The organism is Friedmanniella luteola (assembly GCF_900105065.1).
GTDB classification, from domain to species: domain Bacteria; phylum Actinomycetota; class Actinomycetes; order Propionibacteriales; family Propionibacteriaceae; genus Microlunatus; species Microlunatus luteolus.
In genome coordinates this window covers 3,570,366-3,627,375 of sequence record NZ_LT629749.1, presented here as the reverse complement: position 1 = coordinate 3,627,375, position 57,010 = coordinate 3,570,366, and the positions used below count along the sequence as shown (strand labels likewise).

Sequence of the window (57,010 nt, the reverse complement as noted above, 5' to 3'; positions counted from 1 at the left end):
CCGGCGGCTGCGCGTCGTCGTGGCCAAGCCCGGCCTGGACGGCCACGACCGCGGCGCGAAGGTCGTGGCGCGGGCGCTCCGGGACGCCGGTATGGAGGTCATCTACACCGGCCTGCACCAGACGCCGGAGCAGATCGTGCGGACCGCCCTGGCCGAGGACGCCGACGCGGTCGGGCTGTCGGTGCTGTCGGGGGCGCACCTCACCCTCTTCGCGCGGGTGCTGGAGCTGCTGGCCGCCGAGGACGCCGGCGACGTCGTGGTCTTCGGCGGCGGCATCATCCCGCCGGCCGATCGGGCGGCCCTGCTGGAGCTCGGGGTCGGCGAGGTGTTCACCCCCGGGGCGACGATGGCGGACATCGTGGCCTGGGTCCGGGGCCACGTCGGCCTCGACCGCGGCCTCTGAACCCCGTCAGGCGCCGCGGGGCGCCCAACCACTAGGCTCGTCCTCGGTCCGCCGGCGGTGGACCGACACCAGGGCCGGGCCGGGCCCGGGTGTCCGAGGCGGTCGACCTGCGGGCAACGGCAGGTCGCGACCAGGAGGCACTGTGGATCTGTACGAGTACCAAGCCCGGGACATGTTCGAGGCGCACGGGGTCCCCGTGCTGCGCGGCATCACCGCGACGACGCCGGAGGAGGCCGGCCGTGCTGCGGCCGAGCTGGGCACCCCCGTCGTCGTGGTCAAGGCGCAGGTGAAGACCGGCGGCCGGGGCAAGGCCGGTGGCGTCAAGATCGCCCGGAGCCCCGAGGAGGCTGCGGCGCGCGCCGAGGAGATCCTCGGCCTGGACATCAAGGGCCACACGGTCAAGACGGTCATGGTGGCCGAGGGCGCCGACATCGCCGAGGAGTACTACTTCTCCCTGCTGCTCGACCGGGCGAACCGCCGCTACCTCGCCATGTGCTCGAAGGAGGGCGGCATGGAGATCGAGCAGCTGGCCGTCGAGCGCCCGGAGGCCCTCGCCCGCGTCGAGGTCGACCCGATCGTCGGGATCGACCAGGCCAAGGCCGACGAGATCGTGGCCGCGGCCGGCTTCGACGCCGCCGACGCCGCGGAGCTCGCCCGGGTCTTCCAGCTCCTCGGCCAGGTCTACACCGGGTCCGACGCGACGCTGGTCGAGGTGAACCCGCTCGTGAAGACCGGCGACGGCTCGATCGTCGCCCTCGACGGCAAGGTGTCCCTCGACGAGAACGCCGACTTCCGGCACCCCGACCACGCGGCCCTGGTCGACAACTCCGCCACCGACCCGCTCGAGAACGCGGCGAAGGAGAAGGGCCTCAACTACGTCAAGCTCGACGGCTCCGTCGGCATCATCGGCAACGGCGCCGGCCTGGTGATGAGCACCCTCGACGTCGTCGCCTACGCCGGCGAGGAGGTCGCCGGGCACCCGAAACCGGCCAACTTCTTGGACATCGGGGGCGGCGCGAGCGCCGAGGTGATGGCCAACGGCCTGGAGATCATCCTCGGCGACGCCCAGGTGAAGAGTGTCTTCGTCAACGTCTTCGGCGGGATCACCGCCTGCGACGCGGTGGCCAACGGCATCGTGCAGGCCTTCCAGCTGCTGGAGGGCCGCGGCGAGGCGGTCACCAAGCCGCTCGTCGTCCGGCTGGACGGCAACAACGCGGAGGAGGGCAGGCGCATCCTCACCGAGGCGGCGCTGCCCGGGCTGGAGCAGGTGGACACGATGGACGGCGCCGCCAAGCGCGCCGCCGAGCTGGCTGGGAACTGAGGACCGACTGACATGGCAATCTTCCTGAACAACGCATCCAAGGTCATCGTGCAGGGCATGACCGGCTCCGAGGGGCGCAAGCACACCTCCCGGATGCTGGCCTCCGGCACCTCCGTCGTCGGAGGCGTGACCCCCGGCAAGGGCGGTCAGAGCGTCGACTTCGACGGCACGGCCGTCCCCGTGTTCAACTCCGTCGGCGAGGCGATGGCCGAGACCGGCGCGGACGTCACCGTCATCTTCGTGCCGGCCAAGTTCACCAAGGCCGCCGTCGTCGAGGCCATCGAGGCCGAGATCCCGCTGGCCGTCGTCATCACCGAGGGCGTCCCGGTCAAGGACAGCGCCGAGTTCTTCACCCTGTCGCAGGGGTCGAAGACCCGGCTGATCGGCCCGAACTGCCCGGGGCTCATCTCGCCCGGGCAGGCGAACGCGGGCATCATCCCGGCCGACATCACGCAGGCCGGCCGGATCGGCCTGGTGTCGAAGTCCGGCACGCTGACCTACCAGATGATGTACGAGCTGCGGGACATCGGCTTCTCCTCCGCGGTGGGGATCGGGGGGGACCCGGTCATCGGGACCACCCACATCGACGCCCTGCAGGCGTTCGAGGACGACCCCGACACCGACGCGATCGTGATGATCGGCGAGATCGGCGGCGACGCCGAGGAGCGGGCGGCCGACTACATCAAGGCCCACGTGACCAAGCCCGTCGTCGGCTACGTCGCCGGTTTCACCGCTCCCGAGGGCAAGACGATGGGCCACGCCGGCGCCATCGTCTCCGGCTCCTCGGGCACCGCGGCCGCCAAGCAGGAGGCCCTCGAGGCGGCCGGGGTCAAGGTCGGCAAGACGCCGAGCGAGACCGCGCAGCTGATGCGCGAGATCATGCAGGGGCTCGCGGGCTGAGCCGGCCCAGCCGCACGACCACCGACGTGCCCCGGACCGCCTGGTCCGGGGCACGTCGTCGTCCGGGGCCCCGTCGTCGCGAGCGCAGGGCGGCAGGCAGGATCGGGGCCCATGTGGACCACGACCGCGACCCGGACCGCCTACGAGAACCCGTGGATCCGGGTCCGCGAGGACCAGGTCGTGCGCCCCGACGGGCGGCCCGGCCTGTACGGCGTCGTCGAGGTCCGCTCGCCCGCGGTGTTCGTCGTCCCGGTCACCGCGGCGGGTGAGGTGGTGCTGGTCACCGTCGACCGCTACACCACGGGCCGGGCGACGCCCGAGGTGCCGGCCGGCGGCTCCGACGGGGAGGACCTGCTGGAGGCGGCGCGGCGGGAGCTCCGGGAGGAGACCGGGCTGGCCGCGGCGAGCTGGCGGCCGATCGGGGCGGTCGACTCGCTCAACGGGGTGGCCGCCGCCCCCGGCCAGGTGTACCTGGCCACCGACCTCACCGAGGTCGGCGGCCGCGAGACCGAGGCCGAGGGCATCACCGACGTCCGCCGGGTGCCGTGGGCCGAGCTGGTGGCGATGATCGGCCGCGGCGAGGTCACCGACAACGAGACCCTCGGCGCGCTGATGCTCGCCGTCGTCGCCCTGGACCGGGTGCGGACCCAGGGCCCCTCGAGCCCGGCCGGCGCGGGGCGCTCCGCTGCCTGAGGTCGACGGCCCTTCGACAGGCTCAGGGCGCGGTGGCTCAGGGCGCGGCGGGCTCGGGGCGCGGGTGCGCCGCTCAGGGGACCTGGGTCATCCGCTGACCGGCCCGGACGGCCACCATGTCCCACTCGTCGTCGGTGAGGTCGTAGCCGTCGTCGAGCGGGTTGAGGAAGGTGTAGGCCACCTTGCTGCCGGAGGAGACGATGCCCACCCGGTAGCGCTGGGTGCCCTGCGTCGACTTCTGCGAGACCGCCGCGGTCCAGCCCGTGACCTCGGCTGCGGAGGCGCCCACGCCGGTCACCTCCGCCGGGTCGGAGACGCTGGCGGTGAGCTTGCGCTTCTCGCAGCTCTCCAGGTCGGACTTGATCTTGGCCACCAGGTCGCCGGCGGCCTTGTCGCTCTTCATGGTCAGGACGATCTCGTTGAGCCCGAAGGTCGTGCTGCTCGGGACCAGGTAGACCCGGCTGCTGGCGGTCTCGGCGTCCAGCCGTGCCCAGGTGACGGTCTCGCACTGGGAGCCGAGGAACTCCTCGCTGGGCGGCTCCGCCGGGGTGGCGACCCAGGACTCGTCGTCCTCACCGGCCGGCGGCAGGTCGCCCGTGGCCAGGAAGCCGGGCACGTCCCCGCCGAGCGGGGGCGGGCCGAACTTGACGACCGGCTTGGTGGTGCAGGGCTGGCCCGCGGCCTGGCACTGCTTCCCGGTCACGGCACCCAGGGCGGCGGCGACGTCCCGGACGCCGAGCGGCTTGCCCGCGCGGGCGGCGTCGACGAGGTTGACGACCCGGCCCGAACGGCTCAGCACGATGCTGTGCCACTGGGTCTTGCCCGCGGTGATGACGTTGGCGACGATGCCCGTCGACTGGTCGCCGAGACCGGTGACGGTCGAGCCGTCGGCGATGTAGGTCCCGGGGCTCACGCAGCCGCCGAGCGTCTTCGCCGCCACGGCGTAGGCCTGCGCCGCCTCCTCGGGGGAGTTGTAGGCGGCCGCGCGGTGCAGGGCGCTGGGGGCCTGCTTGCCCGAGCCGCTGAGCAGCCGGACGACCTCCTGCTGCCCCGTCGGCTGGCCCTCGGCGGGCTCGTCGCTGAAGCAGGCCGCGACCGGGGCGTCGTCGGCCGGCGGGCGCTGGGTCAGCGCCACCGTCCAGGTGCCCGGGGCGATCTGGGCTGCCGACGCCGGGTCCAGCAGCGCCGCGTCGGCGAGCACCGCCCCGGGGTCGGCCGCCGTCGGGGCGGCCGAGCCGGACGGCGCCGTCGAGGGGACGGGCGTCGCGGGGCCGGGGTCGGCCGTCCGGTCGCCGACGGTCGACACCGCGTACATCACGGCCAGACCGACGGCGATCACCGCCGCGAGGGCCCCGATCAGCAGCGCCAGCCGTCCCCGGCGGCCCAGCAGCGTGCGGGGGTGGTCGTCGTCGAGGCGCTCCTCGCGCTCGCCCTCGGGCCGTCGGCCGGCGGGCGTCCGGGGCAGCAGGGTGGTGGAGTCCTCGTCGTCGGGGGTGCGACGCGCGCGCGGCTTGAAGACGGGCCGGGTGATCCGGGTCTCCTCCCCGGTCAGCGGGGTGGAACCGGCGGGCGCGGAGACGGCCGGCTCGTCGCGGTAGAGCGGCTTCGGCCGGTCCTCGTCGTCGGTCGCGGGGGCTGCGGCGGCGGCCGGGCCCGGGGTCGTCGCGGGTGCGTCGGAGCCGGGGCGGCCAGCGGCCGGGTCGGAACCAGCGGCCGGTGCCGATCCCACGGGTGCCGGTCCGGCGGCCGTCGCCGGCTCCGGGCTCGTGGGTCCCGGCGTGCCGGCGGCGGAGGCCGCGGCGGGCCGGTCAGCACCCGACGTCGAGCCGTCGGCGGCGCGCCGGGGTCGGTACCCGGGGTCGGGGTCGACCATGCGAAGAGCTCCTAGCGGTCACGGGACGTGCGGTCGGGGTCCGGCCGGCACCCCCGGGCGCCGGGACACGGACCACAAGACTTTACCCCCCGGCGGGCGTGTCCGGCCCAGCCGAGCAGGCCCGCTGGGTGAGCATGGACGCGCCATGGCTTCCCTGTTGTCCCCTCGCCGCACCGATCCCACCATCGTCCTGCGGGCGACCGAGCCCTCCCGGCCGGTCCCGCAGGACGACGCCGCGGGGCCCGGTGGTCCCCGCCTCGGCTGGGGCGTCACGGCGGTCGCGGGCGGCCTGCTGTGCGCCCTCACCGGCTGGCTGCTGGTCGCCGGCCTCGCGGTCGTCGGCTGGGTCACGGCCGACCCGGGCACGCTGGTCGGCGCCCTCGTCGTCGGCACCCAGCTGTGGCTGGCGGGGCACGGCGTCGCCGTCGAGCTCGGCGGCCTGCTCGTCACCCTCGTGCCCTGGGGCGTCGCCGCGCTGATGGCCGTCCTCCTCTCACGCGCGGCGGGCTTCGCCGCCCGCTCGGCGCGCCCGGGGCAGGAGCCCCACGCCCTCGGCGTCGCCCTGGCCGTGGTGGGCGCCTACGCCGCCCCGCTGCTGGTCGCCGCCGGCCTGCTCGGGCGGGTCGGCTCGGCTCCCGGCCATCTCGTCGTCGTGGGTGCCGTGCTGCTCGCCGCGGCCCTGCACGGCGCCGGCCGCGTCCTGGGGACGCGGTGGACCGACCGGTGGCCGGGCTGGGCCCGGGCCGTGCCCCGCGCGGTGCTGGCCGCCCAGCTGGTCCTGCTGGCCGCCGGTGCCTCCGTGGTGGTCACCGGGCTGGCCCGGCACCTGGACCGGGTCACCGCCCTGCACGAGGGGCTGGCGCCCGGGCTGGCCGGCGGGGTCGCGCTGCTCGTGGCCCAGCTCGCCCTGGCACCCAACGCGGTCGTCTGGGGCGGCTCCTACGCCCTGGGCGGTGGCTTCACGCTGGGGAACGGGTCCCTGGTCTCCCCGTCCTCCACCGATCTCGGGGTGGTCCCCGGCCTGCCGCTGCTGGGCGCGCTGCCCGCCGAGGGCCCCGGTCCCGCCGCCGCGCTGTGGTGGCTCGCCGCCGGCGTACTGGCCGGTGCCGTGGCCGCCTGGCTGGTGGTGCGCGCCCGGCCGCAGGCGCGCTTCGACGAGACCAGCCTCGTCGGCGGGCTGGCCGGCGTGACCGGAGGACTGGTGTTCGTCGCCCTGGCCTGGGCCACGAGCGGCGACCTGGGGACGGTCCGGCTGACCGGGCTGGGCCCCGAGCTGCTCCCGCTGCTGGTGATGAGCGTGACCACCCTGGGGCTCGCCGGCATGGTGACCGGCCTGGCCCTGGGGCTCTGGCGGCGCGCTCGGCCCGGTGCCCGTGCCGGGGCCGACATCGGCGCTGACACCGCCGTGGACGCCGGGCCGACCCGGTCCGGCCGGGCGGCGCGCCGGCGGGGCGCGTCCGCCATCCCCGTGTGGGACGACGAGCACGGCGACCGGGCGGAGCCCACCGAGGTCCTCGAGCGCGCCCTCCCGGACCACGAGCCGACCGAGGTGCTGCCCCGGCCCTCCGGGTCCTCGGCGTCGGAGGACCCCCGCTCCTCTGGATAGGGTGGCAGCCGTGCCCGCCCCCGCCCCGACCTCGGCGACGGGACCGCTGACCGCGCGCGGCCCCGCCCGCGTCGTCGTCCTCATCTCCGGCACCGGCACCCTCCTGCAGGCCCTGCTCGACGCCGCCGCCGACCCCGGCTACGGCGCCCGGGTGGTCGCGGTCGGGTCGGACCGGCCGGGCGTCGCCGGACTGGACCGCGCCGACGCCGCCGGGGTGCCGACGTTCGTGCACCCGCTGGGACCGGGCTCGGACCGCGCCGCCTGGGACGCCGGGCTCCGCGACCGCGTGGCCGTGCACCGGCCCGACCTCGTGGTCAGCGCCGGCTTCATGAAGCTGGTCGGCCCCGCCTTCCTCGAGGCCTTCGGCGGCCGCACGATCAACACCCACCCCGCCCTGCTGCCGGCCTTCCCGGGCATGCACGGGCCGCGCGACGCCCTGGCGCACGGCGTCAAGGTCGCCGGGGCCACCGTCTTCCTGGTCGACGCGGGCGTCGACACCGGCGTCATCCTCGACCAGGCGGCCGTCCGTGTGGAGGACGACGACACCGTCGCCTCCCTGCACGAGCGGATCAAGGTCGCCGAGCGCGACCTCCTCGTCACCACCACCCATCGGCTCGCCACACGCTCGTGGCAGGTCGTCGACAGAAAGGTGCGCTGGGACCCATGACCGAGCCACTCACCACCGCTGCCACCCCCGACCCCGACGGCCGCCGCCCGCTCCGGCGCGCGCTGGTCTCGGTGTACGACAAGACCGAGCTGCTGACGGTGGCCCGGGCCCTCGTCGAGGCCGGGGCCGAGATCGTCTCCACCGGCTCCACCGCCCGCACCGTCGCCGACGCCGGCCTCCCCGTCACCCCGGTCGAGGACGTCACCGGCTTCCCCGAGTGCCTCGACGGCCGGGTCAAGACCCTGCACCCCAAGGTCCACGCCGGGCTGCTGGCCGACCTGCGGCTGGAGTCGCACCGCGACCAGCTCGGCGAGCTCGGGGTCGCGCCGTTCGACCTGCTGATCAGCAACCTCTACCCGTTCACCGCCACCGTCGACTCCGGGGCGACGCCGGACGAGTGCATCGAGCAGATCGACATCGGCGGCCCCGCCATGGTGCGGAGCTCGGCCAAGAACCACGCGTCGGTGGCCGTCGTCACCTCCCCCGACCAGTACGGCGAGCTGCTGGAGGCCCTGGCCTCCGGCGGCTTCACGCTGGCGGCCCGGCAGGCGCTGGCCGCCGCGGCCTTCGTGCACACCGCCACCTACGACGTCGCCGTGGCCAGCTGGATGGGCAACGTCGTCACCGACACCAGCGACGGGACGGGCTTCCCGGCCTGGGTCGGCGCGACCTGGGACAAGGCCGCCGGCCTGCGCTACGGCGAGAACCCGCACCAGCCCGCCGCGCTCTACCGGGCCGGCTACGGCGGAGCGGGCCTGGCCGGTGCCGAGCAGCTGCACGGCAAGGAGATGTCCTACAACAACTACGTCGACACCGACGCGGCCCGCCGCTCGGCCCACGACTTCGACGAGCCGGCCGTGGCGATCATCAAGCACGCCAACCCGTGCGGCATCGCCGTCGGCGCCGACGTCGCCGAGGCCCACCGGCTGGCCCACGCCTGCGACCCCGTCTCCGCCTTCGGCGGCGTCATCGCCACCAACCGCCCGGTCAGCGTGGCCATGGCCGAGCAGGTCGCCGAGGTGTTCACCGAGGTGATCGCGGCCCCGGGCTACGAGGACGGCGCCGTCGAGGTGCTCGCCCGCAAGAAGAACCTCCGCATCCTCGTCGTCCCGCCGCCCAGCCCGGGCGGTGTCGAGACGCGCGGCATCGACGGCGGGATGCTGATGCAGCACCGCGACCGGATCGGCGTCGAGCACGACCAGGCGGCGCACTGGACGCTCGTCGCGGGCGAGCCGGCCTCGGCCGAGACGCTGGCCGACCTCGAGTTCGCCTGGCGGGCTGTCCGCGGCGTGAAGAGCAACGCGATCCTGCTGGCCGCCGGCGGCGCCTCCGTCGGCGTCGGGATGGGTCAGGTCAACCGGGTCGACTCCTGCAAGCTCGCCGTCGAGCGGGCGGGGGAGCGGGCTGGTGGCGCCGTCGCGGCCTCCGACGCCTTCTTCCCCTTCGCCGACGGGCCCCAGATCCTGCTGGACGCCGGCGTGCGGGCCATCGTGCAGCCCGGCGGCTCGGTCCGGGACGAGGAGGTCGTCGCCGCCGTCCAGGCCGCGGGCGCGACCATGTACGTCACCGGCGCCCGGCACTTCTACCACTGATGCCCGTCCCCGCACGCCCGCACCCGCACCACCGATCGGAGAACCCATGACCGCGCAGATCCTCGACGGCAAGGCGCTCGCCGCCACCATCAAGGCCGAGCTCAAGGAGCGGGTGGCCGCCCTGGCCGAGCGGGGGATCGTGCCCGGGCTGGGCACGGTGCTCGTCGGTGACGACCCGGGCAGCCACTCCTACGTGGCGGGCAAGCACCGCGACTGCGCCCAGGTGGGCATCAAGTCGCTGGAGGTCCAGCTGCCCGCCTCGACCAGTGCGGCGGAGCTGCAGGCCGAGATCGAGCGGCTCAACGCCGACCCGGCCTGCACCGGCTTCATCGTCCAGCTGCCGCTGCCCGGCAGCCTCGACGACAACTGGGCGCTGGGCCTGGTCGACCCCGGGAAGGACGCCGACGGGCTGCACCCCGCCAACCTGGGCCGGCTGGTGCTGTCCGAGCCCGGCCCGCTGCCCTGCACTCCGCGGGGGATCGTCGAGCTGCTGCGCCGCAACGGCGTCGAGCTGGCCGGCGCGGAGGTGTGCGTGGTCGGCCGCGGCACGACCGTCGGCCGCCCGCTGGGTCTGCTGCTGACCCGCAAGAGCGAGAACGCGACCGTCACCCTCTGCCACACCGGCACCGTCGACGTCGCCGCCCACACCCGACGCGCCGACATCGTCATCGCCGCGGCCGGCCGGCCGGGGCTGGTGACGGCCGACATGGTCAAGCCCGGGGCGGTCTGCGTCGACGTCGGCATCACCCGGACCGAGAAGGGCCTGGTCGGCGATCTCGACCCGAGCGTGCACGAGGTCGCGTCCTGGGTCGCTCCCGTGCCCGGCGGCGTGGGCCCGATGACCCGCGCCATGCTGCTCAGCAACGTCGTCGACCGCGCCGAGCGGCTCGCCGGCGCGGCGGCCTGAGGTCCCGGGTGGCCCGGGGCGGCGCGGGCGCAGCACCGCAGCAGCGGCCCTGGCCCCTGCTCGTGGTGGTGGCCGGGGTCGCCCTGGGCCTGCTGGTCAGCGTGCTGGGCGAGGCCACCTGGCGCCTGGGGTCGGTCCTGGTCGGCCTCGCCCTGCTCGTCGGTGCCGTCGAGCGGCTGGTGCTGAGCGACCGGGCGGCCGGCCTGCTGCAGGTGCGCGGCAAGGGCTTCGACGTCGCGGTCCTGGCCCTCTTCGGGCTGGCCGTCGTCGCCCTGGCCCTGGTGGTGCCGCCCGGGCGCTGACCGGTCCCGTGGCTAGCCGCCCGAGCTGGCCGCCACCGCGATGGCGAGGAACAGCAGGACCGCCAGGATGCCGAGCACCATCAGCACGGTCACGATGATGCCGAGGATGCGGCCCACGACGATCAGCTGCTCGTTGCCCGGGTGGGCGCCGCTGGCGCGGATCTCCTTGAGCGCGCGGCTGCCCATGATCCACGCCACCGGCCCGAGGATGCCGACGAAGAAGCCGGCGATGCCGAAGACGAGGATGAGGACGCCCTGCGGGTGGTCAGCGCTGCCGTAGGGCTGGGTGGAGACGCCGTAGCCGGGCTGCCCGTACGCCTGCGGTGCGTAGCCCTGCTGGCCGTAGTCCTGCTGCTGGCCGTAGCCCTGCCCGTAGTCCTGGCCGTAGCCCTGCTGGCCGTAGCCCTGCTGTGCAGGGTCCTCGGTGTAGCCCTGCGGCCCGTAGCCCTGCTGGCCCCCGGTCGGCGGCTCGGCGTAGGGCGCGGGCTCCGGGTTCAGGCCGGGCTCGGGGCGTCGCTCGGGGTCGGAGGCCGAGGACGGCTGCTGCGGATCGGTCATGGTGCTCCTCCAGGTGGCGGTGAGGGCGGGCGGGCCGGCCTCAGGGGGTGGTGCGGTACAGCCCGAGCGCGAGGACGGCGACCAGGTAGAACAGGATGACGAGCGCCCAGACCACCAGGGTGATGATGCTGAGCACCCGGCCCACCACCACCGACGAGCGGTTGGAGTAGGCGTGGGGGTTCGCGTCGATCTGGTGGAGCGCCTGGTTGGCACGCAGCAGGCCGGGCACCGCGACGACCGGGCAGAGCACCAGCCCGAGGATCCCGAGCACCAGCACCAGGGTGCCCTGGGGGTGCGGCCGGCCGTAGCCGCTCACCGGCGGCGGCTGGTACGGGTTGCTCACCCCCAGCATTCTGGCGCACCGGCGCCGTCAGGCCCAGCACCCGCGCGGGGTCGGCGTCATCCGGAGACCCGCTGCACGAACGCCGCGAGGTCGGCCGACTGCTGCACCCGGCTCGGCTCGTGGACGTACATCATGTGGCCGGCCTCGTAGTACGCCCAGGTGATCCGGTCGGCCTCGCCGGGCGGCACCTTGAGGTGGGCGAACACGTGCTCGGCGGCGAAGTGCGGGGTGGCGCCGTCGAAGTAGCCGCAGGACACGTGCACCTGCAGGTGCGGGTTGGAGCGCATGGCCGAGGCGAGCGCCGAGGCCGACTCGACGGCGCGGCCCTCGAACTCCTTGTACGACCAGGGGTGCACGTCGCTGGTCAGCAGGTTGTAGGGCAGGTCGGTGCGGTAGCCGAGCTCGGTGCGCAGGTAGCCGTTGGCCGCGGCCGCGTAGGGCCCGACGAGGGCGCGGTAGCTCGGGTCCTCCTCGGTGCGGCTCACGTTGCCGTGGTCGGGCCAGGAGGTGAACCGCAGGTCCAGCCGGCCCAGCTGCAGGCCGCGGTCCCGCAGCAGCTCGGTGACGAAGGAGAACAGGTCCACCCGGAGGTCGGCACGGTCGACGTAGCCCGGGTCGAGGCCGGTCAGCTCGGCGTAGCGGGCGACGACGGCGTCGCGCTCCGCCCCGCGCAGCCGGTGGCCGCGCGCCAGCGCCCACGGCAGGTCGCGGGCGGCGAACTCCTCGGCCTCGGCCACCCGGGCGCGCAGCTCGCCGTCGACCTTGCCGTGGTGGTGCGCGGCGGCGGTGTAGGTGGGCAGGTAGAGGGCGTAGGGCAGGTCCGAGCCCTCGACGAAGTCCACCGAGCCGATGTCGAGGACCGAGGAGATGAGCAGCAGGCCGTTGAGGTAGAGGCCGCAGCCGTCGGCGAGGTGCTGCGCCAGGGCGGCGGCGCGGGTGGTGCCGTAGGACTCCCCGGCCAGCAGCTTCGGCGACGACCACCGGTCGTGGCGGCTGGTCCACAGCCGGATGAACTCCCCGACGGACTCGAGGTCGCGGGTGTAGCCGTGGTAGTCGCCGGCCTGGTGCCCGGCGGCGGGCCGGGAGTAGCCCGTCGTCACCGGGTCGACGAAGACCAGGTCGGAGACGCGGAGCAGCGACTCCAGGTTGTCGGTCAGCCCCCAGGGCGGGGGGAGCAGGGCGCCGGCGTCGCCCATCACGACGCGGCGCGGCCCCAGCAGCCCGAGGTGCAGCCAGGCCGACGACGAGCCGGGCCCGCCGTTGAAGGCGAAGGTGACCGGGCGGGTGCGCGGGTCGACGTCGTCGAGGACGTAGGCGGTCGAGAACACCTCGGCGCGGGGTTGGGGCCCGCGCGCCGTGCCGTCCTCGACCACCTCCTCGCGGAGCACGGTCCGGCCCGCGGTGACGGTGTAGCGCAACCGGCCCCGGCCCACCCCGACGGCGTGCTGGGTGGTGACGAGGTCGTCCTCGGGGGGTGCCGGGGTGGCGGGAGCGGGCTGGGGGTCGTCGGCCATGGCAGGACCCTAGGCGTCACCACCGACAGGACCGGCGACCGGCTCAGCTGCCGGAGAGCCCGCTGATGACGAAGACGAGCGCCCAGACCCCGAGGACCGCCAGTCCGACGATGCCGGTGACCAGGCCGGCGTGCGCCTTGCTGCGGCCGGTCCAGCGGGCCGGGTCGCCGTCGATCTCGCGCTTGGCCCGGGCCCCCTGGACGACGCCGGCGATGCCCACCAGGCCCCCGACGCCGCAGAACAGGCTGAGGACCAGGCCGATGATGCCGGTCACCAGGGCCGGTACCGCCTTGGGGTGGTCGGTCGGGCCGTAGCCGTACCCGTAGGGCGGGCCGTAGCCGGCTGCGGGTGGGCCGTAGGCCGCGGGCACGCCGGGCGGCGCGGGGGTGCCGTAGCCCTGGGGGTCGGCCGGGGAGCCGTAGCCCCCCGACGGCGGCTGCTCGGCCCAGGGTGCCTGGTAGGGCGGGGCAGGCTGGTAGGGCGCGGGCGGTTGGTAGGGCTGTGCGGACGGGTGGAGCGGGGCCGGCGGGTAGGGCGGGCCGGTCGGCGGCTGGCCGTAGAGCGGGTACTCGGCGCCCGCCGGGGGCGGCGGCGTCGCGTCCTGGTGCTGCTCGGGCGGGCCTGCGGGCTGGTCGCCGGCGCCGGACGCGGCGGCGCCCTCCCGGCTGAACGGGTCGGGCCCGTCCGCCCCGGGGTCGGAGGGGTGGACGGGCCCGCTCGGCTGGTCGCTCATGCGTGCAGTGTCGCCGACCGGGCGGTCAGTCGATCAGCCCGAGGGAGCGCACGGCCTCGCGCTCCTCGACCAGCTCGGCCGTGGAGGCGTCGATCTTGCCGCGCGAGAAGTCGTTGACGTCGAGGCCCTGGACGATGCTGTACGCACCGCCGCTGACCGTGCACGGGAACGAGGAGATGATCCCCTCGGGCACGCCGTAGGAGCCGTCGGACGGGACCGACATCGAGACCCAGTCGTCCTCGGCGGTGCCGAGCACCCAGTCGCGCATGTGGTCGACGGTGGCGTTGGCCGCGCTGGCGGCGGAGCTGGCGCCCCGGGCCTCGATGATGGCGGCACCCCGCTGCTGCACCCGGGGCAGGAAGTCGCTCTCCAGCCAGGCCTGGTCGACCAGCTCGGGGGCGGGGCGGCCGCCGACCGTGGCGTGGAAGACGTCGGGGTACTGGGTGGCGGAGTGGTTGCCCCAGATGCTCAGGTGCTTGACGTCGTTGACGCTGCTGCCGGTCTTGGCGGCCAGCTGCGCGACGGCGCGGTTGTGGTCCAGCCGGGTGAGGGCGTTGAACCGCTCGCGCGGGATGTCCGGGGCGTTGCTCATGGCGATCAGCGCGTTGGTGTTGGCCGGGTTGCCGGTGATCAGCACCCGGACGTCGTCGGCGGCGTGGTCGTTCAGCGCACGACCCTGGGGCTTGAAGATGGCGCCGTTGGCCTCGAGGAGGTCACCGCGCTCCATGCCCTTGGTGCGCGGGCGCGCCCCCACGAGGCAGGCGAGGTTGACGCCGTCGAACACCTGGTTGGCGTCGTCGCCGATCTGGACGCCGGCCAGCAGCGGGAAGGCGCAGTCGTCGAGCTCCATCACGACACCCTCGAGCGCCTTCAGCGCGGGCGTGATCTCCAGCAGCCGCAGCTCGACGGGCTGGTCCGGACCCAGCATCGAGCCGCTGGCGATGCGGAACAGCAGGCTGTAGCAGATCTGGCCGGCGGCTCCGGTGACGGCGACTCTGACGGGTGACTTCACGAACGCTCCTCGGCTGGCTCCGGCCCGGGTCGGGTGCGACCCGGAGGGAGACGGGTGTGCTTTCCTGGGCCTGACGTTAGCAACGACCGCGCCGCGCAGCACCCGGAGGGCTGGTGACCACTCTCGTCGCACCGGCGGCCCTGCCCGCGCGGGTGGCCGCCCGGCTGGCCGGCAGGCCCGGCACCCGCTGGGTGGGCGTCGACGGCTTCGGGGCGGCCGGCAAGACGACCCTGGCCGCGGCGGTCGCCCGCGCGCTGCCCGCCGCGGTCGTGGTCCACGTCGACGACTTCGCCCGGCCCTCGGTCACCACCTGGGAGCGGGACCGCTTCGTCGCGCAGGTGCTGGCGCCGCTGAGCGACGGCCGGCCCGGCCGCTACCAGCGCTGGGACTGGCCGACCGACTCCGGCGCGGAGTGGTACGACGTCCCACCCGGGGTGCCGGTGGTCGTCGAGGGCGTCTCCAGCACCGACGAGCGACTCGGGGTGCCCTGGGACGTCCGGGTGTGGGTGGAGGCCGATCGCGAGGTGCGGCTCGCCCGCGCCCTGGAGCGCGACGGCGCGGCGATGCTGGAGCGCTGGCTCACCGACTGGATGCCCAGCGAGGAGCGCTACGCCGCCGCGCAGCGCCCCCGCGAGCGGGCGGACTTCTGGGTGCGGACCAGCCCCTGACCCCCGCGGGTGCCGCGTTGTCAGCCCGGGTGGCCGCCGAGGCGACCACCCGGGGCTGACAGGTCGGTCGGGGCGGGGTCAGGCGATGAGGCTCGCGAGCGTGGCGTTGAGCGTCGCCGACGGGGTCATGACGGCCGTCGCCTTGGCGTCGTCCGGGTGGAAGTAGCCCCCGATGTCGGCCGGGTGGCCCTGCACGGCCAGCAGCTCGGCGGTGATCGTGTCCTGCTCGCCGCTCAGCCGCTCGGCGACCGCGCGGAAGGCCTCCGCCAGGTCGGCGTCCGCCGTCTGCGCCGCCAGCTCCTGCGCCCAGTAGAGGGCGAGCCAGAAGTGGCTGCCGCGGTTGTCGATCCCGCCGAGGCGCCGGGTCGGGGACTTGTCCTCGTTGAGGAAGGTCCCGGTCGCCCGGTCGAGGGTGTCGGCCAGCACCTGCGCGCGGGCGTTGCCCGTCGTGGTGGCCAGGTGCTCGAGGCTGACGGCGAGGGCGAGGAACTCACCCAGGCTGTCCCAGCGGAGGTAGTTCTCCTTGACCAGCTGCTGCACGTGCTTGGGGGCCGAGCCGCCGGCGCCCGTCTCGAACAGCCCACCGCCGTTGATCAGCGGGACGACCGACAACATCTTGGCCGAGGTGCCGAGCTCCAGGATCGGGAACAGGTCGGTCAGGTAGTCGCGCAGCACGTTGCCGGTCACCGAGATGGTGTCCTCGCCGCGACGGATCCGCTCGAGGGAGAACGCGATCGCCTCCTCCGGCGGCAGGATCTGGAGGTCCAGGCCCTCGGTGTCGTGCTCGGGCAGGTACTGCCGGACCTTGGCGATCAGGTTGGCGTCGTGCGCGCGGTCCTCGTCGAGCCAGAACACCGCGGGGGAGCCGGTGGCCCGGGCCCGGGTGACGGCGAGCTTGACCCAGTCCTGGATCGGGACGTCCTTGGTCTGGCACATCCGCCAGATGTCGCCCTGCCCGACCGGCGTCTCCAGCACGGTGGTGCCGGACTCGTCGACGACGCGGACGGTGCCGGCGGCCGAGATCTCGAAGGTCTTGTCGTGGGAGCCGTACTCCTCGGCCGCCTGCGCCATCAGCCCGACGTTCGGCACCGAGCCCATGGTCGTCGGGTCGTAGGCGCCGTGCGCGCGGCAGTCGTCGAGGACGACCTGGTAGATGCCGGCGTAGGAGGAGTCGGGGATGACGGCGAGGGTGTCCTGCTCGTCGCCGGAGGGGCCCCACATGTGGCCGGAGGTGCGGATCATCGCCGGCATCGAGGCGTCGACGATGACGTCGCTCGGCACGTGCAGGTTGGTGATGCCGCGGTTGGAGTCCACCATGGCCAGCTCGGGACCGTCGGCGAGGCCCTGCTCGATCGCGGTCTTGATCGGGCCGCCCTGCTCGAGGCGGCCGAGGCCGGCGAGGATGGCGCCGAGGCCGTCGTTGGGGCTGAGGCCGGCGTCGGCCAGGGCGTCCTCGTAGCGGGTGAAGACGTCGGGCAGGAAGGCGCGGACCACGTGGCCGAAGATGATCGGGTCGGAGACCTTCATCATCGTGGCCTTGAGGTGGACCGAGAACAGCACGCCCTCGGACTGCGCGCGGGCGATCTGCTCGGTGAGGAAGATCCGCAGCGCGTCCACGTCCATCGCGGTGGCGTCGACGACCTCGCCGGCCAGCACCGGGACCGACGCGCGGAGCGCCGTGACCGTGCCGTCCTCCGCGACGTGCTCGATGCGCAGGGTGCCGTCGGTCTCGACGACCGCGGAGGTCTCGTTGGAGCGGAAGTCGCCCGACGTCATGTGCGCGACGTTGGTCTTCGAGTCCGGCGACCAGGCGCCCATCGAGTGCGGGTGGCTGCGGGCGTACTGCTTGACCGACGCGGGCGCGCGGCGGTCGGAGTTGCCCTCGCGCAGCACCGGGTTGACGGCGGAGCCCTTGACCTTGTCGTACCGGGCGCGGACGTCGCGGTCCTCGTCGCTGCTCGGGCTCTCCGGGTAGTCCGGCAGGGCGTAGCCCTGGGACTGCAGCTCGGTGATCGCGGCCTTCAGCTGCGGGACCGAGGCGGAGATGTTCGGCAGCTTGATGATGTTGGCCTCGGGCGTCTTGGCCAGCGCCCCCAGCTCGGCCAGCGCGTCGCCGACCCGCTGCTCGGGCGTCAGGCGCTCCGGGAACTGGGCCAGGATGCGGCCGGCGAGGGAGATGTCGCGCGTCTCGACGGAGACCCCGGCCGTCGAGGCGAAGGCCTCGATGATCGGCAGCAGCGAGTAGGTGGCCAGCGCGGGCGCCTCGTCGGTGCGGGTGTAGATGATGGTGCCGGAAGCGGTGGACGTCGTGGTGTCGGTCACGACGGGAGGCTATCGCGTCGGGTTCGGGGGCTGAGTTGGTGCCGACTTGTCAGCACCTGTGGTCGCCCTGACGACCGTGGATGCTGACAACTCGGAAGTCACGAGCGAGGGGGCCCGGACGCGACCGTCCACAGGGCTTCTCCCTCGTGACCTGCTGGGGGCGCGGCCGGCCAGGGTGCACGCGTGCTGACACCTGTGGCGCGGGCAGCCCGCGGAGCCGGCGTGCTGCGGCGTGACCGGCCGGAGGAGTTCGGGTGGACGCGCAGCCAGATCCGGGCCAGGTCGATGCCGGGCGACGGAGCCGCTGGGGCGACCACCTGGTGCTGACCCAGAACGCTGCGCCATCGCGGCGTCAGCTGATGTGGATGGTGCTCCTGGACGCGGGACCGCCCGCCGCGCTGGCCAGCCACACGGCCCTGGAGGTCGCAGGCTTCGCGGACTTCGCTCGCGAGGCGGCGCAGATCCACGTCGTCGTCCCGCGAGGTGCTCGCTGCGCGCCGCTCGCCGGACTCCGCGTCCACGGGTCACGGCGCCTCCATGCTGACGACCTCGTGCTCGAGAGCGGCCTCGCCCGCACCGCTACGGCGCGGTCCGCCCTCGACGCCGCTGCCTGGCAGCCGTACCCGCGCTTCGCGTGCGCACTGGTCAGCGCCGTCGTCCAGCAGCGCCTCTGCACGGTGGACGAGCTCGACGCGGCGATGGCTCGCGTCGGGCGCATCCGCCACCAGGTGCATCTCCGGCTGGTGGTGGCCGACCTGGGCGGAGGGCCGCTGACGAACGGTGAGGAGGAGGTGCTCCGGCTCTGCCGGCGCTTCGGCCTGGTACCGCCGCGGCGCCAGGTCCGACGTCGGGACCTCGACGGCCGGGTCCGCCATCTCGACTGCGAGTGGGACCTGTCCGACGGGCAGCTGGCCGTGCTCGAGGTGGACGGACGCCACCACCCTGGAGGTGCGCAACTGGCAGGAGGACGTGCGCCGGGAGCGCGGCCCGGTCATCAGCGGACGTCGAGTCCTCCGTGCCACCGACATCGAGGGCCGGCTCGAACCCGCGCTCCTGGCTCGTGACCTGATCGCGCTCGGGGTGCCACGGAGCCGCGTCGTCAGCGTCAGGGGCCGCCATGGCCACCACCCACCCTGACAAGTCGGTGCTAGGCCGGGTAGGGGACCGGGAGCAGGCCGCGGGCGCCGACGTCGGCGACGTAGACCGAGCCGGCGTGGGGGCCGCCGGAGCCGCCCTCGTCGGAGGTGGTGATGAAGAGCTGGTCGAGGTCGTCGCCGCCGAACGTGCAGGCGCTGGTCTGGGTGGGGCCGTCGACCTCGACGACGTCCAGCACCGCGCCGCTGCCGGCGTCGAGGCAGCGGACCTGGCCGCCGCCCCAGACCGCGACCCAGAGACGGCCGTCGGTGTCGATCGTCATGCCGTCGGGAGAGTCCTCGCCGAGGTCGGCGACGGTGCGCCGGTCGTGCCAGGAGCCGTCGTCGGCCACGTCGAAGACGTCGACGTGGTGGGTCGGGGTGTCGTTGTAGTAGACCTGCCGGCCGTCGGCGGAGAAGACGAGGCCGTTGGAGACCGAGACCCCCGTCAGCACCGCGGAGACGGAGCCGTCGACGTGCAGCCGGAGCAGGGAGGCCTCACCGCCCGGACCCCCGGTCTGCATCGAGCCGCACAGGAACGACCCGTCCGGCGCCGTCGCGCCGTCGTTCATCCGCAGCCCCTCGTGGTCCCACAGCTCGCCGAGGTCGTGCACGGTGCCGTCGGGGTCGACGAGGACGAACGAGCGCAGTGCCGCGGCGACGATCCCGCCGCCGGTCCGGGGCCGGAACGCCCCGACGAACGCCCCGACGTCGGTCCGGCGGGCGACGGTGCCGTCGGCGGCCAGGCTGACGACCTGCCCCTGGTAGGCGTCGGTGATCCGCAGCCCCTCACCGGGCCACCAGACGGGGCCCTCCCCGTGGCCGGCGACGACGTCGGAGAAGCGGGAGGCGCGGGTCATGCGGTCAGCGTAGGACCCACCCCGACCGCTGGTCCGGCGCCCTCCGGAGGGCGCTCAGGGCCGGGCGTAGAGCACCAGGTCGACGGTGGTGCCGTCGCCCAGCGGCTCGCAGCGGGGCATCACCCCCACCTCCCGGTAGCCGGCCCCCACCGCCACCCGGCGGGACGCGGTGTTGCCCTCGGCGGCGCGGATCAGCACCGAGTCGACCAGCCCCGACTCCTCCGCCCAGGCCGTCACCCGCTGCGTCGCCTCCGTCAGCACCCCGCGGCCGCGCGCCTCGGGGTGCGCCCAGTAGCCGATCTCCGCCCGCTTGGCGTAGCCGCCGAAGCCCTCGAGGCTGATCGCCCCCAGGCAGCGGTCGTCGCCCGCGTCGGCGACGCACCAGACCAGGCCGGCGCCGGTGGCCGCGGACTCCCGGGCGCCCTCCACGTAGTCCAGGGCGTGCTCGCGGGTGTAGGTGCGGGACAGCGACACCAGCCAGTGCTGGGTGCGCGGGTCCCGGCACGCCTCGACCACCCGGTCGGCGTCGTCGTCGGTGAACGGCCGCAGCCGCAGCCGGGGGCCGGCGAGCAGCGGGGGTTCCGACCAGGGCCGGGGCGTCCGCGGGTCGGTCACGCCCAGCGTGCCCACCCAGCCGTCGAGCAGCTCCCCGCGGTGCACCAGCGAGGCCCGGACGACGCCCTCGCACGGCCAGCCGGCCGCGGCCGCGACCCGGCGGGAGCCCCAGTTGCCGACGACGGCCCGCCAGCGCACCGCCCGCAGCCGGGCGACGTCGAAGGCGAAGTCGCGGACCAGCCGCAGGGCGCCGCTCATCAGGTGGCGTCCCCGCGCGTCGGGGTGCAGCCCGAAGCCCACCTCGGCCAGGCCGTCGCCGTGCAGCCGGAGGTCGATGCTGCCGCAGAACACGCCGGGGCGGTCCGCGCCCTCGACGGCCCAGCACAGGTTCTGCCCGCTCCGCCAGCCCTCGACGACCACGTGGTCGAGGAACGCCCGGGCGTCGGCCAGGCCGTAGCCGCCCTCGGGCGTCGGGACCGTCGTCCAGCGGATGCTCTCGGGGTCGCGGCACTGCTCGACCACCCGCGGCAGGTCGGCGGCGACCAGCGGGCGGAGGGTCACCCCCAGGGACGGGTCGCCCAGCACCGGGACCCCGTGGGGGTGGAGGCGGGCCAGCGCGGGGGCGTCGGGGGCGGCGGGCATCCGCCCATCAAGCCAGCCGGGACGGCGGCGGGCAAGCGGGATACCGGCCGCCCGGGTTCCCGGGTCGCGGCGGTCGCCGGCGCTCACTACGCTGGGGCGGTGACCAGGACCGACCCGGCCGCGGCGCCCGAGCGCGCCGTGCCCGAGGCTGCCGACCCCGCCGCCCCGGCGGTGGGCGGTCCGCTGCTGCCCGACGCCGACGAGGGCGACGCGCACAGACCCGGGGACTCCGTCGGAGTCCCCGCCCCCGTCGCCGCCCCGCGGCCCGCCCGTCCCAGGACCACCGCATGAACCCCGTCCTCGTCAACATCGGCCTGATCCTGCTGTTCATCGCGGTGGGCGGCATCTTCTCGGGCGCCGAGATGGCCCTGGTGTCGCTCCGCGACAGCCAGATCCGCCAGATCGCCCACCAGGGCAAGCGCGGCCAGACCGTCGCCCGGCTGACCGACGACCCGAACCGCTTCCTCAGCGCCGTGCAGATCGGCGTCACCCTGTCCGGGTTCCTGTCGGCGGCCTTCGGCGCCGCGACCCTGGCCGACGACTTCTCCCCGGTGCTGCAGTCGCTCGGCCTGGCGCAGGGCCCGGCGGACACCCTCGCGCTGGTGCTGATCACCGTCGCCATCTCCTACGCCTCGATCGTGCTCGGCGAGCTGGCGGCCAAGCGCCTCGCCCTGCAGCGGGCCGAGAGCGCCGCGCTGCTGCTGGCCCCGCTGGTCGACCGGATCGCCTTCTTCGCGCGGCCGGTCATCTGGTTCCTCGGGGTCTCGACCAACGTCGTCGTCCGCATCCTCGGCGGCGACCCCAAGGCCAGCCGCGAGGAGGTCAGCGACGAGGAGATCCGCTCGATGGTCAGCGGCTCGACCACCCTCGGGGACGAGGAGCGGCGGATCGTGGACGACGTCTTCGACGCCGGCGAGCGCGGCCTGCGCGAGGTCATGCTGCCGCGCACCGAGGTCGACTTCCTGCCCGGCGACCTGCCCGTCCACAAGGCGGTGCGGGAGCTCAGCAAGGCGCCCCACTCGCGCTACCCGGTGACCGGGGAGTCGGCCGACGACATCCTCGGTTTCGTGCACGTCCGCGACCTGCTGGACCCCGACGTCAGCACCCGCAGCATCCCGGTCTCCGACCTGGCGCGGCCGGTGCTCTCGATGCCGGACACCGTCCGCGTGCTGCGGGCGCTCAGCGAGATGCGTCGGACCTCCTCGCACCTGGCGATCGTGCTCGACGAGTACGGCGGCACCGCCGGCATCGTCACCATGGAGGACCTGGTCGAGGAGCTGATCGGGGACATCAGGGACGAGTACGACGTCGTCGAGGAGCCGCGGGTGGGGGTCCTGGGCGACCTCGAGGTCGAGGGGCTGATCACCCTCGACGAGTTCGGCGAGCGCACCGGCTTCGTGCTCCCGGACGGGCCCTACGACACCGTCGCCGGCTACTTCATGGCCCAGCTGGGCCAGCTGCCGTCGGTGGGCGACAGCATCCAGGCGGCGGTGCTGCCGGTCGACGCCGACGACGCCGACCCGACCCCGCTGGAGATCAAGGTGACCGAGCTCGACGGCCGCCGGGCCTCCCGGCTGGCCGTGCACCGGGTCGACGGCGGCGAGCTGCTGCCGCTCGCGCCCTAGGCCGTCGGCAGGCCCAGGCCGCGGGTCGGCTGTGCGGGAACGGACGGGCAGCCGGCGCGGCCTGCGTGATTGGATGGACATCATGTCCACCACCGACCGCAGCGGCCGGCCGCGCGTCCTCTCCCTCGCCCAGCCGACCGCGGACTCCCTCCACCTCGGCAACTTCCTCGGGGCGCTGCGGCAGTGGGTGCCCCTGCAGGACGACCACGACGCCTTCTACGGCGTCGCCGACCTGCACGCGCTGACCGTCGAGGTGGACCCCGCGGTGCTGGCGGAGCGCTCGCTGCGCAGCGCGGCCCAGATGATGGCCGCCGGCATCGACCCGGCCCGGTCGACGGTGTTCCGGCAGTCGGCCGTGCCCGAGCACACCCAGCTGATGTGGGTGCTGTCGGCGATGACCGGCTTCGGCCAGGCGCAGCGGATGACCCAGTTCAAGGACAAGGCGGCCCGGTTCGGCGCCGAGGCCACCAACGTCGGCCTGTTCACCTACCCGGTGCTGATGGCCGCCGACATCCTGCTCTACCAGGCCGACCGGGTGCCGGTGGGTGAGGACCAGCGCCAGCACCTCGAGCTGACCCGCGACCTCGCCGGCCGGTTCAACAGCCGCTACGGGACGACGTTCACGGTGCCCGAGCCGCACATCCTGCCCTCGGTCGGCAAGATCCAGGACCTCGCCGACCCGACGGCGAAGATGAGCAAGAGCTCGTCCTCGCCGAGCGGGCTCATCGAGCTGCTCGACGAGCCGCGGGTCAACGTCAAGAAGATCAAGTCCGCGGTCACCGACTCGGGCCGGGAGGTGACCTACGACGAGGCCGCCAAGCCGGGCGTCGCCAACCTGCTGACCATCCAGGCGGCGCTCACCGGCACGCCCGTCGCGGAGCTGGTCGCGGGCTACGCCGGCCGCGGCTACGGCGACCTCAAGAAGGGGGTCGCCGAGGCCGTGACGGCCTTCGCCACCCCGTACCGCGAGCGCACCCTGGAGCTGATGGGTGAGCGGACCGAGCTGGAGGCGGTCCTCCGCGACGGCGCCGAGCAGGCCCGCGAGGTGGCCAGCCGCACCCTCGCCGACGTCTACGCCAAGGTCGGCCTGCGGGGCTGAGGCCGGCCGACGCCGTCGGCGCCGGGACGGGACGTCAGCCCGCCGCCAGCGCCACCTGGGCCGGCTCGGGGAGCTGCGCCGGTGGGGGGACCGCCCGCCAGGACGTCCCGAAGCAGACGAAGGGGACGGGCGTCCCGTGCTCGGTGGCGCCCGCGAGGGCGGTGGCGGCGTCGTCGCCCGCCGCGAGCCGGCGGTGGTAGGCGACCATCACCTCCCGGGCCCGGTCGTCGGCCACCTGGCTGACCCCGGCGACGACGCACCGGGTGCCGAGCTGCAGCAGCACCCGCGTCCAGCCGAGGGCCTCGTCCCCCGGCCGGGTGGTCGCCTGGCCGAGCTCGCAGGCGGACAGCACGACGTGCGGGGCGACCGCCTCCACCTCGTAGGCGAACAGCGCCCCGTCGGCCAGCTGCAGCGAGGAGAACAGCGGGCTCTGCCGCTGGTGCGAACCGTGCGCCGCGACGTGCAGCACCGTCGCCGACCCCAGGCCCGCGGTCAGCCGGGCGCGGGTGGCGTCCGCCCCGGTGGCGGTGCTGGTCTCCGCCCACGCGCCCCACGCCGCGGCGACCTCGTGCACCTCCGCGCTCGCCTCGACCAGGCCCGGCCCGGCCAGCGCGGCCAGCCGGACCGGGCCCTCGGCCGTGCCCCCGCGGCCGCCGACCAGCCACGACGTCGCCGTTGGCGAGACCTCGACCGGCCGCCCGCGCAGGCTGGGCAGGCAGGTCCAGGGCAGGGTGGAGGTGGGGCCGGTCGGCACGACGACGAGGGCCTCGTCCGCCAGCCGCAGCGGCCCGACCAGCTGCGCGTCGAGGACGGCCAGCGACCGGCGCAGGGACTGCTCCACCGCCGCCCGCACCGCTGCCGGGACGCCGCCCAGCGCGAGGACGTCGAGGTCGGCCTGCGCCCGGCGGGACAGCTCCACGGTCCGGGCGTCGCCGGGCAGGTCCACGAAGCGGGGCCGGTCCCGGCCGAGCACGACGGCGGACCAGCGGCCGTCGGCGACGACGTAGCTGACGAGCACCTTGCCCTGGGCCTCCACCTGCTCCGCGACGGTGGCCATCGGCGCGGCGTGCACCACCGCGCCGGCCCCCACCGCCCGCCACGCGATCGCGTTGAGCTGGCCGTACAGCTCGGCGCTGCGCTGCCGGAGGGCGACGACGGACGCGCGCTCGGCCGGGTCGTCCCCGAGGGTCCGCAGCGCGTCGGTGACCTGCCGCAGCTCGGCCAGCGCCGGCTCCGAGGCGTCCGCCGGAGGCGTCACCGCCGTCAGCCGCCGTGACACCGCCCGGCCGCGCTCGACGGCGTTGAACAGCGCGGCGGGCCGGCGGGCGGCCAGCGCCAGCCGCAGGTCGAGGGCGACGAGCCGGCGGCCGTGCACCGCACCCGCGGTCTGCAGGTCGAGGCTGCCGAACTGGGCCTGGTGCCGGCTCAGCTCGGTCAGCCCGAGCCGCACCTGGCTGCGGGCGGCGGCGGCCTGGTGCTCGGCCAGCGAGATCTCGGCGGCCACCACCCGCTGCTGCAGCTTCAGGCCGATGGGGTCCGTCCGGCCGATGGGGTGCAGGCCGGCGAACCAGGCGCGCGCCTCGGCGGGCCGGCCCAGCGCGGTCAGCGCGGCGCAGCCGAGCAGGGCGGCGGTGCGCGCGGGCAGCTCCAGGTCCTGGGCGGCGAACTCCTCGGCCAGCCGCCGCGCCGGACCGAGCAGGCGGGCGGGTGGCCGGCCGTCGGCGAGGTCGGCGGTCAGCAGGGTGAGCTCGGCGACCCGGCGCCACCGGTCGTGACCGCGCCGGGCGAACCGGGTGCGGGCCGACCCGGCCAGCGCCCGGGCGTCGGCCAGCCGGTCGCCGAGCAGGGCGCAGTCCGCGCGGGCCAGCTCGGTCTCGGCGCGCTCGTGGGCCAGCCGGCCCCGGCGGAACTCCTGCTCGGCCCGGGCCAGGACGGCGTCGGCGGCGTCGGTGAGGCCGGCCTCGATCAGCACCCGGGCGCGGTCCAGGCCCGAGATGGCGAGCGAGGTCCCCGCCGACAGGGTCGCGGCCTCGTCCATCAGCTGCAGCGCCCGCGGCAGGTTGCCGCGGAGGTGCTCGAGGTAGCCGAGGTTGTGCGCCGCCATGAACGCGACCGAGCGCTGGCCGGCGTCCTCGGCGCCGGTGGTGAGCTGCACGGCCCGCTCGAGGTCCCGCCGGGCCGCCGGGAGGTCCAGGCGCTGCAGCGCCAGGTTGCCGCGGTTGAGGTGCAGGATGGCCGCGTCCCGCGGGGAGGCGGCGGCCAGCAGCCGCTCGGCGGCCGCGAACTCCGCCAGCGCCGCCGGGTGGTCGCCGCGGCGCAGGGCCCGGGTCGCCGCGGCGTTGTGCACGGCGAACCGCAGCTCGGCGTCGTCGACGCCCTCGACCAGCCGGCGGGCGTCCTGCAGCCGAGAGCCACCGTCGCCCGTCGTCTCCTCCTCGACCACGGCGAGCGTCATCAGCACCCGCACCCGGACGGCCCGGACCTCGGCGGCGGGCTCCGGGGACCGGTCCAGCAGGTCGAGCGCCCGCAGCAGACCGCGGTGCGCGAGGTCGAAGCGCCCCCGGTCGCACTGCGCCTGCGCCCGGCGGTGAGCGGCGGCGGCCTGGGGGAGCACCTGCCCATCCTGGCGCTGAACTGCGCGCTCGTACATGGGTCGGTCGGGTGAGGGCTCGGCGGCGGGCCGAGGGTGGCCCGGGCCGGGTGCGCTCGCCCGGGCGCCGCCGGACGGGGCGACGACGACGTCGGGGGCCAGGAGCCCGGTCCGCGTCCGAGCGGAGCCAGGGCCGACGACGCGGCTACAGCTCCACGGCGGGGCTCAGCACCGTGGCGACGCCGTCGCCGACCGGGACGTGCAGGACGAACTTCGCGAGCCCCACCGGGACGCGCTCGAAGACGAAGCGGCCGTCCTCGTCGGCCCGGGTCTCCAGGGTGCCGCCGGCGTGCAGCAGCTCCACCCGGACCCCGGCCCCGGGGGCGGCCCAGCCGTCGACCCGGACGGCGCCGGCCTCCTGCGGGGTGAGCGTCACCATCGTCGTCACCGACTCGCTGGTGAAGGTGATGGTGCGGACCGCCTCGGTGGCGGTCCGGGCGCCCGCGCCGACCAGGTCGACCTGGGTGAGGGTGGCCACCTCCGCCTGCAGGGCGTCGAGCGTGAGCTCGAACTCGATCCGCTCGACGAGCCCGTCGGGCACCGGGTCGACCCGCTCGAGCAGGCCGCGCAGCGCGTCGAGGACGGCGAGGTCGGTCGCGTCGACCGGCTGGGCGGCGAGGGCGTCCAGACGGGCGTCGTCGTGAGGGTCCGGGGCGGTCATGGTGTCTCCCAGGCGGGGTCGGCGGCGAGGGCCAGGCGCAGCTTGGCCAGGCAGCGGCCCCGGGTGGGTCCGATGCTGCCCTGGGGCATGCCCAGGGCCTTGGAGAGCTCGGCGTAGTCGGGGCGGTCGGCGAAGGCGATGACCCGCAGCAGGGCCCGGCAGCGCTCGGGCAGCTGGGCGATGTGCCGCCACAGCGCCGAGTCGGCGGCGGCCTCGAGGACCTCCTCCTCCACCGACGGGACGGGGACCGCCTCGGCGACGGTCGCGGCGGCGCTGTCGGTGGCCTCGAAGTCCTCGGGACGGGTGCGGGTCTGGGCCCGCGAGACCCGCCAGGACTCGCGCTTGGTGCTCACCACCAGCCACTGCAGCACGGCGACCGGCTCGGTGATGGTGTCGGCGTGCCGCACGAGGGCCAGCCACACCGACTGCAGCACGTCCTCGGCGGTCGCGGCGTCGAGCCGCGCGCCGCGCGCCGTGTGCCAGAGCACCGGCGTCACCAGCCTGACCAGGTCGGCCATCCGGGCGGCGTCACCGTCCCGGTAGGCCAGGAAGAGCCGGGCCGCGCGGACCGCCAGCCGCTCCGGCTCCTCCTCACCGCCGGCGGACCCCAGCCGGCCGTCGCTCCCGGGGGAGCTCCCCTCCGCCGTGCCCCCACCCGTCATCGCCCCGCGCCCCCGTCCCTCATCGTCCGACCCAGATCCCGTCCGTGTGCCCGCCGTCCGCGGCGGCCCCCACCCCGTCGCGGCCGGGGCCGTCGTGCCCCGCGCCCGTCGCACCGGTCGCGGGCAGCCCCGGCCGCACCAGGCTCGGCACCCGGGCGGTCACCGCCGCCCAGCCGCGCGCCACGGCCCCGGCCGGGTCGACGTCGTCGGCGGCCAGCACCCCGGCCGCCTGCAGGTGCTGGGCGATCTCCCCGACCAGGACGGGTGCCGAGAAGGAGGTCCCGCTCCACACCCCGAAACCCGAGCTGAAGTCGTCGGGGTCGATGGTCGCCCGCGGCGCGAGCCCGGTGGGCCGGCGCTCCAGGGTGGGGGAGCGGGACCCGTCGAACGCCGGCAGCGTGCTGACCAGCGACGCGCCCGGCCGGTGGGCCTGCACCCACGGGCCCTCGTTCGAGAACAGGGCGACGGTGCGGTCGGGGTTGGTGGCGCCGACCGCGACGACCGGCACCTCGTCGGCCAGCGGCGCCGGGACCAGACCGCCGGGGTGCGGCGCGAAGGCCGCCGGGTACATCGGCCGCAGGGTGGCGTCGTTCCCGGCGGAGACGACGACCACGACCCCGAGCCGGCCCAGCGCCCGGACGGGGGCCAGCAGCAGGGGGTCGAACGCCGCGTCGCCCGGCGTCTCGTGGTAGTAGCCGAGCGACATCGAGACGACGTCGACCAGCTGGTCCGGCCGGTGGTGGCGGACCGCCAGCGCCTGGCGCAGCCACAGCAGGCCCAGCGCCTCGAGCAGGTCGGCCTCGGCGACGACCCCGTCGCCCTGCACGACGCGGACCGCCAGCAGCCTCGCGTCGGGGCACTTCTGCCGGACGAGGCCCGCGATGAAGGTGCCGTGCCCCGCGCTCGGGTCGACCTCCCCCACGAGGGTGTTGCTCCGGACGTCGGGGTCCTCCGGAGCGGTCCGCGGGTCCGTCAGCCCGATCCGCAGGCCCTCGACCGTCGGCGCGCGGTCGACCACCTCGCCCTCGGGCAGCCAGTAGTGCCGGCCGATGCCGGTGTCCAGGACGGCGACCACCGGGCGCCGGCGGCCGGGCGGCAGGGGGCTCTGCACCGGCTCCGGTCCCAGCCAGGCGACGGGGGTGCGGCCGCCGAAGCCGGGCGCGGCGTACTCGGCCAGGCCGCCCGCCGTGTCGACGTAGGGGTTGCCGCTGGGCACCTTCCAGTACGGGTTGCCGGACGTGCCGGGCACCTTCCAGTAGGGGTTGCCCGACGCGCTGGGCACCTTCCAGTACGGGTTGGCGGTGACGCCGTCCTCCGCGTGCGGGGTCACGACGTGGTCGAGCTGGACGCTGGCCTGCTCGGGCGAGCCCGCGGGGTAGGCGTGCCGGAACGCCTGCAGGACCGGCCAGGCGTCGGGCGGGCCGACGGGGCCCTCGTCGTAGCGGGCCCGCAGCTCCACCCGGAGCACGAGCGGCTGCGGCTCCTCGGGGCCGATGCCGGCGGCGCGGGCCAGGTCGCGGAGGCGCACGTCCAGGGGGTCCACCCGCACGTCCAGGCCGAACCGGCTCCCGGCGATCTCGGTCAGCGTGGCCAGCACGGCGTCCTCGTGCGCCGTCGGCCGGACCAGCAGGCGGCTGCCCCGGTAGACCGTGGCCTGCAGCGGCTGCCCGCCGGAGCGGACCGCGGTGGCGGGGTCGAGCGTGCGGCCGTCGTGGCGCTCCAGCAGGTCGGCGGGCGGCGCGCTGCGCTGCGGCGACCCGTCCATGCCGGCGGTGTCGACCGGGCCGAAACCGGACAGGGGCGGGCGCTGGCCGGGGCTGCGGCCGGCAGGGGGATCTGAGGTCATCGCTCGCTCTCCGGTGGCTCGGGCGGCGCGCGGGCGCGCTCACCCAGTTGTACCGGTCAGGAGGCGATCTGGGGAGCCCTGATACGTCTCCGCCCCGACGGTGCGGGGACGCCTCAGCCGAGCCGCTCGTCGAGGTAGCACCAGCGCCAGGACTCGCCGTCCTCGTGGCTGCGCATCACCGGGTGGTGGCTGGTGTGGAAGTGCCGCTCGGCGTGCCGACCGACCGAGGAGTCGCAGCAGCCGACGTTGCCGCAGGCCAGGCAGCGGCGCAGGTGCACCGACCGGGTGCCCTCCCGCACGCAGTCCAGGCAGACCTCCGAGCGGGGCTCGACGTCGGCCGGCGCGGTGTCGAGGTGGACGCAGGAGCCGCTCGGGTCCAGCGGGGTGGCCACCGACTGGTTCTCGCTGAGCCGGTCCACCCGCTCGGTGGCGATCGTCAGCATCGACTCCTCGATGTCGAAGCTGGCCAGCACCTGCTCGACGACGTCGTGGTCGACCGTGCCGCTCGAGCGGACCCGCAGCACCTCGTCGCGCTCGGCGCGCATGGCGCCGAGCCGCAGCCGCCGGTACTGCTCGGCCGGGGTCTCGCCGGCGTCGCGGCCGGTGCCCAGCTTCTCCCAGAGGGCGTCGGAGCGGGAGGAGATGCGGTCCCGCACCAGCTGCACCGCGCTCGCCTCGTCCTCGGGCCCGGCCAGCCGGTCCAGCGCCGCGAGGCCGGCGTTGCCGGCGGTCGTCAGCACCGTGGCCGCCTGCAGGGCGTCGGAGCGGGCGTCCGGGCCGCGCATCTTGAGCACCCGGACCAGCGCGGGCAGCGTCAGGCCCTGGATCAGCAGGGTGCCGGCCGTGACCACCATGGCGGCGAAGATCAGCACCGCCCGGTGCTCGACGTCCTCGGGGATGAGGAACGCCGCGGCGAGGGTCACGACGCCGCGCAGCCCGGCCCAGCCGACGACGATGGTGTGCGACCACGGCGGCCGCCCCTCGCCGGTCTCGCGGTCGACGCGGTAGATGAGGAACCGCGAGATGGTCACCCAGACCAGCCGCAGCACGATCACCCCGACGAGCACGGCCGCCACGAACAGGGCGATCTGGCCGCCCGACAGCGTCGAGGTGGACAGCGCCTCCACGATCCGCCGGGCCTGCAGGCCGATCAGCAGGAAGACGGTGTTCTCCAGCAGGAACTGGATCGTCGCCCAGTTGACCCGCTCGGCCAGCCGGGACTGCCCGCTCTGGATCACCGGCGACTTGTGGCCCAGCACCAGGCCGGCGGTGACGACGGCGATCACGCCCGAGCCGTGGAAGTCGCGGTAGTGCAGCGCTTCCGCGGGCAGGTAGGCGACGAAGGGCACCAGCAGGGAGATCGCGGTGTCGAAGACGGGGTTGTGGACGTGCCGCCGGATGACCACGGCCAGGGCGGCGACCCCCACCCCGATGAGCGCCCCGGCGACGGCGATGACGAAGCCGAGGCCGATCTCCCAGGCGCTGACCGCGCCGGCGATCGCCACCAGCGCGACCCGCAGGCACGTGATGGCGGTCGCGTCGTTGAGCAGGGACTCGCCCTCCAGCAGCGTGATCACCCGGCGGGGCAGGCCGATCCGCCGGGCGATCGAGGTGGCGGCCACGGCGTCCGGCGGGGCGACGACGGCCCCCAGGGCGAAGGCGACAGCGAAGGGGACGGGCAGCAGCAGCCAGGTGATCAGCCCGATCCCCAGCGCCGTGATCACCACGAGCAGCACCGAGAGGAAGGCGATCGGCCGCCGGTGGGTGCGGAAGTCGATGATCGAGGAGCGGATCGCGGTCGCGTAGAGCAGCGGCGGCAGGAAGCCGAGGAGCACCAGCTCCGGGGTCAGCTCCGGCTCGTCGATGAACGGCACGAACGACGCCCCGATGCCGACGAGCATGAGCAGGAGCGGGGCCGGGAACCGGAGGCGGTCCGCCACGGCGGTGACGACCAGGACCGAGGCGACGATCGCGCAGATGCCGATGGCTGTGTCCACGCGCGCCATGGTCCCACCCCGGCGGCGGGGGGCGCCCCGGGCGGCCCGCCGGTGGACCGCGGCTGCGGGTGCTGAGAACCCGCAGCCGTCCAGCCGCTGGAGGTGCGGTTCCTCAGCAGTCGCCCCCGGTCCCGCGGCGGACCGCTGTGCGAGCATGCAGGCGTGGCAGGAGCAGGGAGCGGGACGGCATGAGCGGCGCGACCGAGTCCGGGACGCCGTTCGAACCCGTCTACACCGCCGACGACCTGGCGGGCTTCGACCCGGCCACGGCGCTCGGCCTGCCCGGCGCCTACCCGTACACGCGCGGCATCCACCCGACGATGTACACCTCCCGACCCTGGACGATGCGCCAGTACGCCGGCTTCGGCACCGCGACGGAGTCGAACGCCCGCTACCGCGAGCTGATCGCCCACGGCAGCGCGGGGCTCAGCGTCGCCTTCGACCTGCCGACGCAGATGGGGATGGACTCCGACGCTCCGCTGGCCTCTGGTGAGGTGGGCAAGGTGGGCGTCGCCATCGACTCCCTCGACGACATGCGGGAGCTGTTCCACGAGATCCCGCTGGCGGAGGTCTCGACGTCGATGACGATCAACGCGCCCGCCGCGGTGCTGCTGCTGCTCTACCAGCTGGTGGCCGAGGAGCAGGGGGCGGACCCGGCGACGCTGACCGGGACGATCCAGAACGACGTGCTCAAGGAGTACATCGCCCGCGGCACCTACATCTACCCGCCGGCGCCGTCGTTGCGCCTGGTCAGCGACACGTTCACCTACTGCGCCGAGCACCTGCCGCGCTGGAACACCATCTCGATCTCCGGCTACCACATGGCCGAGGCGGGGGCGACGCCCGCGCAGGAGGTCGCCTTCACGCTGAGCGACGGCATCGCCTACGTGGAGGCGGCGCTGGCCGCCGGGCTGGCCGTCGACGACATCGCGCCCCGGCTGTCCTTCTTCTTCGTCTCCCGCACCACGCTGCTGGAGGAGGTGGCCAAGTTCCGGGCCGCCCGGCGGATCTGGGCCTCGGTGGTGCGCGACGACTTCGGCGCGACGAACCCGAAGTCGATGATGCTGCGCTTCCACACCCAGACCGCCGGCGTCCAGCTGACCGCCCAGCAGCCGGAGGTCAACCTCGTCCGGGTGACGGTGCAGGCGCTGGCCGCGGTGCTGGGCGGCACCCAGTCGCTGCACACCAACTCCTACGACGAGGCGCTGGCGCTGCCCAGCGCCAAGGCCGCCCGGCTGGCCCTGCGGACCCAGCAGGTGCTGGCCCACGAGACCGACGTCACCCGCACCGTCGACCCGTTCGCCGGCTCCTACGTGGTCGAGTCGCTGACCGACGACCTGGAGGCCGAGATCCGCCGGCTGATGGCCGAGGTCGCCGACCGCGGCGGCGCCGTCCGCGCTATCGAGGAGGGCTACCAGAAGCTGGAGATCGAGCGCTCGGCCTACGACGTCGGGCTGCAGATCGACAGCGGCGAGCGGGTCGTCGTCGGGCTCAACCGTTTCGGCGGCGCCGAGGACGAGCCCTACGAGCCGCTCCGCGTCGACCCGGCGATCGAGGTCGCGCAGGGGGCCCGGCTGGCCCGGCTGCGCGCCGAGCGCGACCAGCCCGAGGTCGACGCGGCCCTGGCCGCGCTGGCCGCCGCGGCCGCGGGGACCGACAACGTCCTGGTCCCGATGAAGCGCGCCCTCGCCGCGCGGGCGACGGTGGGGGAGGTCTGCGACGCCCTCCGCGCCGTCTGGGGGGTCTACCGGCCGAGCGAGGCGTTCTAGCCCTTCCGCTGAGGCCGGCTCAGGCCGCCGTGGTCACAGCCCGACCCGCTCCAGGGCGTCGTCGTAGGCCTCGAGGGCGTCGGTGCTGGAGAGGCCGCGGGCGACCGCGTCGGCGTAGACGCCCTCCAGGCCGCCGGCGAGCTCGGCGTAGCGGCGGTCCCAGTCGGCCTGGTCGTGGCGCCAGTAGCCGAGGACGACGTACTCCCGGGTGGTCAGCCCGCGCGCGTGCCGCAGGTGGCGGCGCAGGGCGCGGGTCTCGGCGGCCTCACCGGCGCACCAGACGTAGCCCGGCCCCGGCGGCAGCGGGAGGTCCCGCAGGGCGCGCAGCAGCCCGCTGGGACCGAGGCCGTTGCCGGTGCCGCAGAGCCAGCGGGTGCTGGCGGCGGCCGGCAGCGGCAGCCGGTCGGCCGGCTCGGGCACCTCGACCAGCGCGTGGCTGGGCAGCGGGCTGGTCTCGGTGATCCGGGCCAGCGCGGGGAGCGCCGTCAGGTCGGCCACCAGCAGCTGCCAGGTCGCCTCCGGCGGCGGCCGGTACCAGCCCATCGCCGCGGTCAGCAGGACGACGTCGCCCTCCGCCGCCCGCAGGGCCCAGGCCGAGCCGGGTCCGCCCTCGTGGACCACGACGTCGACGACCAGTGTCGCCGACGTCGGGTCGGAGGCCCGCACGGTGTAGCTGCGCTGCGCGGGGCGCCGCCCGGGGTCCAGGTGGTCCCAGCCGCCGTCCGCGTCCGGGACCGGGGTGTGCCGCTCGCCCGGCGTGGGCAGCACGAGGACCAGCCGCTCGTCGCCGACCCCGGTGGAGCGGAAGGCCGTGAGGTCGAGGAGGGCGTCGAGCGCGCCGGCCGGCCCGAACGTCACCCGGACCAGGTGCGGGCTCAGCCGTGCGGTGGCCCGCACCTCCGCGCGGTACAGGGTCAGTGGGGGCACGGGCCCACGCTAGGACACGTCGGGCCTGCGCGGGACGGCCGCGGCGCCGGCGGATCGCGTGCGAGGATGTCTCGGATGTCTTCCACCGCGAGCGACGCCCTCCGGCGCGCCCTGATCGACCGCGCGGTCGACGACCTGACGGATGAGCTGGTCGCCGTCCGCCGCGACCTGCACGCCCACCCGGAGATCAGCCACGCGGAGCACCGGACGACCGCCCTGGTGGCCGAGCGGCTGGAGCGGGCGGGGCTGGTCGCCAAGCTGCTGCCCGTCGGGACGGGCGCCTGGTGCGACGTGCTGCCGGCCGGCTTCGACTACGCCGACGGGCTGGTGGGGCTGCGCGCCGACCTCGACGCGCTGCCGATCAGCGAGCGGACCGACCTGCCCTTCGCCTCGACGGTGCCCGGCGTGGCGCACGCCTGCGGGCACGACGTGCACACCACGATCCTGCTGGGCGTCGGCCTGGTGCTGGCCCGGCTGCGTGACGAGGGCCTGCTCACCCGGGGCGTCCGGCTGATCTTCCAGCCGGCCGAGGAGACCAACCCCGGTGGCGCCGTCGACGCGATCGAGGGGGGCGTGCTGGCCGACGTCCGTGAGGTGTACGCGCTGCACTGCGACCCGCGCACCGACACCGGCCGGATCGCCCTCAAGGTCGGTCCGATCACCTCCGCCGTCGACCAGGTCCGGGTCACCCTCACCGGCACCGGCGGGCACACCTCCCGGCCGCACCTCACCCAGGACGTCGTCGGCGCGCTCGGCGCGCTGGCCACCCAGGTGCAGCTGCTGCTGTCCCGCCGGGTCGACCCCCGCAGCGGCGTCTCGCTGGTGTGGGGCCGGGTGCAGGCCGGCTCGGTGGCCAACGCGATCCCCAGCTCGGGCGAGATCGAGGGCACGCTGCGCGCCCTCGACGTCGCCGGCTGGCAGCAGGCCAAGGAGCTGGTGCCCGAGCTCATCGCGGAGGTCGTCCGGCCCTTCGGGGTCGAGGTCCAGGTCACCGTCAACGACGGCGTCCCGCCCGCGGTCAACCACGTCCGCGGCGTGCGCCGGCTGACCCGGGCCGCCGAGGAGATGCTGGGACCCCACGGCGTCACCACCACCGAGCAGTCGCTCGGCGGGGAGGACTTCTCCTGGATGCTGCAGCAGGTGCCCGGGGCGCTGGCCCGGCTGGGGGTCCGGCCCCCCGGCGCTGCCTCCACCGCGGACATCCACCAGCCCAACTTCGTCGCCGACGAGCGCTGCATCCCGGTCGGCCTGCGGGTGCTGGCCGACGTCGCCTCGTCCGCGGAGCGCCCCGGCATCTGAGCGGTCCGGCCCAGCCCGAGAGGCCCTCCGGCGATCCAGGGGACCGGCGGCCGTTTCCGGGTGCCGCCGGTGCGGGCCGGAGCCGGTACTGTTCCCCCCACGGCGCGACGAGGCAGCGGCACGAAGATGCCCGCTGCCCGCGCCCCCCACCGCACATCTGTCGCACCCTGGAGGTCCTCGGTGAAGAAGTCCTTGTTCGCGGGCTCAGCGCTCAGCGCTGCCGTCCTGCTCACCCTCGGCGCCTGCGCCGAGGCCCCCGGCACCGCCGACCCGGCGGCCAGCAGCAGCGCCAGCGCCAGCTCGGGCGCCAGTGGTGCTGCCGACTTCAAGGCCTGCATGGTCTCCGACTCCGGCGGCTTCGACGACCGCTCGTTCAACCAGACCTCATACAAGGGCATGACCGACGCCGCGGCCGAGCTGGGCATCGAGACCGGGCAGGTCGAGTCGAGCTCGGCAGCGGACTTCGCCGGGAACATCCAGTCGATGGTCGACGCGGACTGCAAGATCATCGTCACCGTCGGCTTCCTGCTCAGCGACGACACGGTCGCCGCGGCCAAGAAGAACCCCGACATCGACTTCGCGATCGTCGACAACAACGACCCCGAGGCCTACAAGGGTGTCGACAACCTGAAGCCGCTGGTGTTCAACACCGCCCAGTCCAGCTTCATGGCCGGCTACCTCGCCGCCGGCACCTCGCAGACCAAGAAGGTCGGCACCTTCGGCGGCGTGAAGATCCCGACCGTGACGATCTTCATGGACGGCTTCGCCCAGGGCGTCGACTACTACAACGAGAAGAAGAGCGCCGACGTGTCGGTCCTCGGCTGGGACGTCTCCAAGCAGGACGGCCAGTTCGTCGGCAACTTCGAGTCCGACACCGACGGTGGTCGGGTCGCCGGCACCCTGATCAGCCAGGGCGCCGACGTCATCCTCCCGGTCGCCGGGCCGGCCGGGATCGGCGCGCTGCAGGCCGCCAAGGCCAGCGGCGGCAAGGCGAACGCCATCTGGGTGGACACCGACGGTTGCGTCAGCGCCGAGACCTACTGCCCGCAGATCATCTCCAGCGTCTACAAGGGCATGGACGTCGCCGTCGCCGACGCGATCAAGGCGTCGCAGGACGGCAGCTTCTCCGCCGAGCCCTACGTCGGCACCCTGGAGAACGAGGGCACCGGGCTCTCCCCGTACAACCAGTTCGACTCCAAGGTCCCGGCCGAGCTGAAGACCGAGCTCGACCAGATCAAGGCCGACATCATCGCGGGCACGATCACCATCGAGTCCAAGTCGCAGCCGTCCTCCTGACCGCCAGCTCCTGACCGACCGGCCCGGTTCCGCCACCGCGGGGCCGGGCCGGCCGCGTCCGGGAGCCGCACCCGCCCCGTCGACCGTCGGGGTTCCCGACCCGTTGTGGAAGGATTCGTGCGTGACTGACCAGGACGCAGGCCTGCGCCTGCGCGGGATCACCAAGCGGTTCGGGACGCTCGTGGCCAACGACGCCATCGACCTCGACATCGTGCCGGGCGAGATCCACTGCCTGCTCGGCGAGAACGGCGCCGGGAAGTCGACCCTGATGAACGTGCTCTACGGGCTGCTGCAGCCCGACGAGGGCGAGATCACCATCGACGGCCGCCCGCAGGTCTCACGCAGCCCCAAGGAGGCGATCGCCGCGGGGATCGGGATGGTCCACCAGCACTTCATGCTGGTCGACGTCTTCACGGTCGCGGAGAACCTGGCCCTCGGCGACCACCGCCGCGGGCTCCTCAACATGCGTCAGGCCCGCCGTACCGTCGCGTCGCTGTCGGAGCGCTACCACCTCGACGTCGACCCCGACGCGCGCGTGGAGGACCTGCCCGTGGGCGTCCAGCAGCGGGTCGAGATCCTCAAGGCCCTGGCCGACGACGCGCGCTACCTGATCTTCGACGAGCCGACCGCGGTGCTCACCCCGCAGGAGATCGACGAGCTGATCGCGGTCATGCGTTCGCTGCGCGACGAGGGCCGCGCCATCGTCTTCATCACCCACAAGCTCCGCGAGGTCCGCGCGATCGCGGACAAGATCACGGTCATCCGCCGCGGCCAGGTCGTCGGCACGGCGCTGCCGAGCGACCCCGAGGCGCACCTGGCCGAGCTGATGGTCGGCCGGGCGGTCAGCCTCGTGGTCGACAAGGAGCCCGCGCGCCCCAGCGAGCAGCCCCGACTGGTGCTGCAGGGCGTCTCGGTGGCCAGCCCGAGCGGCCTGCTGGCGGTGCACGAGCTCGACCTCGAGGTCGCGGGCGGCGAGATCGTCTGCGTCGCCGGCGTCCAGGGCAACGGGCAGACCGAGCTCGCCGAGGCGCTGCTCGGCGCCGCACCGGTCACCGCGGGGACGGTCCACCTCGACGGCCGGCCGCTGGCCACCGGCTCCACCCGGGACACCATCCGGGCCGGCGTCGGCTTCGTCCCCGAGGACCGCAAGCGCGACGGCTTCGTGGGCAGCTTCACCGTGGCCGAGAACCTGGTGCTCAACCAGGCGGACGAGAAGCCGTACGCCCGCGGCATCGCGCTGGACCTGCCCACCATCCGGCGCAACGCCGAGGCCCGGGTCGCGGAGTTCGACATCCGCACCCAGTCCGTCGACACCCCGGTCGCCGCGCTCTCCGGTGGCAACCAGCAGAAGGTCGTGCTGGCCCGCGAGCTGTCCCGGCCGCTGTCGGTGCTGGTGGCCAGCCAGCCCACCCGCGGCGTCGACGTCGGCGCCATCGAGTTCCTGCACCGCCGGCTGGTGGAGGAGCGGGACCGCGGCACCGCCGTGCTCATCGTCTCCACCGAGCTGGACGAGGTGGTGGCGCTCGCGGACCGGGTCGCCGTCATGTACCGCGGCCGGATCGTCGGGACCGTGCCGCCCACCACGTCGCGGGAGGTGCTCGGGTTGATGATGGCCGGCGTGCCGACCGACGAGGCGCTGGCGGCGGCGTCGGCGACCACCCGGACCGAGGAGGACGAGGCCCTGGCCGCGTCCCTCGCGAGCACCCCCGAGGAGGCCCGGTGACCACCACCGGCACCCCGCAGGCCGCCAGCCCGGCGGCCGCGCCCCAGCCGACGGCCCGGCCGCGGCGCGGGATCCCCTGGACGGAGGTGGCCACCACGCTCGCCGCCTTCGTGCTGGCCTTCGCGGTCGGCGCCGTCTTGATGATCGTCTCCGACACCGAGGTCCGGCAGACCTTCACCTACTTCTTCGACCGTCCCTCCGACGCCCTCGCGGCCAGCTGGGAGAAGGTCGCCGGCGCCTACTCGGCCCTGGTCGAGGGCGCCCTCGGCGGCTACGGGCCGATCACCGAGACGACGGCGCAGGCGGCTCCGCTGATCTGCGCCGGTCTCGGCGTCGGGCTGGCCTTCCGGGCCGGACTCTTCAACATCGGCGCGCAGGGCCAGGCCATCCTCGGTGCGGTCGTGGCGGCCTACATCGGCTTCTCCTGGTCGCTGCCGCCGGGCGTCCACCTGGTCGTGGCCGTGCTCGGCGGCCTGGTCGGCGGCGGGTTGTGGGGCGGCGTCGTGGGCTGGTTGAAGGCCCGCTCGGGCGCCCACGAGGTGATCGTGACGATCATGATGAACTACATCGCCGCCGGCCTGCTGGGCTACCTGCTCACCACGACCGCGTTCCGGCGCCCGGGTCGGACCGACCCGATCTCGCCGCTGGTCGAGTGGAACGCGACGCTGCCGCGGCTGGAGGGCGGTCGGCTGCACCTCGGCTTCCTGCTGGCCCTGCTGGCCGCGGTCGGGGTCTGGTGGCTGCTGGACCGCTCGACCACCGGCTTCGCGATCCGCGCCGTCGGGGCCAACCCGCACGCCGCCGCGACGGCCGGGATGAGCGTGGCCCGCACGACGATCATCACCATGGTCGCCGCCGGGGCGCTCGCCGGTCTGGCCGGCGTCCAGGCGGCGCTCGGGCCGAGCGCCTCCGGGGTGCCGGTGCCGCTCTCGGCGGGCATCGTCGGCTCCATCGGCTTCGACGCCATCACCGTCGCCCTGCTCGGCCGGTCCCGCCCGCTCGGCATCGTGCTGGCCGGTCTGCTGTTCGGCGCCCTGCACGCCGGAGGGCTGGCCATGCAGAGCGTCGCCCAGACCCCGCTGACCCTGACCACCGCCCTGCAGGCGCTGATCGTGCTGTTCGTCGCCGCCCCCGCGCTGGTCGCGAAGCTGCTGCCGTTCCTGCGGGGCCGCCGGCTCCGACCCGTCGGTCCGGCAGCCGAAGGGGGTCTCGCGTGAGCACCGCCGTCGAGCCGACGGCCACCGGCTCCGGCGAGCCGGGCCGGGTCGGCCGCCCCGCCGTCGAACAGCGGGTGGAGTCGGCCGAGAAGCGTCGGCAGCGGCTCTCCACCGGCGTGCTGATCGGCGTGGTCGGCCTGCTGCTGCTCGTCGCCCTCGGCTCCACCTCGGGCCAGGCCCGCTTCGCCCTGTCCAACGCCTTCGACGAGGTGCAGCTGCCCACCGTCGCCCTGCCGGGGCTGGCCACCGTGGCGGGCTGCGCGGTGCTCTGCCTGCTGGCGGCCGCCGCGTTCCTGTCCGGCCGGCTCACCGGGCGGCTGCCCACGGTCGCCGGCGTCGTCGCCGGACTGGCCGTGGTCCTCGGCTTCCTGACCTGGGCCGCGGCCGGCCGCGACCTGCCGTTCCCCGTCAGCAACCAGTTCGCCGGCACCCTGGCGCTCGCCACCCCGCTGGTCCTCGGGGCCCTGTGCGGCGTGCTCTGCGAGCGCGCCGGGGTGGTCAACGTGTCCATCGAGGGCCAGTTCCTCACCGCCGCGTTCGCCGCCGCGGTGGTGGGCAGCCTGACCGGCTCGGTCACCGCGGCCATCCTCGCCGCCGTCGTGGCCGGCCTCGTGATGGCCGCCCTGCTGGCGCTGTTCGCCATCAACTACCTGGTCAACCAGGTGGTGCTCGGCGTCGTGCTCAACCTGCTGGCCGTCGGGATCACCGGCTTCCTCTTCGACCAGCTCGTGCAGCCGGCCTCGCAGCGCTACAACGCCGCGCCGGTGCTGGAGCCGCTGCCCATCCCGCTGCTGGAGAAGATCCCGTTCTTCGGCTCGGTCCTGTTCTCCCAGAACGTGCTGGCCTACCTGGCCGGGTTCGCGGTGCTGGTGGTCTGGCTGCTGCTCTACCGGTCCACGTGGGGGCTCCGGGTCCGGGCGACCGGCGAGCACCCCGAGGCGGTCGACACCGTCGGGATCAGCGTGCGGGCCGTCCGCTGGTCGGCCGTGCTGGCGGGCGGGCTCTTCGCCGGCGTCGGCGGCTCGTTCTTCACCCTGGCCTCGACCGGGGCGTTCTCCAAGGAGTTCACCGTCGGCAACGGCTTCATCGCCCTCGCCGCGGTCATCATGGGCCGCTGGCGCCCGGTGCTGGCCGCGCTGATGTGCCTGTTCTTCGGCTTCGTCACCCAGATGGCCTCCCAGCTGCAGACGCTGAGCACGCCGATGCCCAGCCAGTTCCTGCTGGTGCTGCCCTACGTCGCGACGATCATCGCCGTCGCCGGGCTGGTCGGACGGGTCCGGCCGCCCGCCGCCGACGGCGTGGCGTTCGAGAAATGAGCGCCCCGGACTGGGACCTGCTCCGGGCGCGAGCCCGGGAGATGACCGCCCGGGCCTACGCGCCCTACTCGGACTACCAGGTCGGCGCGGCCGCGCTGGTGGACGACGGCCGGGTGGTGGTCGGCTGCAACGTGGAGAACGCCGCCTACGGCGTCACCCTCTGCGCGGAGTGCGGGCTCGTCTCGGCCCTGCACGCCAGCGGGGGCGGCCGGCTGGTCGCGTTCGCCTGCGTCGACAAGCGCGGGCTGGCCCTGATGCCGTGCGGCCGCTGCCGCCAGCTGCTCTGGGAGAACGGCGGGCCGGACTGCCTCGTCGACTCACCCGCCGGCATCGTCACGATGGCGGAGGTGCTCCCGCAGGCCTTCGGCGCCGACCAGCTGGACGAGGTCGAGCGCCACCCCGGCAGCCACGCCTGAGCCCCACCCCCGACCCCTGAGCCGCGCACCGCGAACACCGACCACCTGAGGACCGTCATGACGCTCGCCCCCGACCTGCTGCGCTCGCTGCCCAAGGTCTCCCTGCACGACCACCTCGACGGCGGGCTGCGGCCCGCGACCGTCTTCGGGATCGCCACGGAGATCGGCCACCCGCTGCCCGCGGACAGCCCCGAGGCGCTCGGCCGCTGGTTCGCCGAGTCGGCCAACTCGGGCTCGCTGGTCCGCTACCTCGAGACCTTCGACCACACCATCGCGGTGATGCAGACGCCGGAGCACCTGCGCCGCGTCGCCCGCGAGTTCGTCGAGGACCTGGCCGCCGACGGCGTCGTCTACGGCGAGGCCCGCTGGGCCCCCGAGCAGCACACCCGGGGCGGGCTCAGCGAGGCCGACGCCGTCGAGGCCGTCCGCGACGGGCTGACCGAGGGCATGCTCGTCTGCGCCGACCGCGGGCACCGGCTGCAGGTGCAGCAGCTGGTCACCTCCATGCGCCACGTCGAGCCGTCGACGCGGATCGCCGAGCTGGCCCTGGCCTACCGCGACCAGGGCGTCGCCGGCTTCGACATCGCCGGCGCCGAGGACGGCTTCCCGGCCGAGCGCTTCCTGCCGGCCTTCCAGCTGCTGAAGCAGGCCAGCTTCCCGTACACGATCCACGCGGGCGAGGCGGCCGGCGTCGACTCCATCTGGGGCGCGCTGCAGGTGTGCAGCGCCAACCGGATCGGTCACGGCGTGCGGATCGTCGAGGACATCACGAGCAACGACGACGGCTCGGTGACGCTCGGCCGGCTGGCGGCCTACGTGCGCGACCAGCAGATCCCGCTGGAGCTGTGCCCCTCCTCCAACGCCCAGACCGGGGCCGTCGCCTCGCTGGACGCGCACCCGTTCCCGCTGCTCGACGGGCTCGGCTTCGTCGTGACCGTCAACAGCGACAACCAGCTGATGAGCGGGACCACGCTGAGCCACGAGATGGGCGTGCTCGTCGACCACCTCGGCTACGACCTCGACGGCCTGGAACGGATCACCCTCAACGCGGCGGCGTCGGCGTTCCTGCCGCACCCGCTGCGCGAGGAGCTGATCGACGACGTCATCCTCCCCGGCTTCGAGGCCGCCCGGGGCTGAGTTCCCGCCGACTTGCCAGACACCGGTGCCTGGGTCAGCTCGGTGCTGACAGCTCGGCCGGGGGGCGGGCCTCAGGTGCAGAGTCGCAGGACCGCGAGGGTGAGGACGCGGGCGCAGGTGAGCACCTCGGCGAGGGGGACGCGCTCGTCCGGGCCGTGCGCGGTGCGGATGTCGCCCGGGCCGTAGTGCAGGGTCGGGACGCCGGCGGCGGCGTAGAGGCGCAGGTCGCTGCCGTAGGGGGCGCCCCGTTCGCGGGGCGGGGGACCGCCGGCCACCGCGGAGTGGGCGAGGCCGACGACGTCGCGGAGCACGTGTCCCGACGGCAGGTGGCCGCCGGCGAACTGACCGCCCCGCCAGGTCACCACCGGCGGGTGGTCGCGCAGGAACGGGTCGGCGTCGGCGGCCTCGGCCACCGCGGCCTCCAGCTCCGCGCGAGCCGTCGTCGGGTCCTCCTCGACCCGCAGGCCGTAGCGGCCCTCGGCCACCAGCAGGTCGGGCACGCTGCTCGGCCAGTCGCCGGCGACGAGCCGGCCGACCGAGATCGGGTAGGCCACCGGCAGGTGCCGGAACAGCGGCTCGGGGTCGGCGTTGCGCCGCTCCTGCAGGGCGGCCAGCGCCCGGTGCAGGCCGAGGTAGCGGTCGATGGCGGACACCCCGACGTAGGCCGTGCTGCCGTGCGTGGCCACCCCCGGCACCTCGATCCGGAAGGTGAGGGCGCCGGCGTTGGCGGTCACCAGGTCCAGCCCGGTGGGTTCGGGGATGACGCAGGCCGCGCCGCGGTGGCCGCGCTGCAGGGTGGCGAACGCCCCCAGCCCGCCGTCCTCCTCGCCGACGACGCAGTGCACCGCGAGCGGCCGCACCAGCTCGGCCCCGCTGGCCCGGACCGCGGCGGCCGCCGCCAGCACGGCGGCCAACCCGCCCTTCATGTCGTTGCTGCCCCGGGCCACCAGGTCGTCGCCGTCGACGACGGGGGTGAACGGGTCGGAGCTCCAGGCGTCGAGGTCCCCGGGCAGGACGACGTCGACGTGCGCCTCCAGCACCAGCGCGGGCACCGGGTCCTCGCCGTCGCGGCCGCCGGTGGTGCCCACCAGGCCCCAGGCCTCGGCCCGCTCGGCCTCCTCCCCCGGGTGGTCGGGGTGCGCCCGGAGGGCGGCCAGGTCCAGTGGCCAGTGGTCGACCTCGTGGCCCAGCTCGGTGAGCCGGCGGGCCAGCAGCGCCTGGATCTCGACCTCGGCGTCGCTGCCGCCGACGCTGGGGACGGCGACCAGGTCGCGGAGCGTGGCGACGGTGCCGGCCTCGTCCAGCAGGGCGAGCGCGGCGGCCTCGGTGGCGGTGAGCACCGGCTCAATGTAGTGGCGCCGACGCCTAGGCTTCCCCCATGAGCTCACGCGTGCTGACCGCTGTCGCGTGGCCGTATGCCAACGGCCCGCGCCACATCGGTCACGTCTCCGGTTTCGGGGTCCCGTCCGACGTCTTCTCCCGCTACCAGCGGATGATCGGCAACGACGTCTTGATGGTGTCCGGCACCGACGAGCACGGCACGCCGATCTCGGTGCAGGCGGAGCGGGAGGGGATGACCACCCGGGAGCTCGCGGACAAGTACAACCGGGTGATCGTCGACGACCTGGCGGGCCTGGGGCTGTCCTACGACCTCTTCACCCGCACCACCACCCTGAACCACTACGCGGTGGTGCAGGAGTTGTTCCTCGGGCTGTGGAAGAACGGCTACGTCGTCCCGAGGACGACGATGGGCGCGGTCAGCCCGTCGACCGGCCGGACGCTGCCGGACCGCTACATCGAGGGCACCTGCCCGATCTGCGGCTACGACGGCGCCCGCGGCGACCAGTGCGACAACTGCGGCAACCAGCTGGACCCGGCCGACCTCATCAACCCGCGCTCCCGGATCAACGGGGAGACGCCGAAGTTCGTCGAGACCGAGCACTTCTTCCTCGACCTGCCGGCCCTAGCCGGCTCGCTGGGGACGTGGCTGGGACAGCGCACCGACTGGCGGCCCAACGTGCTCAAGTTCAGCCAGAACCTGCTGGCCGACCTGCGGCCCCGGGCCATCACCCGCGACCTCGACTGGGGTGTGCCGGTGCCGCTGGACGGCTGGCGCGACCAGCCGATGAAGCGGCTCTACGTCTGGTTCGACGCCGTCATCGGCTACCTGTCGGCCTCGGTGGAGTGGGCCCGGCGGACCGGGGACCCGGACGCCTGGCAGCAGTGGTGGGTGGACCCCGAGGCGCTCAGCTACTACTTCATGGGCAAGGACAACATCGTCTTCCACTCCGTCATCTGGCCGGGCATCCTGCTCGGCCACAACGGCGAGGGCGACCACGGCGGCACCGTCGGACCGCTCGGGCAGCTGCGGCTGCCGGACGAGGTCGTCTCCAGCGAGTACCTGACCATGAGCGGCGCCAAGTTCTCCACCAGCCGCAACAAGGTGATCTACGTCGGCGACTTCCTGCGCGACTTCGGCCCCGACGCGCTGCGCTACTTCATCGCCGTCGCCGGCCCGGAGACCACGGACTCCGACTTCACCTGGGACGAGTTCGTCCGCCGGACCAACTTCGAGCTGGCCAACGAGTGGGGCAACCTCGTCAACCGCTCGGTCTCGATGGCGCACAAGAACAACGGCGCGGTGCCGACTCCGGGCACCCTCACCGACCTCGACCAGACGCTGCTGGCCACCGCCCGGGGCTCCTTCGACGTCGTCGGCGAGCTGCTCGGCCGCAACCGGCTCAAGGCGGCGATGAGCGAGGCGATGCGGGTCGCCGGGGCCGCCAACAAGTACCTCTCCGACGCCGAGCCCTGGAAGCTCAAGGACGACCCGGAGCGCCGGGACACGGTGCTGCACACCGCCCTGCAGGTGGTGAGCGACGTCAACACGCTGATGACGCCCTTCCTGCCCCACGCCGCCCAGAAGGTGCACGAGGCGCTGGGCGGCGGCGGCGTCTGGGCGGCGCAGCCCGAGGTGCGCGAGGTCAGCGAGGAGGGCGGCCCGGACTACCCCGTGCTGATGGGGGAGTACGCCGCGCAGCAGGCCCGCTGGGCCAGCACCCCGCTGGAGCCCGGCCGCCCGCTGCACAAGCCGACCCCGCTGTTCCCCAAGCTCGACGAGAAGCTGGGCGAGACCGGACCCGACTGGGCGCCGATCGGGTCCTGAGGCCGGCGCCGAGCCGCGTCGCGGACCGTCAGCCCGGACCGGGCAGCTCCAGCCGGTGCACCCGGGCGGGGCCGTCGACGCGCCAGTGGCTGGTGGGTGTCGGGTAGGCCCGGGTCGTCAGGCTCCGGCCGTCCGCCGCGAACGCCTCGACCAGGCTGCCGTCGACCAGCACGCGGACCGGTCCGCCGGCGCCGAACGCGGCGTCGAGCACCGGCTGCTCGCGGTCACCGTCGGCGAGGGTGAGCCCGACGGGTCCGTCGGCGAGCACCTCGAAGGCCGCCGCGGTGACGGGCTCCGCGGCCGGCAGCACGGCCGAGCGCAGCGCCGTCAGCTCCCGGGCCGGCCGGACGCCCACCGCGTCCCCGACCAGCGTCAGCTCGCGCGGGAAGGTCAGCACCCCGGCCCAGCCGGCCGCCGCCACCTGCTCCGGCGGCCGGTCCAGCTCCCAGGCCCAGCCCCAGAGCAGCACGCGGTCGCCGTCGGGCAGCAGCTGCGGGGCGTAGAACGCCGGCCCCGCGTCCAGGACGCCGCCCGAGGCGGCCACGAACCGCAGCCCGGCGCCGGCCGGCTCGAGGTCCCCGACCAGGGAGCGGACCCCGGCCAGCTCACCGACGCCGTCGCCGGACGCCCGCCACAGGGAGAGCACCAGCACCCAGCGGCCGTCCAGCGCCACCAGGCTGGGGCACTCCCAGATGTTGGCCGGCGCGACCGCCGCCGCGACCGGGTCGTCGTCGTCCAGCAGCGGGCCGAGCGGCTCCCAGTGCTGCAGGTCGTCGCAGGCCCAGTGCAGCAGCTGCGGCCGGCCGTCCCGGGTCGGTCGGCCGGCGCCCTGCACGGCGTACCGACGGCCGTCGACGGTGACCAGGAACGGGTCCCGGACCTCGGTGACGGTCGGGCCCTCCGGGGCGGGGACCACCGCGGTGGCGGCCTGCTGCCAGTGCCGCAGCGTCCGGTCGCTGGTGGCCAGCAGCACCTGGCCGTCGGACGCCTCGGCCGTCACGGCGGTGTAGACCGCCGTCGGCACCCCGCCGTCGTCGACGACGCAGCCGCTCCAGCAGCCGGCGGCGTCGGGGCGGCCGGGTCGCGGCACCAGGGCCAGCGGCTCCTCGGTCCAGTGCAGCAGGTCGGGCGAGCTGACGTGCCCCCAGGCGATGGCGTCGTGCACCGGGGCGGCCGGGTTGTGCTGGAAGAAGACGTGCCAGGTGCCGTCGACGTGCGCCAGCCCGTTCGGGTCGTTCAGCCAGCCGCGCCGCGGCCGCCCGTGCAGCCGCGGGAAGGTCGGGTCGGTCCCGACCCGCGCTCGATCGGCGGGGTCCGGCACGGGGGTCTCCGTTCGTGGTCGGTGGGGAGGGCGTGGGGGAGGTGGGTCGGCGGTCTATCCCGTGAGCCGGCCGGCGAGCTCGAGGGCCCGCCACGGCCGGACCGGCTCCCGCCCGTGGCCCGGGTCGACCCCGACGAGGCGGCCGCCGTCGAGGGTCGTGGTCGCGTGCTTGGCCTCCTCGTCGAGCCGGGTGACCCGGACGAGGTCCGCCGGCACGCGGAACCTCAGCTGGCGCCAGTCGTAGACGGAGCTGTGGCCGTGCACCTGGCTGAAGGGCAGCCGGCGGTCCGCCCAGCCCGGGACGAGCTCCGTCGCCGCCGCGGCCCAGACCGGTCCCGCGGCGCGGGCCGGGCGCCGACCGGTCAGCATGTGACCCGGCCGGAACAGCTCGGCCTCGTGCTCCCCGGCCAGGGCGTTCAGCAGCCGTCCGGCGTCCCGGACGTCCTCCGTCCCGCCCAGGACGTCGCGCCAGAAGCCGGTCGTCAGCCCCGCGTGGGTCACGAGGTAGCTCTCCTCGGCGGTGGTCACCGCGGCCGCCACCCGCATCAGGCCGGAGGACCACCAGCGCCGCAGCGTCGCCCGCCCCGCGGCGCCGAGCCGCTCGGGCCAGTCGAACAGCGGCTCGGCCAGGTACTGCGCCTCGTGGTTGCCGACCAGCTGCACCCACTGGCCCGGCTGGGTGCGGAGGAGGTGGTCCACCAGCGCCAGCACGCCTTCGGAGTCCGGGCCACGGTGCACGAGGTCGCCGACCTGCACGACGGTGAGGTCGTCCGGCAGCCGGCCGGACACCGGGTCGGCCCCCAGCCGCACCAGCTCGGCGGTCAGCTCCTCCAGGTGGCCGCCGAGGTCACCGACGACCGCGACCCGCCCGGTGCCCGGAGGTCCGCCACCCCCGGGGACGGTGCTCTCGGGACCGGGGCTCGCGGGAACGGTGCTCACGGGGGCGGCGGCGAGGCCCAGCCCTCGACGGGGACGTACTGGGCGACGTTGTCCATCCGGCGCTGCACCGAGGCCACCTCGCGGACGGCCTGGGCGATCACGCTGCGGTCGAGGGGGGACACCTGGTCCATCCGCAGCACGTCGGTCGGCGCGACGCCCCGCTGGTGCTGGCGCACCTGGTAGCGCAGCCGCAGCCGCTGCAGCACCTCGAACACCTCGACGAGGGTGTCGCCCTGCGCCTGCGGCAGCATCGCCGAGCCCGACGCCGCGCGCAGCCGCTCCGGCGTGGACAGCGCGGCCGACCCGACGCTGAGGCTCGCCCAGCGGGCCAGGTTCACGATGGGCAGCACCGCGTGGTCCTTGACGTCGAACCGGCCGCTGCGCCGGCTGAGCAGCCGGGCCGGCGGCTGCTTGGCCCGGCGGGACAGCGACTCCTGCAGGAGCAGGCGCATGGTGCCCGGGTGCCGCCGCAGGTCGGCGAAGACCGCTGCTGCGGCCGGCAGCCCGGGGTCGCCGTGGATCGGGCGGGCGTCGACGAGCAGCGAGGTCATCACCGCCCCCTGGTCCTCCGCGGGCCGGGCCAGCCACCCCTGGGCCGCCTGCCGCCAGGCGCTGTGGGTGCGGGCGAAGGGTGGCCGCTCGGCGTTCGCGCCGTGCTCGTCCCCGTTGATGCCGGCCCGGGCCAGCACCCGGCCGACCTCGGCGAAGGCCGCGCGGTAGCGCTCCAGCTGGGCCGGGTCCGTGGCGTCGTCGAAGGCGACGGCCGAGTCGACGTCGGAGCTCAGCACCGCCTCCCGGCGGCCGTGGCTGCCCAGGCTCAGCCAGGTGAAGGCGTCCACCGACAGGTCCGGGTGCTCCGCCATCACCAGCGTCAGCGCCCGCCGGACGACGGCGTCCAGCAGGGCCGAGTGGACCGCCACCACCCGGCCCGAGGCCAGGCCGCGGTTCAGCAGGTCGGCCAGCACCCCCGGGATGGTCCGGGCCCGCACCTCCAGCTGCTCGGTGGACGCGGCCCGGCGCAGCTGCTCGTGCACCGAGACCCCGGCCGTGGTGGGGGAGACGGTGAAGTCGCGGGGGGAGACGACGCCCCGCAGCACCCCCGCACGGTCGGTGACCAGGAGGTAGTCCGCCTCACGGTCGAGCATCAGGATCAGCGCCTCGGCGGCCGAGTCGCCGAGCACGGCGGTGGGCGTGCCCGGGTCCATCACCTCCCCGGCCGGGGTGGCGTCCGAGCGGCCCTCGACGAGGACGCGCCGCCGGAGCAGGGCGTCGGTGATCAGCCCGTAGCCGCCGTGGCCGTCCCGGACGGCGGCGTACCCGGCGTCGGCCTCGCTCATCAGCCGGGCGGTCTCGGCCACCGTCGTCGTCGGGTCCACGACCACCGGCGGCCGGACGATGAGGTCGTCGACGGTGCTGTAGGCGGGCGCCGCGGCCGCGGGCCGGCCGGCCGAGGAGACCTGCTCGGCGAGGAAGCGGGCGCCGGTCCGGGAGGCGAACGCCGGGGCGACGGTCGAGCCGGGGATCCGGGCGACGGTGGCGTCGCTGGTGGCCACCGCGCGGGGACCGACGGCCCGCTCGGTCAGCATCGAGGAGAACCCGAACACCCCGCCCGGGCCGAGCACCTCGTCCGCCGGCCCGGTCAGGGCGTCGGCGTCGTTCCACAGCTCGACCCGGCCGGCGATGACGAGGAACACCTCCCAGGTGGGGTCGGTGAACGCGTCGTGCACCAGCTCCCCCCGGGCGAACCGCCCGATGCTCGCCGCGGCCGCCACCGCCTCGAGCGTCTCCGGGTCCAGGGAGTCGAAGGGCGCGTACCCGGCGAGCAGGGCGGTCAGGTCCTCCGCGGTGCCCGTCGCCATGCCGGAACCGTACCGGTCAGACGCCCGGCGACGGCGGGTTGGGGATGGCGTAGCCCGAGGGGCCGACCTCCTTCTTCAGCGACCGCTCCCACGACCCGTCGGCGATGTACTGCTTCAGGGCCGCGTTCACCTTCGTCACCATGTCGGGGCTGCCCTTCTTGACCCCCACGCCGTACAGCTCGTCGGAGAAGCCCCTGCCGACGAGCCGCAGGACCCCCTTGTACTGCTTCTGGGCGGCGTAGCCGGCGAGGATCAGGTCGTCGGTGGTGACCGCGTCGACCTCGCCGTCGGCCAGCTTGGTCACGCAGTCGGAGTACCGGGGCAGCTCCTGCAGGCTGATCTTGCCCCGGTACCGCTCCTTGACCAGCTGGGCGGAGGTGGTCCCCGTCACCGAGCACAGGCTCCGGCCGTTCAGCGTGTCCGGCCCGGTGATGTCCTCGTCGTTGCGCCGCACCAGCAGGTCCTGGTGGGCGACGAAGTAGGGACCGGCGAAGTCGACCTGCTGCCGGCGCTCCTCGGTGATCGAGTACGTGGCGAACACCAGGTCGACGGAACCGTCGGCGAGGAGCTTCTCGCGGTCCGCCGGCTGGGCCTCCACCCACGTGATGCCCCCGGCGGGGACCCCCAGCGCCTTGGCCACGTACGTGGCGGTGTCGACGTCGAAACCCGCGTAGCCGTCGCCTGACTTCAGGCCGAGGCCGGGCTCGTCGAAGGAGATGCCGATCTTCAGGGTGCCGCCGCTGGAGGCGCCCGGGACCAGCGACGGCTCGGCGGCCGGCCCCCCGCCGGAGCTGCAGGCGGCCAGCAGGGTGACGGTGAGCCCGGCGACGGCTGCGGTGACGACCGTCCGGTGAACGTTGGCGTGCATGGTCTTCCTTTCCCAGATCCTGTGAGTGGGAGCGAGCGCTCAGACGACGGCGTTCTCGTCGGGTTCCAGGTCGTCGGCGCTGACGTCGCGGCCGTAGGTCGGGCCGTCGTCGGACCACACGGCCCTGAGCCGGTTGCCGGTGTTGGCCACGACCTGGGGCTTGACCACGCGCCAGCCGATCTCGAGGGCGAGCGCGAGGACCGGGATGCCGAAGACGACCACCAGGAAGGTGGTCTTGTGCAGGAAGTAGGGCGAGGACTGCCAGCCCGAGACCGCGAGGCCGACCAGGACCAGGACGAGGAAGACCAGCCCGATGATGCTGGTGTAGGGGTGGCCGGGCATCTGGAACGGGCTGGCCGGGATGACGCCCTTGGTGACCAGCTGACGCAGCCGGAGCTGGCACAGGAAGATCGTGCCCCAGGTGAACAGGACGCCGATGGCCGCGGCCTCGAGGGCGACCTCGAACGCGTTGGGGATCAGGAAGTTCAGCACCGCGCCGAAGACGAAGACCACCGAGGTCATGAGGATGCCGGCCCACGGGACGCCCTGCTTGCTCATCTTGAGGGTGAAGGCGGGCGCCTGCTTGGCCATCCCGAGGCTGCGGAGCACCCGGCCGGTGGAGTAGAGGCCCGAGTTGAGGCTGGACAGGGCGGCGATGATCAGGACGACCTGGATCGCGGTCCCCATCCAGCCCAGGCCGAGCCGGTCGAAGACGGTGACGAAAGGGCTGATGCCGGCCTTGTACTCGCTGGTGGGGAGCATCGAGACGAGCAGCAGGATCGAGCCGCAGTAGAAGACGGCGATCCGGAAGATGACCGCGTTCACCGCCTTGGGCACCTCGCGGTCGGAGTCCTCCATCTCCCCGGCCGCGACGCCGACCATCTCGATGGCGGCGTAGGCGAAGACGACACCGGACATCACCAGGATCGGGCCGTACCAGTTGAAGTCGCCCGAGGAGGGCCAGAAGCCGCCCGGGTTGGACCACAGGTTGGAGAAGCCCGCCTGGTGGCCGCCGATGTCGAACTGCCCGATGACGACGATCAGGCCCACGACGAGGAAGACGACGATGGCGCCGACCTTCGCGATCGAGGCCCAGAACTCGAACTCCCCGAAGGCCCGGGCGGACAGCAGGTTGATCACCAGCACGACCGCGAGCGCGATCAGCACGGTGGCCCAGGTGGGCATGGTGGGGAACCAGTACTGGACGTAGAGACCGACAGCCGACAGCTCGGCGATGCCCGTCAGCGCCCAGTTGAGCCAGTAGAGCCAGCCGGTGATGAAGGCGGCCCGCTCACCGAAGAACTCACGCATGTAGGAGACGAAGGCTCCCGACGTGGCCCGGTGGAGCACCAGCTCGCCGAGGGCCCGCATCAGGAAGTAGGCGATGACGCCCACGAAGGCGTAGCTGAACAGCAGGGCCGGGCCGGTGCTGTGCAGCCGCGAGGCCGAGCCGAGGAACAGGCCGGTGCCGATCGCCCCGCCGATCGCGATCATCTGCACGTGCCGGCGGCCGAGCGTCTGCTTGTACCCGACCTGCTCGGCGTTCAGCGAGTCGTGAGGGGCGTCGTGCGGGGTTTCCGTCTGGGTCATGGCATCTCCCTCGAGTGGACGACGGGGTGGACAGGAGCGGGCGGCGCGGGGCGCCGGGGTGCGCCGGCCACCGGGGTGGGGGCGGGGCGGGGTGGTGCGCTCATGCTGGGCCTTCCGCTCGGGGCAGCGGTCGTGACGGTCGTGGTGGGCCCTGCACGGTCGGCCGCCTGCGCGCCGCCGTGGACTCACCGTAGCCATCGCGTCGCCCGCCAGATGTCCGGCCGGTGACGGTGATGTTAAGCCTCACTATGGACGATGCGCCGCGGCCGGTGGGAGCGGGTCGCCCACCGTCGCCGGGTACCGTCGGGGCAGCACCGCCGACCACGAGGAGACCCGTCATGGGCTGGGCCCGCACCGAGAAGAAGGCGCTGGTGGACACGCTCCGCCGGACCGACCCCGACGCCCCCACCCTCTGCGAGGGCTGGGACGCCAAGCGGCTGCTCGCCCACCTGGTGCAGCGCGAGCAGGACCCGGTCGGCGGGATCGGCGACGTGGTCGGGCGGGCGGAGCCCGGGCGGGAGAAGCACCTGGGCAGGCTCGCCGAGCCCGCCGCGACCCCGGACGGCTACGCCGGGCTGATCGACCGCTTCGTCACCGGCCCGCCGCGCTGGTCGCCGATGAGCTGGGCCTCGGAGCAGGTCAACGTCCTGGAGTACGCCATCCACCACGAGGACGTCCGCCGTGGTGGGGGAGCGGGTGCCGCCCGCACCCTCCCCGCCGCGCAGTCCGACGCGATCTTCCGGCAGGTCCCGCTGACGGCCCGGATGAAGCTCCGGCGCTCACCGGTCGGGGTGGTCCTCGCCCGGCCGGGCGGCGCGCCGGCCGTGGTGCGGTCGGGCAGCCCGTCGGTCACCCTCACCGGGGAGCCGCTCGAGCTGGCGCTCTGGGTCAGCGGACGCCGGCAGGCCGCCCAGGTGCAGCTCTCCGGACCGCCGGAGGCCGTCGAGCGGTTCGAGGGCTGGCTCGGCCGCTCCTAGCCCGCCCGCCGCTCGGCTGGTCGGGCCGGTCGGGTGGGCCGGTCCGGGTGGGCCCGGGTTCGGACGGGCCACGGGTTCAGACGGGCTCGGGGCGGGTGGCCGCGGCCAGCGCCGCGGTCAGGCCTTCCCGGGTCAGCCGGGGGCCGTAGCCCGGGGTGCCCGGCTCGATCCGCCAGGTGTCGGCCAGCGAGTCGACCTCGACGACGTCGAACCCGATCTCGTCGACGAAGGCCGCCACCTGCTGCCGGGCGGTGGCGTCGTCGCCGGCCACCACGAGGGCGCGCCGGTCCGCGGTGCCCGGCTCCGTGGCGTCACCGGTGATGGCCAGCGCCCCGATGTGGTTGAAGGCCTTGACCACCCGCGCCGTCGGCACCAGGTCCGCCAGCAGCTGCGACGAGGTGGTCCGCTGCTGGTCCAGCGCGACGACGTGGCCGTCGCGCGACGGGTAGTAGTTGTTGGTGTCGATGAGGGTCCGGCCGGCCAGCTCGGCCAGCGGCAGGTCGCCGATCGCCCGCAGCGGCACCGTGACCACCACGAGGTCGCTGGCCTCCGCCGCCTCCGCGGCCGTGGCGGCCCGCGCGGCGTCGCCCAGCTCCGCCACCAGGTCGGTGAGCGTCGCGGGACCGCGGGAGTTGCTGATCACCACCGTCCAGCCGTGCCGGGTCGCCGTCCGGGCGAGCGCGCTGCCGATGTGACCGGCGCCGATGATGCCGAGGGTCCGTGCTCCGCTGTCCGTCATGCCCGGGGGAACCGCGCGGCCCCGTCCGGCATTCCCGTCCGCGCCCGGCTCAGACGGGGATGCTCCAGGTGAGCAGCAGCCCGCCCTCGGGTGACGGCCCGAGCTCCAGGTGCCCGCCCAGCTCGGTGGCCCGCTCGCGCAGCCCGGCCAGGCCGCTGAGCTCGATCTCCGCGGGCAGGCCGTCGCCGTCGTCGCTGACGGTGACGGTCAGCCGCCGTCCGTCGGTGACCAGCCGGACGGCCGTGGAGCTGGCCTCCGCGTGCAGGGCGATGTTGGTGACCGCCTCTCGCAGCACCGACTCGAGCACCTCGGCGACGTCCTCGCGGACGACGGAGTCCAGCGGGCCCTCCACCTGCAGGGTCGGGGTGAAGCCGAGCACCGGGACCAGCTCGGACAGCACCGCGATCAGCCGCGGCCGGAGCGAGGCGGTGGCGGCGCGAGGGGTCTGCAGCTCGAAGATCGAGGTGCGGATGCTGCGGATGGTCTCGTCGAGGTGGGTCACCGTGGTCCCGAGGCGGTCCCCGACGACGGGGTCGTGCACCGAGCGCATCGCCCCCTGCAGGGTGAGCCCGACGGCGAAGAGCTTCTGCACGACGTGGTCGTGCAGGTCCCGGGCGATGCGCGCCCGGTCCTCCAGCACCGCGAGCTGCTGGTGCTCGCGGCGGGATCCGGCCAGCTCGAGGGCCAGCGCCGCCTGCCCGGCGAAGCCGGTGGCCATCTCCACGTCCAGCGCGGTGAAGGGGACGGGGGCCGTGCGGACGACGACGATGGCCCCCTGCACCTCCTCGGCCCCCCGCAGGGGCAGGGCCATCACGTCGCTCGCCGCGATCAGCGGCCGGACCTGGGTGTAGATGCCGCCGAGCTCGTCGTCGGCGTCGCGGGCGAGCACCCCGTGACCGGCCTGCATGGAGCGCCAGGCGATGCTGCCGTCGACGCGGTACCGCATCTGGTGCAGCTGCTCCGAGCCCTGCCCGCAGGCGACGGCCACCTCGAGCATCTCCGGCTCCGCCGGGTCGGGGACCACGATGCTGACCAGGTCGGCCGGCGCCAGCCGCTGCACGGTGGCGGCGATCTCCCCGAGCACGTCGTCCGGGTCGACGTCGGCGGCCAGCAGCCGCTGGCTGATCTCGGCGGAGGCGGTCAGCCACTCCTGCCGGCGGTGGGACTCCGCGTAGAGCCGGGCGTTCTCGATGGCGATGCCGGCCGTCGCGGCGAGGGCCGTCACCAGGCTCTCGTCCTCGGCGCTGAACGGACCACCCCCCAGCCGGTTGGCGAGGAACAGGTTGCCCGAGCTGGTGCCGCCCGAGCCGACGGCCACCCCGAGGAGGGAGCGCACCCCGACCTCCGGCGCCGCCGTCCCGGCCCCCCCGGGGAACCAGCGACGGACGGGGAGCGCGGACCCGGGGACGACGCCGGACAGGCCGCCGGCCGGGCCGTCGCCGGCGGGGGCGTCCAGACGCCGGTCGGTGCCGCTCTGGATGAACTGCTCGAGCTCGCCGCTCGGGCCCACCACCTCGAGCACGGCGTACTGCGCCTCCACGACGGTGCGGGCCGACTCCACGACGAGCCGCAGCAGGCTGTCCAGGGAGAGCTCGGCGACGATGGCGCGGTTGGTCACCACCAGGCTGCGCAGCCGCTCCTGGATCCGGCCGCTGGCTGCCGACTCCGTGCTGGTCATCCATGGCTCCCGGGTTCGTCCTGTGCATCGACGACGGTGGTCGTCGACGGCGGCGCGACTCCCCGGGATGCCGGTCGCCGCGCTCAGGATAGCCGTCGGCCCTCCGTCCGCGTGGCCACCGCACCGCGGCCGACCGGGGGATCCGGTGCTCACCCGGGCAGCGGGATGCTCCACCGCAGCAGCAGGCCGCCGGCGGGCCCACGGTCCAGCTCCAGCCGGCCGCCCCGGCGCTCGGCCCGGAACCGCAGGTTGGACAGCCCGCTCCGGCGGGCGGAGGGGCGCAGGCCCACGCCGTCGTCGGACACCGTCATCGTGAGGGTGCGACCCGTCGTCACGAGGTCGACCGTGACGGCGGTCGCCCCCGCGTGCTTGGCCGCGTTGGTCAGCGACTCGCGCAGCACGGCCTCCACCTCGCTGCCCAGCTGCTCGTCGACGACGGTGTCCAGGGGCCCCTCGAAGGAGAGGAGGGGCGCGAAGCCCAGCACCGGCGTCATCTCACCGAGGACCTGCATCACCCGCCCCCGGACCGACGCCCCGGGCAGGTTCGGCTCCTGCAGCTCGAAGATCGAGGTCCGGATGGTCCGGATGGTGTCGTCCAGGTTGTCGATGGCGCCGGTGAGCCGGCGACGCAGGTCGGGGTCACCGACCATGGTCGCGGTGCCCTGCAGGGTCAGCCCGGCCGCGAACAGCTTCTGCACGACGTGGTCGTGCAGCTCGCGCGCGATCCGGGCCCGGTCCTCGAGCATGGCCAGCTTGTGGTGGTCGCTGCGGGCGTCGGCGAGCTCCAGGGCCAGCCCGGCCTGGCTGACGAAGCCCTCGGCCAGCTCCAGGTCGGTCGGGCTGAAGGGCACGTCGCCCATCCGGACGGCGATGATCGCGCCGCGTCGTCGGCCCGCCCCCTGCAGCGGCAGGGCCACCACGTGCCGGAGGGGCGGCAGCGACCGGAGCTCGGCGATCGCGTCGATCCGCTGCTGGAACCCGGCCAGCACCCGGCCCCGCTCCTCGACGAGCACCTGCTGCACCTGGCTGCCCTGGAGGTCCACCCGCAGGCCCTTCAGGCCTTCGGCCCCGAGGCCGTCCACGACCTCCATGACCAGCTGGCCCGGGTCGTCGGGCGCGGGCAGCAGGATGGCCACCGCGTCCGCCTCGGTGAGCCGGCGGACGGAGCCGGCGATCTCGGCGAGCACCGGCCCCTCGTCCGCGGAGGCGAGCAGCCGGTGGCTGACCTGCGCGCTGGCGCGCAACCAGTCCTGCCGGCGCTGCGACTGCCCGTGCAGCCGGGCGTTCTCGATGGCGATGCTGGCGGTGGCGGCCAGGGCCGTGACCAGGTTCTGGTCCTCGGGGCTGAACTCCGGCCGGCCCACCCCGTTGGCGAGGTACAGGTTGCCGTAGGCCGTGCTCGCGGAGCGGATCGGGACGCCGAGGAAGGCGCCCATCGGCGGGTGGCCCTCCGGCACCCCGGCGGAGCGGTGGTCGTCGGCCACCGCGGGCAGCCGGATCGGCTCCGGGTGGTCGAGCAGGGCGCCGATCAGACCGCGCCCCTTCGGCAGCTCGCCGATGGCGGCCACCGTCTGGTCGTCCATGCCGCAGTGGATGAACTGCTCGAGCAGGCCCTCGACGCTGAACACC

48 protein-coding genes (2 of these 48 only partly in view) are annotated in these 57,010 nt (G+C 74.7%); 23 read left to right on the top strand and 25 right to left on the bottom strand.

Translation table 11 applies throughout. The features are described from left to right. From BLT72_RS17055 to BLT72_RS17040, 4 genes are all read left to right on the top strand, one after another. Positions 1–403, top strand: partial view of a cobalamin B12-binding domain-containing protein gene (locus tag BLT72_RS17055; protein WP_091414338.1) — the 3' portion only. 29 nt of this gene lie to the left of the window's left edge; 403 of the gene's 432 nt are visible here — the last part of the coding sequence; the start codon falls outside the window, past its left edge; it ends in the stop codon at positions 401–403. A 142-nt stretch (positions 404–545) separates the two neighbouring features. Next, positions 546–1,724 carry an ADP-forming succinate--CoA ligase subunit beta gene (sucC, locus tag BLT72_RS17050; protein ID WP_091414337.1) on the top strand — a complete coding sequence of 393 codons (1,179 nt, stop codon included), beginning with the start codon at positions 546–548 and terminating at the stop codon, positions 1,722–1,724. Between the two features lie 12 nt (positions 1,725–1,736). Then, positions 1,737–2,624 (top strand): succinate--CoA ligase subunit alpha, encoded by an 888-nt coding sequence (sucD, locus tag BLT72_RS17045; protein ID WP_091414335.1) that lies wholly within the window; start codon positions 1,737–1,739, stop codon positions 2,622–2,624. Between the two features lie 111 nt (positions 2,625–2,735). After that, positions 2,736–3,317: an NUDIX domain-containing protein gene (locus BLT72_RS17040; protein ID WP_091414333.1), complete on the top strand. Its 582-nt coding sequence runs from the start codon at positions 2,736–2,738 to the stop codon at positions 3,315–3,317. Between the two features lie 73 nt (positions 3,318–3,390). Here BLT72_RS17040 and BLT72_RS17035 read toward each other — a convergent pair whose 3' ends face one another. After that, positions 3,391–5,190 (bottom strand): hypothetical protein, encoded by a 1,800-nt coding sequence (locus tag BLT72_RS17035; RefSeq protein ID WP_091414332.1) that lies wholly within the window; start codon positions 5,188–5,190, stop codon positions 3,391–3,393. A 145-nt stretch (positions 5,191–5,335) separates the two neighbouring features. Here BLT72_RS17035 and BLT72_RS17030 point away from each other — a divergent pair, with 145 nt between their 5' ends. The 5 genes from BLT72_RS17030 to BLT72_RS17010 are packed head-to-tail and all read left to right on the top strand — an operon-like array spanning position 5,336 to position 10,264. Continuing rightward, the gene (locus BLT72_RS17030) at positions 5,336–6,796 is read left to right on the top strand and encodes a cell division protein PerM (protein WP_091414330.1); all 1,461 of its coding nucleotides are present in this window, start codon (positions 5,336–5,338) and stop codon (positions 6,794–6,796) included. 10 nt (positions 6,797–6,806) lie between these two features. Next, complete coding sequence (purN, locus tag BLT72_RS17025) at positions 6,807–7,463, top strand: phosphoribosylglycinamide formyltransferase (RefSeq protein ID WP_231930109.1); 657 nt, start codon at positions 6,807–6,809, stop codon at positions 7,461–7,463. Further along, on the top strand, positions 7,460–9,055 hold the full coding sequence (purH, locus tag BLT72_RS17020) for a bifunctional phosphoribosylaminoimidazolecarboxamide formyltransferase/IMP cyclohydrolase (RefSeq protein ID WP_091414329.1): 1,596 nt from the start codon (positions 7,460–7,462) through the stop codon (positions 9,053–9,055). Before purN ends, purH begins: the two co-directional genes overlap by 4 nt. Before the next feature lie 46 nt (positions 9,056–9,101). After that, on the top strand, positions 9,102–9,962 hold the full coding sequence (locus BLT72_RS17015; protein WP_091414327.1) for a bifunctional methylenetetrahydrofolate dehydrogenase/methenyltetrahydrofolate cyclohydrolase: 861 nt from the start codon (positions 9,102–9,104) through the stop codon (positions 9,960–9,962). 8 nt (positions 9,963–9,970) lie between these two features. Next, positions 9,971–10,264, top strand: a complete 294-nt coding sequence (locus BLT72_RS17010) for a DUF3017 domain-containing protein (protein WP_157720547.1) — start codon at positions 9,971–9,973, stop codon at positions 10,262–10,264. A gap of 12 nt (positions 10,265–10,276) precedes the next feature. On the opposite strand, the gene BLT72_RS23165 is transcribed toward BLT72_RS17010, so the two are convergent. From BLT72_RS23165 to BLT72_RS16985, 5 genes are read right to left on the bottom strand one after another with little or no spacing between them, the layout of a single operon-like run. Beyond that, positions 10,277–10,822 carry a DUF4190 domain-containing protein gene (locus tag BLT72_RS23165; protein WP_091414325.1) on the bottom strand — a complete coding sequence of 182 codons (546 nt, stop codon included), beginning with the start codon at positions 10,820–10,822 and terminating at the stop codon, positions 10,277–10,279. Positions 10,823–10,862: 40 nt separating this feature from the next. Continuing rightward, a complete protein-coding gene (locus tag BLT72_RS17000) occupies positions 10,863–11,165 on the bottom strand; it encodes a hypothetical protein (protein WP_091414323.1) in 303 nt (100 codons plus the stop codon). Between the two features lie 56 nt (positions 11,166–11,221). Next, positions 11,222–12,679, bottom strand: coding sequence for a S10 family peptidase (locus tag BLT72_RS16995; RefSeq protein WP_091414321.1), 1,458 nt, complete (start codon positions 12,677–12,679; stop codon positions 11,222–11,224). A 43-nt stretch (positions 12,680–12,722) separates the two neighbouring features. Beyond that, complete coding sequence (locus tag BLT72_RS16990; RefSeq protein WP_091414319.1) at positions 12,723–13,412, bottom strand: DUF4190 domain-containing protein; 690 nt, start codon at positions 13,410–13,412, stop codon at positions 12,723–12,725. Between the two features lie 25 nt (positions 13,413–13,437). After that, on the bottom strand, positions 13,438–14,424 hold the full coding sequence (locus tag BLT72_RS16985; RefSeq protein WP_091414317.1) for a malate dehydrogenase: 987 nt from the start codon (positions 14,422–14,424) through the stop codon (positions 13,438–13,440). 113 nt (positions 14,425–14,537) lie between these two features. Here BLT72_RS16985 and BLT72_RS16980 point away from each other — a divergent pair, with 113 nt between their 5' ends. Next, entirely contained in the window at positions 14,538–15,092 is a 555-nt protein-coding gene (locus BLT72_RS16980; RefSeq protein WP_091414315.1) for a nucleoside/nucleotide kinase family protein, read from the top strand. A 78-nt stretch (positions 15,093–15,170) separates the two neighbouring features. Here the strand turns inward: BLT72_RS16980 and BLT72_RS16975 are convergent, their stop codons facing one another. From BLT72_RS16975 to BLT72_RS16960, 4 genes are all read right to left on the bottom strand, one after another. After that, positions 15,171–17,414, bottom strand: a complete 2,244-nt coding sequence (locus BLT72_RS16975; protein ID WP_091414313.1) for an NADP-dependent isocitrate dehydrogenase — start codon at positions 17,412–17,414, stop codon at positions 15,171–15,173. Between the two features lie 524 nt (positions 17,415–17,938). After that, positions 17,939–18,409, bottom strand: a complete 471-nt coding sequence (locus BLT72_RS16970) for a hypothetical protein (protein ID WP_091414311.1) — start codon at positions 18,407–18,409, stop codon at positions 17,939–17,941. A 152-nt stretch (positions 18,410–18,561) separates the two neighbouring features. Next, positions 18,562–19,407: an SMP-30/gluconolactonase/LRE family protein gene (locus BLT72_RS16965; protein ID WP_091414309.1), complete on the bottom strand. Its 846-nt coding sequence runs from the start codon at positions 19,405–19,407 to the stop codon at positions 18,562–18,564. A 54-nt stretch (positions 19,408–19,461) separates the two neighbouring features. Next, positions 19,462–20,604 (bottom strand): GNAT family N-acetyltransferase, encoded by a 1,143-nt coding sequence (locus BLT72_RS16960; protein ID WP_091414307.1) that lies wholly within the window; start codon positions 20,602–20,604, stop codon positions 19,462–19,464. A 99-nt stretch (positions 20,605–20,703) separates the two neighbouring features. Here BLT72_RS16960 and BLT72_RS16955 point away from each other — a divergent pair, with 99 nt between their 5' ends. From BLT72_RS16955 to trpS, 3 genes are all read left to right on the top strand, one after another. Continuing rightward, positions 20,704–20,895, top strand: coding sequence for a hypothetical protein (locus tag BLT72_RS16955; protein WP_091414305.1), 192 nt, complete (start codon positions 20,704–20,706; stop codon positions 20,893–20,895). After that, positions 20,892–22,229, top strand: a complete 1,338-nt coding sequence (locus BLT72_RS16950; protein WP_091414302.1) for a hemolysin family protein — start codon at positions 20,892–20,894, stop codon at positions 22,227–22,229. The genes BLT72_RS16955 and BLT72_RS16950 overlap by 4 nt, the downstream gene beginning before the upstream one ends. Before the next feature lie 82 nt (positions 22,230–22,311). After that, entirely contained in the window at positions 22,312–23,328 is a 1,017-nt protein-coding gene (trpS, locus tag BLT72_RS16945) for a tryptophan--tRNA ligase (protein WP_425349214.1), read from the top strand. A gap of 34 nt (positions 23,329–23,362) precedes the next feature. On the opposite strand, the gene BLT72_RS16940 is transcribed toward trpS, so the two are convergent. From BLT72_RS16940 to BLT72_RS16920, 5 genes are all read right to left on the bottom strand, one after another. Further along, positions 23,363–25,942: a CHAT domain-containing protein gene (locus BLT72_RS16940; protein WP_091414298.1), complete on the bottom strand. Its 2,580-nt coding sequence runs from the start codon at positions 25,940–25,942 to the stop codon at positions 23,363–23,365. Between the two features lie 181 nt (positions 25,943–26,123). Then, positions 26,124–26,639, bottom strand: coding sequence for a hypothetical protein (locus tag BLT72_RS16935; protein ID WP_091414296.1), 516 nt, complete (start codon positions 26,637–26,639; stop codon positions 26,124–26,126). Beyond that, a complete protein-coding gene (locus BLT72_RS16930; protein WP_091414294.1) occupies positions 26,636–27,301 on the bottom strand; it encodes an RNA polymerase sigma factor in 666 nt (221 codons plus the stop codon). Before BLT72_RS16930 ends, BLT72_RS16935 begins: the two co-directional genes overlap by 4 nt. A gap of 19 nt (positions 27,302–27,320) precedes the next feature. Continuing rightward, positions 27,321–29,147 carry a S8/S53 family peptidase gene (locus BLT72_RS16925; RefSeq protein ID WP_091414292.1) on the bottom strand — a complete coding sequence of 609 codons (1,827 nt, stop codon included), beginning with the start codon at positions 29,145–29,147 and terminating at the stop codon, positions 27,321–27,323. Positions 29,148–29,260: 113 nt separating this feature from the next. After that, a complete protein-coding gene (locus tag BLT72_RS16920) occupies positions 29,261–31,153 on the bottom strand; it encodes a Na+/H+ antiporter (RefSeq protein WP_172826099.1) in 1,893 nt (630 codons plus the stop codon). A gap of 179 nt (positions 31,154–31,332) precedes the next feature. Between BLT72_RS16920 and BLT72_RS16915 the strand changes: the two genes are divergently transcribed. Continuing rightward, positions 31,333–32,913, top strand: coding sequence for an acyl-CoA mutase large subunit family protein (locus BLT72_RS16915; RefSeq protein ID WP_091414288.1), 1,581 nt, complete (start codon positions 31,333–31,335; stop codon positions 32,911–32,913). Positions 32,914–32,946: 33 nt separating this feature from the next. Here BLT72_RS16915 and BLT72_RS16910 read toward each other — a convergent pair whose 3' ends face one another. Continuing rightward, the gene (locus BLT72_RS16910; RefSeq protein ID WP_091414286.1) at positions 32,947–33,840 is read right to left on the bottom strand and encodes a siderophore-interacting protein; all 894 of its coding nucleotides are present in this window, start codon (positions 33,838–33,840) and stop codon (positions 32,947–32,949) included. Positions 33,841–33,915: 75 nt separating this feature from the next. On the opposite strand from BLT72_RS16910, the gene BLT72_RS16905 reads away from it, so the two are divergent. The 7 genes from BLT72_RS16905 (at position 33,916) to BLT72_RS16875 (ending at position 42,244) form a co-directional block, all read left to right on the top strand. Then, positions 33,916–35,139: an amidohydrolase gene (locus tag BLT72_RS16905; RefSeq protein WP_091414284.1), complete on the top strand. Its 1,224-nt coding sequence runs from the start codon at positions 33,916–33,918 to the stop codon at positions 35,137–35,139. A 180-nt stretch (positions 35,140–35,319) separates the two neighbouring features. Next, positions 35,320–36,435, top strand: coding sequence for a BMP family lipoprotein (locus tag BLT72_RS16900; RefSeq protein ID WP_231930107.1), 1,116 nt, complete (start codon positions 35,320–35,322; stop codon positions 36,433–36,435). 121 nt (positions 36,436–36,556) lie between these two features. Then, positions 36,557–38,158: an ABC transporter ATP-binding protein gene (locus tag BLT72_RS16895; RefSeq protein ID WP_231930105.1), complete on the top strand. Its 1,602-nt coding sequence runs from the start codon at positions 36,557–36,559 to the stop codon at positions 38,156–38,158. Beyond that, on the top strand, positions 38,155–39,375 hold the full coding sequence (locus tag BLT72_RS16890) for an ABC transporter permease (protein ID WP_425349213.1): 1,221 nt from the start codon (positions 38,155–38,157) through the stop codon (positions 39,373–39,375). The genes BLT72_RS16895 and BLT72_RS16890 overlap by 4 nt, the downstream gene beginning before the upstream one ends. A 74-nt stretch (positions 39,376–39,449) precedes the next feature. Further along, a complete protein-coding gene (locus tag BLT72_RS16885) occupies positions 39,450–40,691 on the top strand; it encodes an ABC transporter permease (protein ID WP_342587404.1) in 1,242 nt (413 codons plus the stop codon). Beyond that, on the top strand, positions 40,688–41,107 hold the full coding sequence (locus BLT72_RS16880) for a cytidine deaminase (RefSeq protein ID WP_091414276.1): 420 nt from the start codon (positions 40,688–40,690) through the stop codon (positions 41,105–41,107). Before BLT72_RS16885 ends, BLT72_RS16880 begins: the two co-directional genes overlap by 4 nt. Positions 41,108–41,164: 57 nt before the next feature. After that, positions 41,165–42,244: an adenosine deaminase gene (locus tag BLT72_RS16875; RefSeq protein WP_091414274.1), complete on the top strand. Its 1,080-nt coding sequence runs from the start codon at positions 41,165–41,167 to the stop codon at positions 42,242–42,244. A gap of 71 nt (positions 42,245–42,315) precedes the next feature. On the opposite strand, the gene BLT72_RS16870 is transcribed toward BLT72_RS16875, so the two are convergent. Continuing rightward, the gene (locus tag BLT72_RS16870; protein WP_091414272.1) at positions 42,316–43,584 is read right to left on the bottom strand and encodes an ArgE/DapE family deacylase; all 1,269 of its coding nucleotides are present in this window, start codon (positions 43,582–43,584) and stop codon (positions 42,316–42,318) included. A 38-nt stretch (positions 43,585–43,622) separates the two neighbouring features. On the opposite strand from BLT72_RS16870, the gene metG reads away from it, so the two are divergent. Continuing rightward, positions 43,623–45,410, top strand: a complete 1,788-nt coding sequence (metG, locus tag BLT72_RS16865) for a methionine--tRNA ligase (RefSeq protein WP_091414271.1) — start codon at positions 43,623–43,625, stop codon at positions 45,408–45,410. 28 nt (positions 45,411–45,438) lie between these two features. Here metG and BLT72_RS16860 read toward each other — a convergent pair whose 3' ends face one another. From BLT72_RS16860 to BLT72_RS16840, 5 genes are read right to left on the bottom strand one after another with little or no spacing between them, the layout of a single operon-like run. Next, positions 45,439–46,731 carry a glycoside hydrolase family 32 protein gene (locus BLT72_RS16860; protein ID WP_091414269.1) on the bottom strand — a complete coding sequence of 431 codons (1,293 nt, stop codon included), beginning with the start codon at positions 46,729–46,731 and terminating at the stop codon, positions 45,439–45,441. 54 nt (positions 46,732–46,785) lie between these two features. Beyond that, positions 46,786–47,670 (bottom strand): metallophosphoesterase, encoded by an 885-nt coding sequence (locus BLT72_RS16855; protein ID WP_091414267.1) that lies wholly within the window; start codon positions 47,668–47,670, stop codon positions 46,786–46,788. Next, complete coding sequence (locus BLT72_RS16850) at positions 47,667–49,529, bottom strand: putative nucleotidyltransferase substrate binding domain-containing protein (protein ID WP_091414266.1); 1,863 nt, start codon at positions 49,527–49,529, stop codon at positions 47,667–47,669. The genes BLT72_RS16855 and BLT72_RS16850 overlap by 4 nt, the downstream gene beginning before the upstream one ends. Before the next feature lie 16 nt (positions 49,530–49,545). Beyond that, the gene (locus BLT72_RS16845; RefSeq protein WP_091414264.1) at positions 49,546–50,397 is read right to left on the bottom strand and encodes a glutamate ABC transporter substrate-binding protein; all 852 of its coding nucleotides are present in this window, start codon (positions 50,395–50,397) and stop codon (positions 49,546–49,548) included. A gap of 39 nt (positions 50,398–50,436) precedes the next feature. After that, on the bottom strand, positions 50,437–51,987 hold the full coding sequence (locus BLT72_RS16840; RefSeq protein ID WP_197677073.1) for an amino acid permease: 1,551 nt from the start codon (positions 51,985–51,987) through the stop codon (positions 50,437–50,439). Between the two features lie 338 nt (positions 51,988–52,325). Here BLT72_RS16840 and BLT72_RS16835 point away from each other — a divergent pair, with 338 nt between their 5' ends. Continuing rightward, a complete protein-coding gene (locus tag BLT72_RS16835) occupies positions 52,326–52,964 on the top strand; it encodes a TIGR03085 family metal-binding protein (protein WP_091414262.1) in 639 nt (212 codons plus the stop codon). Between the two features lie 76 nt (positions 52,965–53,040). Here BLT72_RS16835 and BLT72_RS16830 read toward each other — a convergent pair whose 3' ends face one another. The 3 genes from BLT72_RS16830 to BLT72_RS16820 all read right to left on the bottom strand — a co-directional run. Next, positions 53,041–53,703: an NADPH-dependent F420 reductase gene (locus BLT72_RS16830; RefSeq protein ID WP_091414260.1), complete on the bottom strand. Its 663-nt coding sequence runs from the start codon at positions 53,701–53,703 to the stop codon at positions 53,041–53,043. A 49-nt stretch (positions 53,704–53,752) separates the two neighbouring features. Then, positions 53,753–55,381, bottom strand: coding sequence for a GAF domain-containing sensor histidine kinase (locus BLT72_RS16825; RefSeq protein WP_091414258.1), 1,629 nt, complete (start codon positions 55,379–55,381; stop codon positions 53,753–53,755). Between the two features lie 149 nt (positions 55,382–55,530). After that, a protein-coding gene (locus BLT72_RS16820) for a sensor histidine kinase (RefSeq protein ID WP_172826098.1) crosses the window boundary here: on the bottom strand, positions 55,531–57,010 show its 3' portion. It continues 164 nt past the right edge of the window; the window shows 1,480 of its 1,644 coding nt (coding positions 165–1,644); its start codon lies beyond the right edge, outside the window; its stop codon occupies positions 55,531–55,533.

Bases quoted from the DNA above. Each gene is read 5' to 3' on its own strand.
- BLT72_RS16830 (WP_091414260.1), bottom strand. From the start codon at position 53,703: ATGACGGACAGCGGAGCACGGACCCTCGGCATCATCGGCGCCGGTCAC.
- BLT72_RS16930 (WP_091414294.1), bottom strand. From the start codon at position 27,301: ATGACGGGTGGGGGCACGGCGGAGGGGAGCTCCCCCGGGAGCGACGGC.
- BLT72_RS16995 (WP_091414321.1), bottom strand. From the start codon at position 12,679: ATGGCCGACGACCCCCAGCCCGCTCCCGCCACCCCGGCACCCCCCGAG.
- purH (WP_091414329.1), top strand. From the start codon at position 7,460: ATGACCGAGCCACTCACCACCGCTGCCACCCCCGACCCCGACGGCCGC.
- BLT72_RS16840 (WP_197677073.1), bottom strand. From the start codon at position 51,987: ATGACCCAGACGGAAACCCCGCACGACGCCCCTCACGACTCGCTGAAC.
- BLT72_RS16990 (WP_091414319.1), bottom strand. From the start codon at position 13,412: ATGAGCGACCAGCCGAGCGGGCCCGTCCACCCCTCCGACCCCGGGGCG.
- metG (WP_091414271.1), top strand. From the start codon at position 43,623: ATGAGCTCACGCGTGCTGACCGCTGTCGCGTGGCCGTATGCCAACGGC.
- BLT72_RS16970 (WP_091414311.1), bottom strand. From the start codon at position 18,409: ATGACCGGGCCGCGCTCCCGGCGCACGTCCTCCTGCCAGTTGCGCACC.
- BLT72_RS23165 (WP_091414325.1), bottom strand. From the start codon at position 10,822: ATGACCGATCCGCAGCAGCCGTCCTCGGCCTCCGACCCCGAGCGACGC.
- BLT72_RS17015 (WP_091414327.1), top strand. From the start codon at position 9,102: ATGACCGCGCAGATCCTCGACGGCAAGGCGCTCGCCGCCACCATCAAG.
- BLT72_RS16875 (WP_091414274.1), top strand. From the start codon at position 41,165: ATGACGCTCGCCCCCGACCTGCTGCGCTCGCTGCCCAAGGTCTCCCTG.
- BLT72_RS16965 (WP_091414309.1), bottom strand. From the start codon at position 19,407: ATGACCCGCGCCTCCCGCTTCTCCGACGTCGTCGCCGGCCACGGGGAG.
- BLT72_RS16880 (WP_091414276.1), top strand. From the start codon at position 40,688: ATGAGCGCCCCGGACTGGGACCTGCTCCGGGCGCGAGCCCGGGAGATG.
- BLT72_RS16950 (WP_091414302.1), top strand. From the start codon at position 20,892: ATGAACCCCGTCCTCGTCAACATCGGCCTGATCCTGCTGTTCATCGCG.
- BLT72_RS17030 (WP_091414330.1), top strand. From the start codon at position 5,336: ATGGCTTCCCTGTTGTCCCCTCGCCGCACCGATCCCACCATCGTCCTG.
- BLT72_RS16845 (WP_091414264.1), bottom strand. From the start codon at position 50,397: ATGCACGCCAACGTTCACCGGACGGTCGTCACCGCAGCCGTCGCCGGG.
- sucD (WP_091414335.1), top strand. From the start codon at position 1,737: ATGGCAATCTTCCTGAACAACGCATCCAAGGTCATCGTGCAGGGCATG.
- BLT72_RS16915 (WP_091414288.1), top strand. From the start codon at position 31,333: ATGAGCGGCGCGACCGAGTCCGGGACGCCGTTCGAACCCGTCTACACC.
- trpS (WP_425349214.1), top strand. From the start codon at position 22,312: ATGTCCACCACCGACCGCAGCGGCCGGCCGCGCGTCCTCTCCCTCGCC.
- BLT72_RS16835 (WP_091414262.1), top strand. From the start codon at position 52,326: ATGGGCTGGGCCCGCACCGAGAAGAAGGCGCTGGTGGACACGCTCCGC.
- BLT72_RS16905 (WP_091414284.1), top strand. From the start codon at position 33,916: ATGTCTTCCACCGCGAGCGACGCCCTCCGGCGCGCCCTGATCGACCGC.
- BLT72_RS16935 (WP_091414296.1), bottom strand. From the start codon at position 26,639: ATGACCGCCCCGGACCCTCACGACGACGCCCGTCTGGACGCCCTCGCC.
- BLT72_RS16920 (WP_172826099.1), bottom strand. From the start codon at position 31,153: ATGGCGCGCGTGGACACAGCCATCGGCATCTGCGCGATCGTCGCCTCG.
- BLT72_RS16925 (WP_091414292.1), bottom strand. From the start codon at position 29,147: ATGACCTCAGATCCCCCTGCCGGCCGCAGCCCCGGCCAGCGCCCGCCC.
- BLT72_RS16850 (WP_091414266.1), bottom strand. From the start codon at position 49,529: ATGGCGACGGGCACCGCGGAGGACCTGACCGCCCTGCTCGCCGGGTAC.
- BLT72_RS16960 (WP_091414307.1), bottom strand. From the start codon at position 20,604: ATGCCCGCCGCCCCCGACGCCCCCGCGCTGGCCCGCCTCCACCCCCAC.
- BLT72_RS17035 (WP_091414332.1), bottom strand. From the start codon at position 5,190: ATGGTCGACCCCGACCCCGGGTACCGACCCCGGCGCGCCGCCGACGGC.
- BLT72_RS17040 (WP_091414333.1), top strand. From the start codon at position 2,736: ATGTGGACCACGACCGCGACCCGGACCGCCTACGAGAACCCGTGGATC.
- BLT72_RS16825 (WP_091414258.1), bottom strand. From the start codon at position 55,381: ATGACCAGCACGGAGTCGGCAGCCAGCGGCCGGATCCAGGAGCGGCTG.